The sequence below is a fragment of the Alloalcanivorax marinus genome (genome assembly GCF_016785095.1).
Lineage (GTDB): Bacteria > Pseudomonadota > Gammaproteobacteria > Pseudomonadales > Alcanivoracaceae > Alloalcanivorax > Alloalcanivorax marinus_A.
The window spans coordinates 1-55,290 of sequence record NZ_JAEKJB010000002.1; the positions used below are offsets into that span (position 1 = coordinate 1).

General features: G+C 66.0%; 55 protein-coding genes and 4 tRNA genes (1 of these 59 only partly in view). 42 read left to right on the forward strand and 17 right to left on the reverse strand.

Translation table 11 applies throughout. From position 1 onward, the window contains the following. Window positions 1-202: 202 nt before the first annotated feature. Window positions 203-1,414, reverse strand: a complete 1,212-nt coding sequence (fabB, locus tag JF515_RS01830; protein WP_203100426.1) for a beta-ketoacyl-ACP synthase I — start codon at window positions 1,412-1,414, stop codon at window positions 203-205. A 47-nt stretch (window positions 1,415-1,461) separates the two neighbouring features. Next, window positions 1,462-2,007, reverse strand: a complete 546-nt coding sequence (gene fabA / locus JF515_RS01835) for a 3-hydroxyacyl-[acyl-carrier-protein] dehydratase FabA (RefSeq protein WP_203100428.1) — start codon at window positions 2,005-2,007, stop codon at window positions 1,462-1,464. Window positions 2,008-2,295: 288 nt separating this feature from the next. Between fabA and JF515_RS01840 the strand changes: the two genes are divergently transcribed. From JF515_RS01840 to JF515_RS01900, 13 genes are all read left to right on the forward strand, one after another. After that, complete coding sequence (locus JF515_RS01840) at window positions 2,296-4,257, forward strand: heme lyase CcmF/NrfE family subunit (RefSeq protein WP_203100430.1); 1,962 nt, start codon at window positions 2,296-2,298, stop codon at window positions 4,255-4,257. Beyond that, complete coding sequence (locus JF515_RS01845; RefSeq protein WP_203100431.1) at window positions 4,250-4,801, forward strand: DsbE family thiol:disulfide interchange protein; 552 nt, start codon at window positions 4,250-4,252, stop codon at window positions 4,799-4,801. The genes JF515_RS01840 and JF515_RS01845 overlap by 8 nt, the downstream gene beginning before the upstream one ends. Next, window positions 4,801-5,211 carry a cytochrome c-type biogenesis protein gene (locus JF515_RS01850; protein WP_203100433.1) on the forward strand — a complete coding sequence of 137 codons (411 nt, stop codon included), beginning with the start codon at window positions 4,801-4,803 and terminating at the stop codon, window positions 5,209-5,211. The genes JF515_RS01845 and JF515_RS01850 overlap by 1 nt, the downstream gene beginning before the upstream one ends. After that, complete coding sequence (locus JF515_RS01855) at window positions 5,208-6,233, forward strand: tetratricopeptide repeat protein (RefSeq protein ID WP_238400796.1); 1,026 nt, start codon at window positions 5,208-5,210, stop codon at window positions 6,231-6,233. Before JF515_RS01850 ends, JF515_RS01855 begins: the two co-directional genes overlap by 4 nt. Before the next feature lie 120 nt (window positions 6,234-6,353). After that, complete coding sequence (adk, locus tag JF515_RS01860) at window positions 6,354-7,010, forward strand: adenylate kinase (RefSeq protein WP_203100435.1); 657 nt, start codon at window positions 6,354-6,356, stop codon at window positions 7,008-7,010. A gap of 179 nt (window positions 7,011-7,189) precedes the next feature. Further along, window positions 7,190-8,155, forward strand: a complete 966-nt coding sequence (hemH, locus tag JF515_RS01865) for a ferrochelatase (protein WP_203100437.1) — start codon at window positions 7,190-7,192, stop codon at window positions 8,153-8,155. Window positions 8,156-8,352: 197 nt separating this feature from the next. After that, the gene (locus JF515_RS01870; protein WP_203100439.1) at window positions 8,353-9,186 is read left to right on the forward strand and encodes a hypothetical protein; all 834 of its coding nucleotides are present in this window, start codon (window positions 8,353-8,355) and stop codon (window positions 9,184-9,186) included. A gap of 146 nt (window positions 9,187-9,332) precedes the next feature. Then, on the forward strand, window positions 9,333-9,566 hold the full coding sequence (locus JF515_RS01875) for a bacterioferritin-associated ferredoxin (RefSeq protein WP_203100441.1): 234 nt from the start codon (window positions 9,333-9,335) through the stop codon (window positions 9,564-9,566). Between the two features lie 232 nt (window positions 9,567-9,798). Continuing rightward, window positions 9,799-10,278 (forward strand): bacterioferritin, encoded by a 480-nt coding sequence (bfr, locus tag JF515_RS01880; RefSeq protein ID WP_194296652.1) that lies wholly within the window; start codon window positions 9,799-9,801, stop codon window positions 10,276-10,278. Between the two features lie 106 nt (window positions 10,279-10,384). Continuing rightward, window positions 10,385-10,461: transfer RNA gene (locus JF515_RS01885), tRNA-Arg, on the forward strand. 503 nt (window positions 10,462-10,964) lie between these two features. After that, window positions 10,965-11,966, forward strand: coding sequence for a DUF5924 family protein (locus JF515_RS01890; protein WP_203100443.1), 1,002 nt, complete (start codon window positions 10,965-10,967; stop codon window positions 11,964-11,966). A gap of 76 nt (window positions 11,967-12,042) precedes the next feature. Beyond that, the gene (locus tag JF515_RS01895) at window positions 12,043-12,918 is read left to right on the forward strand and encodes a cytochrome c oxidase assembly protein (protein WP_203100445.1); all 876 of its coding nucleotides are present in this window, start codon (window positions 12,043-12,045) and stop codon (window positions 12,916-12,918) included. Window position 12,919: 1 nt separating this feature from the next. Beyond that, complete coding sequence (locus tag JF515_RS01900) at window positions 12,920-13,513, forward strand: SCO family protein (protein WP_203100447.1); 594 nt, start codon at window positions 12,920-12,922, stop codon at window positions 13,511-13,513. Window positions 13,514-13,696: 183 nt separating this feature from the next. Here JF515_RS01900 and metE read toward each other — a convergent pair whose 3' ends face one another. Continuing rightward, window positions 13,697-15,985, reverse strand: a complete 2,289-nt coding sequence (gene metE, locus JF515_RS01905; RefSeq protein WP_203100449.1) for a 5-methyltetrahydropteroyltriglutamate--homocysteine S-methyltransferase — start codon at window positions 15,983-15,985, stop codon at window positions 13,697-13,699. A gap of 92 nt (window positions 15,986-16,077) precedes the next feature. Between metE and JF515_RS01910 the strand changes: the two genes are divergently transcribed. After that, entirely contained in the window at window positions 16,078-16,995 is a 918-nt protein-coding gene (locus JF515_RS01910; RefSeq protein ID WP_203100451.1) for a LysR family transcriptional regulator, read from the forward strand. 9 nt (window positions 16,996-17,004) lie between these two features. On the opposite strand, the gene JF515_RS01915 is transcribed toward JF515_RS01910, so the two are convergent. From JF515_RS01915 to JF515_RS01925, 3 genes are read right to left on the reverse strand one after another with little or no spacing between them, the layout of a single operon-like run. Next, window positions 17,005-17,181 carry a hypothetical protein gene (locus JF515_RS01915; protein WP_203100453.1) on the reverse strand — a complete coding sequence of 59 codons (177 nt, stop codon included), beginning with the start codon at window positions 17,179-17,181 and terminating at the stop codon, window positions 17,005-17,007. Further along, entirely contained in the window at window positions 17,168-17,632 is a 465-nt protein-coding gene (locus JF515_RS01920) for a CYTH domain-containing protein (protein WP_203100455.1), read from the reverse strand. Before JF515_RS01920 ends, JF515_RS01915 begins: the two co-directional genes overlap by 14 nt. A 19-nt stretch (window positions 17,633-17,651) precedes the next feature. Next, the gene (locus JF515_RS01925; protein ID WP_203100457.1) at window positions 17,652-18,227 is read right to left on the reverse strand and encodes a lipocalin family protein; all 576 of its coding nucleotides are present in this window, start codon (window positions 18,225-18,227) and stop codon (window positions 17,652-17,654) included. 213 nt (window positions 18,228-18,440) lie between these two features. Between JF515_RS01925 and ccmA the strand changes: the two genes are divergently transcribed. From ccmA to JF515_RS01965, 8 genes are all read left to right on the forward strand, one after another. Beyond that, window positions 18,441-18,995 carry a cytochrome c biogenesis heme-transporting ATPase CcmA gene (ccmA, locus tag JF515_RS01930; protein WP_238400797.1) on the forward strand — a complete coding sequence of 185 codons (555 nt, stop codon included), beginning with the start codon at window positions 18,441-18,443 and terminating at the stop codon, window positions 18,993-18,995. Next, the gene (gene ccmB / locus JF515_RS01935; protein ID WP_203100459.1) at window positions 18,992-19,663 is read left to right on the forward strand and encodes a heme exporter protein CcmB; all 672 of its coding nucleotides are present in this window, start codon (window positions 18,992-18,994) and stop codon (window positions 19,661-19,663) included. The genes ccmA and ccmB overlap by 4 nt, the downstream gene beginning before the upstream one ends. 102 nt (window positions 19,664-19,765) lie before the next feature. Next, complete coding sequence (gene ccmC / locus JF515_RS01940; RefSeq protein WP_203100468.1) at window positions 19,766-20,533, forward strand: heme ABC transporter permease CcmC; 768 nt, start codon at window positions 19,766-19,768, stop codon at window positions 20,531-20,533. A gap of 2 nt (window positions 20,534-20,535) precedes the next feature. Next, complete coding sequence (gene ccmD / locus JF515_RS01945; RefSeq protein WP_203100470.1) at window positions 20,536-20,751, forward strand: heme exporter protein CcmD; 216 nt, start codon at window positions 20,536-20,538, stop codon at window positions 20,749-20,751. Further along, entirely contained in the window at window positions 20,735-21,232 is a 498-nt protein-coding gene (gene ccmE, locus JF515_RS01950) for a cytochrome c maturation protein CcmE (protein ID WP_203100472.1), read from the forward strand. The genes ccmD and ccmE overlap by 17 nt, the downstream gene beginning before the upstream one ends. Before the next feature lie 100 nt (window positions 21,233-21,332). After that, a complete protein-coding gene (locus tag JF515_RS01955) occupies window positions 21,333-22,838 on the forward strand; it encodes a RimK family protein (RefSeq protein WP_203100474.1) in 1,506 nt (501 codons plus the stop codon). 23 nt (window positions 22,839-22,861) lie between these two features. After that, a complete protein-coding gene (locus JF515_RS01960) occupies window positions 22,862-24,088 on the forward strand; it encodes a DUF2157 domain-containing protein (RefSeq protein WP_203100476.1) in 1,227 nt (408 codons plus the stop codon). Then, window positions 24,085-24,609 carry a GDYXXLXY domain-containing protein gene (locus JF515_RS01965; protein ID WP_203100478.1) on the forward strand — a complete coding sequence of 175 codons (525 nt, stop codon included), beginning with the start codon at window positions 24,085-24,087 and terminating at the stop codon, window positions 24,607-24,609. The genes JF515_RS01960 and JF515_RS01965 overlap by 4 nt, the downstream gene beginning before the upstream one ends. Window positions 24,610-24,628: 19 nt before the next feature. On the opposite strand, the gene JF515_RS01970 is transcribed toward JF515_RS01965, so the two are convergent. Further along, window positions 24,629-25,282 carry a glutathione S-transferase family protein gene (locus tag JF515_RS01970; protein ID WP_203100480.1) on the reverse strand — a complete coding sequence of 218 codons (654 nt, stop codon included), beginning with the start codon at window positions 25,280-25,282 and terminating at the stop codon, window positions 24,629-24,631. 213 nt (window positions 25,283-25,495) lie between these two features. Between JF515_RS01970 and JF515_RS01975 the strand changes: the two genes are divergently transcribed. Both JF515_RS01975 and JF515_RS01980 read left to right on the forward strand, forming a co-directional pair. Beyond that, a tRNA-Glu gene (locus JF515_RS01975) sits at window positions 25,496-25,571 on the forward strand. Between the two features lie 23 nt (window positions 25,572-25,594). Continuing rightward, window positions 25,595-25,670 (forward strand) — tRNA-Gly (locus JF515_RS01980). Between the two features lie 159 nt (window positions 25,671-25,829). Here the strand turns inward: JF515_RS01980 and JF515_RS01985 are convergent. Then, window positions 25,830-26,144 carry a hypothetical protein gene (locus JF515_RS01985; protein ID WP_203100482.1) on the reverse strand — a complete coding sequence of 105 codons (315 nt, stop codon included), beginning with the start codon at window positions 26,142-26,144 and terminating at the stop codon, window positions 25,830-25,832. Between JF515_RS01985 and JF515_RS01990 the strand changes: the two genes are divergently transcribed. The 7 genes from JF515_RS01990 to JF515_RS02020 all read left to right on the forward strand — a co-directional run bounded on the left by JF515_RS01990 (window position 26,122) and on the right by JF515_RS02020 (window position 34,565). Further along, window positions 26,122-26,643, forward strand: coding sequence for a TRAP transporter small permease subunit (locus JF515_RS01990; RefSeq protein ID WP_203100484.1), 522 nt, complete (start codon window positions 26,122-26,124; stop codon window positions 26,641-26,643). The two genes, JF515_RS01985 and JF515_RS01990, sit on opposite strands and share 23 nt — an antisense overlap. Beyond that, complete coding sequence (locus JF515_RS01995) at window positions 26,636-28,009, forward strand: TRAP transporter large permease subunit (RefSeq protein WP_203100485.1); 1,374 nt, start codon at window positions 26,636-26,638, stop codon at window positions 28,007-28,009. The genes JF515_RS01990 and JF515_RS01995 overlap by 8 nt, the downstream gene beginning before the upstream one ends. Before the next feature lie 82 nt (window positions 28,010-28,091). Then, window positions 28,092-29,174 carry a TRAP transporter substrate-binding protein gene (locus tag JF515_RS02000; RefSeq protein ID WP_203100487.1) on the forward strand — a complete coding sequence of 361 codons (1,083 nt, stop codon included), beginning with the start codon at window positions 28,092-28,094 and terminating at the stop codon, window positions 29,172-29,174. 80 nt (window positions 29,175-29,254) lie between these two features. After that, window positions 29,255-31,603, forward strand: a complete 2,349-nt coding sequence (locus tag JF515_RS02005) for a xanthine dehydrogenase family protein molybdopterin-binding subunit (protein ID WP_203100489.1) — start codon at window positions 29,255-29,257, stop codon at window positions 31,601-31,603. After that, window positions 31,600-32,430, forward strand: a complete 831-nt coding sequence (locus JF515_RS02010; protein ID WP_203100491.1) for an FAD binding domain-containing protein — start codon at window positions 31,600-31,602, stop codon at window positions 32,428-32,430. Before JF515_RS02005 ends, JF515_RS02010 begins: the two co-directional genes overlap by 4 nt. Further along, complete coding sequence (locus tag JF515_RS02015) at window positions 32,427-33,593, forward strand: xanthine dehydrogenase family Fe-S subunit (protein ID WP_203100493.1); 1,167 nt, start codon at window positions 32,427-32,429, stop codon at window positions 33,591-33,593. The genes JF515_RS02010 and JF515_RS02015 overlap by 4 nt, the downstream gene beginning before the upstream one ends. Next, window positions 33,594-34,565 carry an XdhC family protein gene (locus JF515_RS02020; protein ID WP_203100495.1) on the forward strand — a complete coding sequence of 324 codons (972 nt, stop codon included), beginning with the start codon at window positions 33,594-33,596 and terminating at the stop codon, window positions 34,563-34,565. It abuts the gene before it with no gap. Window positions 34,566-34,626: 61 nt separating this feature from the next. Here the strand turns inward: JF515_RS02020 and JF515_RS02025 are convergent, their stop codons facing one another. Together JF515_RS02025 and rnk are read right to left on the reverse strand one after the other, a co-directional pair. Then, entirely contained in the window at window positions 34,627-37,470 is a 2,844-nt protein-coding gene (locus JF515_RS02025; protein WP_203100504.1) for an autotransporter outer membrane beta-barrel domain-containing protein, read from the reverse strand. A gap of 77 nt (window positions 37,471-37,547) precedes the next feature. Continuing rightward, on the reverse strand, window positions 37,548-37,928 hold the full coding sequence (rnk, locus tag JF515_RS02030; protein ID WP_203100506.1) for a nucleoside diphosphate kinase regulator: 381 nt from the start codon (window positions 37,926-37,928) through the stop codon (window positions 37,548-37,550). Between the two features lie 291 nt (window positions 37,929-38,219). Between rnk and JF515_RS02035 the strand changes: the two genes are divergently transcribed. The 5 genes from JF515_RS02035 to JF515_RS02055 all read left to right on the forward strand — a co-directional run bounded on the left by JF515_RS02035 (window position 38,220) and on the right by JF515_RS02055 (window position 42,021). Continuing rightward, on the forward strand, window positions 38,220-38,894 hold the full coding sequence (locus tag JF515_RS02035; protein ID WP_203100508.1) for a histidine phosphatase family protein: 675 nt from the start codon (window positions 38,220-38,222) through the stop codon (window positions 38,892-38,894). A gap of 74 nt (window positions 38,895-38,968) precedes the next feature. Further along, window positions 38,969-39,919 (forward strand): ABC transporter ATP-binding protein, encoded by a 951-nt coding sequence (locus JF515_RS02040; RefSeq protein ID WP_203100510.1) that lies wholly within the window; start codon window positions 38,969-38,971, stop codon window positions 39,917-39,919. After that, complete coding sequence (locus tag JF515_RS02045) at window positions 39,916-40,689, forward strand: ABC transporter permease (RefSeq protein ID WP_203100512.1); 774 nt, start codon at window positions 39,916-39,918, stop codon at window positions 40,687-40,689. The genes JF515_RS02040 and JF515_RS02045 overlap by 4 nt, the downstream gene beginning before the upstream one ends. Before the next feature lie 34 nt (window positions 40,690-40,723). Further along, window positions 40,724-41,548 (forward strand): NADPH-dependent 7-cyano-7-deazaguanine reductase QueF, encoded by an 825-nt coding sequence (gene queF / locus JF515_RS02050; protein WP_203100514.1) that lies wholly within the window; start codon window positions 40,724-40,726, stop codon window positions 41,546-41,548. A 23-nt stretch (window positions 41,549-41,571) separates the two neighbouring features. Continuing rightward, entirely contained in the window at window positions 41,572-42,021 is a 450-nt protein-coding gene (locus tag JF515_RS02055; RefSeq protein ID WP_203100516.1) for a DUF4870 domain-containing protein, read from the forward strand. An 80-nt stretch (window positions 42,022-42,101) separates the two neighbouring features. Here the strand turns inward: JF515_RS02055 and JF515_RS02060 are convergent, their stop codons facing one another. Together JF515_RS02060 and JF515_RS02065 are read right to left on the reverse strand one after the other, a co-directional pair. Then, on the reverse strand, window positions 42,102-43,580 hold the full coding sequence (locus JF515_RS02060; RefSeq protein WP_203100518.1) for an AbgT family transporter: 1,479 nt from the start codon (window positions 43,578-43,580) through the stop codon (window positions 42,102-42,104). 54 nt (window positions 43,581-43,634) lie between these two features. Beyond that, window positions 43,635-45,173: an adenylate/guanylate cyclase domain-containing protein gene (locus tag JF515_RS02065; RefSeq protein WP_203100520.1), complete on the reverse strand. Its 1,539-nt coding sequence runs from the start codon at window positions 45,171-45,173 to the stop codon at window positions 43,635-43,637. 150 nt (window positions 45,174-45,323) lie between these two features. Here JF515_RS02065 and JF515_RS02070 point away from each other — a divergent pair, with 150 nt between their 5' ends. From JF515_RS02070 to JF515_RS02080, 3 genes are all read left to right on the forward strand, one after another. Next, a complete protein-coding gene (locus JF515_RS02070; protein ID WP_203100522.1) occupies window positions 45,324-45,887 on the forward strand; it encodes a nitroreductase family protein in 564 nt (187 codons plus the stop codon). Continuing rightward, on the forward strand, window positions 45,880-46,350 hold the full coding sequence (locus JF515_RS02075; RefSeq protein ID WP_203100524.1) for a YiiD C-terminal domain-containing protein: 471 nt from the start codon (window positions 45,880-45,882) through the stop codon (window positions 46,348-46,350). Before JF515_RS02070 ends, JF515_RS02075 begins: the two co-directional genes overlap by 8 nt. Before the next feature lie 283 nt (window positions 46,351-46,633). Next, window positions 46,634-46,721 (forward strand) — tRNA-Ser (locus JF515_RS02080). Between the two features lie 230 nt (window positions 46,722-46,951). On the opposite strand, the gene JF515_RS02085 is transcribed toward JF515_RS02080, so the two are convergent. The 5 genes from JF515_RS02085 to JF515_RS02105 all read right to left on the reverse strand — a co-directional run bounded on the left by JF515_RS02085 (window position 46,952) and on the right by JF515_RS02105 (window position 51,667). Beyond that, entirely contained in the window at window positions 46,952-47,302 is a 351-nt protein-coding gene (locus tag JF515_RS02085) for a helix-turn-helix domain-containing protein (RefSeq protein ID WP_203100531.1), read from the reverse strand. Then, a complete protein-coding gene (locus JF515_RS02090; protein ID WP_203100533.1) occupies window positions 47,280-47,546 on the reverse strand; it encodes a type II toxin-antitoxin system RelE family toxin in 267 nt (88 codons plus the stop codon). The genes JF515_RS02085 and JF515_RS02090 overlap by 23 nt, the downstream gene beginning before the upstream one ends. Window positions 47,547-47,694: 148 nt before the next feature. Continuing rightward, window positions 47,695-50,088: a TonB-dependent receptor domain-containing protein gene (locus tag JF515_RS02095; RefSeq protein ID WP_238400798.1), complete on the reverse strand. Its 2,394-nt coding sequence runs from the start codon at window positions 50,086-50,088 to the stop codon at window positions 47,695-47,697. Window positions 50,089-50,184: 96 nt separating this feature from the next. Then, the gene (locus JF515_RS02100) at window positions 50,185-51,108 is read right to left on the reverse strand and encodes a FecR family protein (protein ID WP_203100534.1); all 924 of its coding nucleotides are present in this window, start codon (window positions 51,106-51,108) and stop codon (window positions 50,185-50,187) included. Between the two features lie 52 nt (window positions 51,109-51,160). Then, entirely contained in the window at window positions 51,161-51,667 is a 507-nt protein-coding gene (locus tag JF515_RS02105) for an RNA polymerase sigma factor (RefSeq protein ID WP_203100536.1), read from the reverse strand. 286 nt (window positions 51,668-51,953) lie between these two features. On the opposite strand from JF515_RS02105, the gene JF515_RS02110 reads away from it, so the two are divergent. From JF515_RS02110 to JF515_RS02120, 3 genes are all read left to right on the forward strand, one after another. After that, window positions 51,954-52,448: a Csu type fimbrial protein gene (locus JF515_RS02110; protein WP_203100539.1), complete on the forward strand. Its 495-nt coding sequence runs from the start codon at window positions 51,954-51,956 to the stop codon at window positions 52,446-52,448. A gap of 113 nt (window positions 52,449-52,561) precedes the next feature. Then, window positions 52,562-53,194: a fimbrial biogenesis chaperone gene (locus JF515_RS02115; RefSeq protein ID WP_203100541.1), complete on the forward strand. Its 633-nt coding sequence runs from the start codon at window positions 52,562-52,564 to the stop codon at window positions 53,192-53,194. 39 nt (window positions 53,195-53,233) lie between these two features. Next, a protein-coding gene (locus tag JF515_RS02120) for a fimbria/pilus outer membrane usher protein (protein WP_203100543.1) crosses the window boundary here: on the forward strand, window positions 53,234-55,290 show its 5' portion. 469 nt of this gene lie beyond the right edge of the window; 2,057 of the gene's 2,526 nt are visible here — the first part of the coding sequence; the start codon lies at window positions 53,234-53,236; its stop codon lies off the right edge, out of view.

A 55,290-nucleotide genomic window follows, 5' to 3' on the forward strand; every position in this document is an offset into this window, starting at 1 on the left:
AACAGCCCGGTGGTCCGATCTACGGCACAGGTTCAAGGACCTCAGGAGCGACTCGGGTTGCCACCGGGCTGACAGGGGATGGTAGCTAATCATCTCCCTGCGGAGAGACACAAGGAGCGGCTTCAGCCGCGATCAACCAACCACCCGCCCACAAAAAAGCCCGCCATTGGCGGGCTTTTTTGTGTTCGAGGCGATGCTCGGATCATTCCCAGCGTTTCAGCGCCAGGGAGGCGTTGGTGCCGCCGAAGCCGAAGCTGTTGCTGAGCACCAGCTCGGGTCGCGTTTCCACGGTTTCACGCAGAATCGGCAGGCCCTCGGCCAGCTCGTCCAGCTCGGTGATGTTGGCGGAAGCGGCCTGGAAGCCGTCGCGCATCATCAGCAGGCAGTAGATCGCTTCCTGAACGCCGGCGGCGCCCAGGCTGTGGCCGGTGAGGCTCTTGGTGGAGCTGATCGCGGGCACCTGGTCGCCAAACACCTCGCGGATCGCCTTCAACTCGGCCACGTCACCCACCGGAGTGCTGGTGCCGTGGGCGTTGATGTAATCCACCGTGCCGTCCACGTTGGCCAGCGCCTGGCGCATGCAGCGTGCCGCGCCCTCGCCGTTGGGGGCCACCATGTCGTGGCCGTCGCTGGTGGCGCCATAGCCCACCACCTCGGCGAGAATGCGCGCGCCGCGGGCCTTGGCGTGCTCCAGTTCCTCGACCACCACCATGCCGCCGCCGCCGGCGATGACGAAGCCGTCGCGGCTGGCGTCATAGGCCCGGGAGGCGGTTTCCGGAGTGTCGTTGTATTTGGTGGAGAGGGCGCCCATGCCGTCGAACAGGCAGCTCAGGGTCCAGTGTTCCTCCTCGCCGCCGCCGGCGAAGATCATATCCTGCTTGCCAAGCTGGATCTGCTCCACGGCGTTGCCGATGCAGTGGGCGCTGGTGGCGCAGGCACTGGCGATGGAGTAGTTCACGCCCTTGATCTTGAACGGCGTGGCCAGGCAGGCGGACACCGTGCTCGCCATCACCCGGGGCACCATGTACGGGCCCACGCGCTTGACGCCGCGCTCGCGGGCGATGTCGGCGGCGGCCACCTGGTTTTCCGAGGAATGGCCGCCGGACCCGGCGATCAGGCCGGTGCGCTCATTGCTGATCTCGTCGGCCTCCAGGCCGGCGTCGGCGATCGCATTCTGCATCGCCACGTAGGCGAAAGCGGCCGCGTCGCCCATGAAGCGGCGTGGCTTGCGGTCAATGTGTTCATCCAGGTCGATTTCAGGCGTCCCCGCCACCTGGCTGCGCATGCCTATTTCCTTATAGGCTTCCTTGAAGCGGATGCCGGAGCGGCTCTCTCGCAGGGCCCGGGATACGGTATCGGCATCGTTGCCCAGGCAGGAAACGATGCCCATGCCGGTAATCACAACGCGTCGCATACTAGTGCTCCATCAAGATAACAGGGTCGTCTTCAACGCGGCCGCGCTCAAAAACCTTCCGTCGAAGTGAACAGGCCCACCCGCAGGTCGTCGGCCTGATAAATGTCATTGCCGTCCACGGATACGGTGGCGTCGGCGATGCCCATGGTGAGCTTGCGGGCGATCACTCTTTTGATATTGATCCGGTAGGTGAGTTTCTTGGCGGTGGGCAGCACCTGGCCGGAAAACTTCACCTGACCCACGCCCAGGGCGCGGCCGCGACCGGGGTTGCCGAGCCAGCCCAGGTGGAAGCCCAGCAGCTGCCAGGTGGCGTCCAGGCCCAGGCAGCCCGGCATCACCGGATCGCTCTCGAAGTGGCATTGGAAGAACCAAAGGTCCGGATGGATGTCCAATTCCGCCACGATTTCACCCTTGCCGTAGCTGCCACCAGTCTCGGCGATGTGGACGATGCGGTCCATCATCAGCATATTGGGCAGCGGCAGGCGCGCGTTGCCGGGGCCGAACAGCTCCCCATGGGCGCAGGCGAGCAGGTCCTCGCGTGAGTAGGATGATTGTCTGTCGACGTTGCCGTCGTTGGGATTGCTAGGATTCAAACCTTTGACTCCACGTAAATCGGGTCGGCAGCGGGCGGCCCCCGGCGGGACCGACGCGAACCGGGTTAACAGTATAGGGTTGCCGGATGACTCTTAGTTTACACCGTGTCGACCTTTCACGAATTTGACATGGTAGCAGAGCGCTTTCACCAGGGACGAACGGTAAGCGTCTCAAAATATGTCCACGGTCAAGGCATGCCGGGATCGGGCGTGGGGGCGTGAAGGCGGGCTTGCAAAGCGGCGGTGCTCCGTCGATGATGCGCGCGCGCATACCAGCCGGAGGTACAAGTGGCGGCGGAAATCGGACATCTTTCCCTGTGGGTGGCCATGGCGACGGCCCTGGTCCTGGCGATCTTTCCCCTGATCGGCGTCCATCGCCGTGTGGTGGCCTGGCAGCAGTACGCGCGGCCCCTGGCCTGGCTGCAGTGGCTGGCCCTGACGGTGGCCATCGTGGCGCTGGGCTACGGCTTCTACATCAACGACTTCTCGATCACCTACGTGGCCAACCACAGCAACTCCGAGCTGCCGCTGGGCTACCGCCTGTCGGCGATCTGGGGCGGCCATGAGGGCTCGTTGCTGCTGTGGGCCTGGATGCTGGGCGGCTGGACCGCGCTGGTCGGTCTGTTCAGCCGCAAGGTGCCTCTGGACATGGTGGTCCGGGTGCTGGCGGTCATGGGCATGATCGCGGTGGGCTTCCTGGCCTTCATGCTGCTCACCTCCAACCCCTTTGACCGCTCCCTGCCGTGGTTCCCCATCGACGGCGCCGACCTTAACCCGCTGCTCCAGGACCCGGGCCTGATCGTCCATCCGCCCATGCTGTACATGGGCTACGTGGGGTTCTCGGTGGCTTTCGCGTTCGCCGTCGCCGGGCTGATGGCCGGCAACCTGGACCCGGCCTGGGCGCGCTGGGCGCGGCCCTGGACCACCGTGGCCTGGTGCTTTCTCACCGTCGGCATCGCCCTGGGCTCCTGGTGGGCCTACTACGAGCTGGGCTGGGGCGGCTGGTGGTTCTGGGACCCGGTGGAAAACGCCTCGCTGATGCCCTGGCTGGCCGGCACCGCCCTGATTCATTCCCTGGCGGTGAGCGAGAAGCGCAACCTGTTCCGTGCCTGGACCGTGCTGCTGGCCATCGTGGCGTTCTCGCTGAGCCTGCTGGGCACCTTCCTGGTCCGTTCCGGGGTGCTGACCTCGGTGCACGCCTTCGCCAACGACCCCAGCCGGGGCGCCTTCATCCTGGCGTTCCTGGCGGTAGTGGCCGGCGGCGCGCTGACCCTGTTCGCGCTGCGCGCCGGGCAGTTGGAAGGCAAGGGCGGCTTTAAGCTGATGTCCCGGGAGACCTTCCTGCTGGGCAATAACCTGATGCTGCTGGTGGCCGCCTCGGCGGTACTGCTGGGCACGCTTTACCCGCTGCTCGGCGAGGCGCTGGACATCAAGGTCTCGATCCGCAGCCCTTATTTCAACGGCTTCTTCGTGCCCCTGGCGTTGCTGCTCATGGTGTTGCTGGTGCCCGGCGTGATGAGCAACTGGAAGCGCCAGGACGGCGGCGCCGTGGCGCGCCGCCTGCTGTGGTTGGTGCCGGCGGCCCTGGTGGCCGGTTTCCTGGCCTCACGGCTGCCCGGCGACACCCCCTGGGTGGGCACACTGGCGATCATGCTGGCGCTGTTCGTGGTGCTCGCCCATCTGGACGACCTGGTGCGCCGGGCGCTGGCCTATGGTCAGGGGCTGGCGGTTGGCCTGGGCAAGCTTGGGCGCGGCTACTATGGCATGGTGCTGGCCCATTGTGGTCTGGCGGTGCTGGTGGCCGGCATCACCGTGGTCAGCTACCACGAGGTGGAGCGCGACGTGCGCATGGCCCCCGGCGACGTGGCCGAGGTGGGTGGCTACCGCTTCGAATTCGACCAGTTGAGCGCCTATCGGGGCCCAAATTTCGATTCCCGCAAGGGCCACTTCGTGGTCAGCCGCGATGGTGAAGTGGTCACCGAGATGAACCCGGAGAAACGCACCTACCGGGCCAGCGGCCAGGTAATGACCGAGGCGGCCATCGACGGTCGGCTGATGCGTGATCTGTACGTGGCCCTGGGCGAACCGCTGGAGGGCGACGCCTGGGCCGTGCGCATCTACTACAAGCCCATGGTGCGGTGGATCTGGCTGGGCGCGCTGATCATGGCTCTGGGGGGCGGTCTGGCGCTCACCGACGCGCGCTATCGCAAGAAGATCGGTCGCCGCGAGGAGGAACCGGCCTATGAGTAAGAAGACCACCAGCCTGTGGGTGTTCGTGCCGCTGGTCGGCTTTGTCGCCCTGGCGATCCTGCTTGCCAGCGGCCTGGGCCGCAATCCGGAGGAGCTGCCGTCGGCGCTGGCCGGCAAGCCGGTGCCGGAGTTCTCCAAACCGTCGCTGCTGTCCGGCGACACTCTCAGCGAGGAGCGGCTGCACGGCCAGTGGCAACTGCTCAATGTGTGGGGCACCTGGTGCCCTACCTGCTATGTGGAGCACCCCTATCTGCTGGAACTGGCGGAACGCGGCGTGCCCATTGTCGGCATGGACTACAAGGACGAGGACGACAAGGCCCGCGACTACCTGGCCCGCTACGGCAACCCCTTCACCGAGGTGATCGTCGATGCCGATGGCCAGCTGGGGCTGGACCTGGGCGTTTACGGCGCTCCGGAAACCTTCCTGATCAATCCGCGCGGGGAGATCGTGCTGCGCCACGTGGGCGAGATGAACCAGCGCGCCTGGGACGAAAAGTTCGCGCCGGTACTGCGCCAGGCGGGCAATCCGCTGGGAGGCCCGTGATGATCCGCGCGCTGGTTCTGCTGACCCTGCTGCTGACGGCGCCGCTGCGGGCCGCCATTGATATCTACCAGTTCGACGACACCGCCCAGCAGGACCGTTTCCACCGGCTCACCGAGGAACTGCGCTGCCCCAAGTGCCAGAACCAGAGCATCGCCGACTCCGACGCGGAGATCGCCCGGGATATGCGCGAGCGGGTGGCGCGCATGATTCGCGATGGCCGTAGCAACGAGGAGATCGTTGAGTTCTTCGTCGCCCGTTACGGCGATTTCGTCAGTTACCGCCCGCCGGTCAACGAACGCACCGCCATTCTCTGGGTGGGCCCGGTGTCGCTGCTGATCCTGGGTGGCCTGGGCATTCTGTTGCTGGCCCGCCGCGCCAGCCGTCGCGTGGAGGAGGACGACCCCGAATGACTTTGTTCGTGATTCTGCCGCTGGTGCTGCTGCTGGCGGTTCTGGTGTGTTTCGGATTGTGGCGGCGCGAGCGGCTGCGCGCCGGCGAGCCGGTGTCCTGGCGGGGCCTGGCGCTGCCGCTGCTGGTGGTGGTGCTGGCCGGGCTGGGCTATCTGACCCTGGGGCTGCACCCGGAAACCGCCGGCTGGCTCGCCGAGCAGAACCGCTACGATGACGTTGCCCGGCGCGTGATTCGCGGCGAGGGCCCGAGCGAGAACGACCACGACATCTCCGCCCAGGCGCTCACCCGGGTGCTGCAATCGCGGCTGGCCCGGGACCCGAGCCAGCCGGGCTGGTACACCCTCGGCCTGCTCTACGATCAGCTTGGCGCGCCGGCCCAGGCCCAGGAAGCGGCCCGTCGCGCCCTGGCGCTGGACCCGGACGACGACGGCGCCCGCCTGTTGTTGGCGCGCGGCATGATTGCCCAGAACCAGGGCCGGCTCAGCGACGAAGCCGATGCCCAGATCCAGCGCGTGCTGGATGACCAGCCCCAGCATGACGGCGCCTTGATGCTGCGCGCCATGGCCGCCACCGAAGCGCGCCGTTTCGACCTGGCGGCGCAATCCTGGCGCGCGCTGCTGGCGCGCCACGGCGAGGGCGAAGCCGGCCGCTTGATTCGCCAGGGGCTGGCCCGCGCCGAGGAGCAAAAGGAGCGCGGTGACAAGCTGGCCAATCTGAGCGTTACCGTGGACGCCCCGGATCTGCCCGATGGCGGCACCCTGTTCGTGTTCCTGCGCCGTCAGGGCGAGGGCGGCCAGCCGTTGGCGGCGCGCCGCGTGCTGGTGGAATCGTTTCCCGTTACCGTGACCCTGACGCCGTCGGACTGGCTGCAGGGTTACCCGGAAAACCTGGAGGTCCTGCGGGTGGCGGCACGCTATACGCCGGCGCCGGGCTCCAATGTGGAACAGGCGCGGCTGGGCACCGAACCGGTGCCGCTGGCGCTTGGGGAGAGCCCGGCGGCGCGGCTGACACTGGCGCCCTGAGCGGCCCCGCGGGCGGCGATGGTACCAAGGTCGCCCTTGTGCCAGCCCGACCCGCACGGTAAAGTCGTCCCCCTTCGGGAGAGGGGGAACCTTCCCATTCGCGGCAATTCGGAGAAGTCTATGCGTGTCATCCTGCTTGGCGCGCCCGGTGCGGGTAAGGGCACTCAGGCGCAGTTCATCAAGGACGAATTTTCCATTCCCCAGATTTCCACCGGCGACATGCTCCGTGCCGCGGTGAAGGCAGGCACGCCCCTGGGACTGGAAGCGAAAAAGGTCATGGACGCCGGTGGCCTGGTTTCCGACGACATCATTCTCGGCCTGGTCAAGGAACGCATCGCCCAGGACGATTGCAAGAACGGTTTCCTGTTCGACGGTTTCCCGCGCACCATTCCCCAGGCCCAGGCGCTGGTGGATGGGGGTATCAATATTGATTTCGTGGTCGAAATCGACGTCGACGACGAAGAGATCATCGAGCGGCTCAGCGGTCGCCGCGTGCACCCGGCTTCCGGTCGCGTGTACCACGTCAAGCACAATCCGCCCAAGGAAGAGGGCAAGGACGACCAGACCGGCGAGGAGCTGGTGCAGCGTGACGACGACAAGGAAGCCACGGTTCGCAAGCGCCTGGAGGTGTATCAGGAGCAGACCCGCCCGTTGGTGGATTTCTACCAGAAGATCGCGGACAGCGGCGAGCCCAACGCGCCCACCTATGTGCGCGTGGCCGGTGTCGGCGGCGTCGAGGACATCCGTCAGCGGATCATGGCCAAGCTCAAGGGCTGAGGCCGCGGTCATCGCGACGAGATAAAAGGGGAAGCTTCGGCTTCCCTTTTTTTCGGTCTCGTTATCGTGATTAAAGCCGTCCCGTTCGCCGCCACCCGCTGACCGCGCCGCGTCGCTCACCTATCATTGATCCTGGATCGGTTTGGATGCCGTGGTCGCACACTAGGAGGCTTGCCTGTATGACATCTAAAAAAACCGCCGTGGTGCTGGTTAACCTTGGCACCCCCGACGCCCCCACGTCGGGCGCGGTGCGCCGCTATCTCAAACAGTTCTTGTCCGATCCGCGCGTGGTGGAAGCGCCGCGCTTCGTCTGGTTCTGGGTGCTGCGCCTGTTTATTCTGCCTTTCCGGCCGCGACGCGTGGCCGGCCTCTATGCCTCGATCTGGGGTGACGACTCACCGATCCGCGAAGTCTCCGAGCAACAGGCCCAAGCCCTGGACCAACGCCTCGACGTTACCGTCCGCCACGCCATGACCTACGGCTATCCGGCCATGCCCGCGGTGCTCGACGAGCTCGCCGACGCCGGCCACGATCATCTTTTGATTCTGCCTCTCTATCCACAGTATTCCGGCTCGACCACCGGAGCGGTGGCCGATGTGCTCGCCGACTGGGCACGGGGCCGTCGTGAAGTGCCGGGCTTCACGCTGATCAAGGATTATTGGCAACATCCGGCCTGGCTTGATGCCATGGTCGATAGCATCCGCGATTTCCGTGAGCAGCACGGCGAGGCCGAGAAGCTGTTGTTCTCCTTTCATGGTATCCCCAAGCGTTACCAGGAACTGGGTGATCGCTACGGCGAGCGGTGTCTGCAATCGGCGGCGCGTATCGCCGAGCGACTGTCCCTGAGCAACGATGCCTGGGCGGTGACCTTTCAATCGCGGTTCGGACCGCAGGAATGGTTGAATCCCTACACCGATAAAACCCTGGAAGAGTGGGGCGCCGCCGGCGTGCGCTCGGTGCAGGTCGTGTGCCCGGGTTTCGCCGCCGACTGTTTGGAAACTCTGGAGGAGATCGATTCGGAAAATCGCGAGATCTTTCTGCACGCGGGGGGGGAATCGTTTGCCTATATTCCCGCCTTGAACGCGCGCCCCACGCACATCGATGCATTGGAACGAATCATAGCGGGGGCCTTACCGCGAAACTGAAAAACGTATGTCGATGGATTGGAAGGGGGCGACTCATGGAGCGCCCCTTTTTTGTTTTTCGCCGACAAAAAAGTGGTTCTTTTTTATTTTTTACTTATTCGTGCCGGCTGCTGGTCAAATAATGTACCAACGTAATTTTTTTTGTGCTACTTTCCGACTGTCGCAGAAAAACGACGTCATAGATTAGGAGATCGATCATGGCCCGAGCAGCAAAGAAAGCAGCCACTAAGCGAGCGACGCGTAAGAAGACGACCGCTCGCAAGACCACCGCCGCCAAGACCACGGCGCGCAAACAAACCGCCAGCAAGGCACCGGCGGTTCCGAAATCAGTAAGCAACGCCGAAGCCAAGTTCAAGCTTCAGGAAAAGGCGGTTACCCAGGCGGAGAAAAAAGTCGACCAGGCGGAAGCCCGACTCGATCGCCACAAGAAGAAGGTCGATACCGAAAACGGCAAGCTCGGTAAATTGCGTACCGACCTCGCCGCCAAGCGCGACAAGGTAAAGGGCAAGGCCACCGCCGCCGCCAAGCGTGCCGTGGATACCGCTCGCGGTCGCATGAATACCCAGCGGCTCAAACTTCAGGACCTGCGAGGTGAAAGCAAACTGATTCGCGCCGAGATTCAGGCGGCGAAGAAAGTGGTTACCCGCGAGAAGAAAAAGCTGCGTACCGCTCAGCGCAATCTGTCCGCCAAGATGCGTGAGTACGAGCGCAAGCTGGCCAAGAAAGCCAAGGCCGCTCAGAAGAAGGCGGAACAGAAAGCCAAGACCGCCGCGCGCAAGGCCGCCGCCAAGTCGAAGAGCAGCGCCAAGAAGAGCACGGCGAAGAAAGCCACCGCCAGGAAAGCCACCGCCAAGAAGAGCGCCGCGAAGAAATCCACCGCAGGCAAGAGCGCGGCCAGGAAGACTTCCACGCGCAAGAGCCCGGCCCGCAAAACCGCCGCCAAGAAGACCACGGCGCGCAAGAGCACCGCTGGCAAGAAGAGCGCGGCTCGTAAGTCCACGGCCCGTACCAGCCCGGCCAAGCAGAGCTGACCGGATACCGGAACCAGCCCCGCCGCCGCCCCCGATCCCGGGGGCGGCGGCGTTTTTGACCCCCGCCACGGATCGCGCCGAAAGGTGTTGATAATAATTCGCATTAGGGTTAACCTGCTTTTCGAGATTGAGGAGTAGGCGTAGCTATGTACGTATGTCTCTGCAACGGCATCACTGACAGCCAAATACGGGAAGCAGCCGAAAGCGGTTGCGACAGCCTGCGTGATCTTCGTCGGGAACTTGGGGTTGGCAGTCAGTGTGCCAAATGTGCACGGCACGCCCGCCAGGTATTGCGTGATACCCGTAGCGCCATGCCAGCGACCTCTTCTCTCTCCCCCGGCCGGGGTGAAGTCGTGCAGTTCTGGCCACGGACCGCCTGAACCGCGCCGGCTTCGGAACCACCCGGGCCACGGCGACCGCCCAGCCAGGCACGATACCGTAAACGGTAGCGAGCCAAGCCAGGGACGGGCCCGCCGGATGTCAGTAAAGACTGATTCTCATTTATATAACTAGTTGTATTTACTGGTTTTTTTTGTCGCGAGCCCTTGTCGGGGCCGGCCTGTTGCACAACAATGGGCGCGTTCCCCAATTCCCCGGCAATGGAGAGGCACCATGAAAGGCGACAAGAAGGTCCTGGAGCACCTCAACCGGGCGTTGAGCAACGAGCTCATCGCCATCAATCAGTATTTCCTGCACGCCAAGATGTACAAGGACTGGGGCCTGCACGCCTTGTACGAGAAGGAATACCACGAATCCATCGACGAGATGAAACACGCCGACTGGCTGTGTGAACGTATTCTGTTCCTGGAAGGCGTCCCCAACCTGCAGGACCTGGGCAAGCTGATGATCGGCGAAAATACCCGGGAAATGCTCGAATGCGACCTCAAGCTCGAGCAAATGGCCGTGCCCGATCTGCGTGATGGCATCGAGTACTGCGAATCCGTGCGCGACTACATCTCCCGCGACCTGCTGCGCCGCATCCTGGACTCCGAGGAAGAGCACATCGACTGGCTGGAAACCCAGCTGGAGCTCATGGACAAGGTCGGCCAGGAAAATTATCTGCAAAAACAAATGGAAACCGACGACGACTGAATGCGGTTTTCCGTTTCGTTTGCGCAAGAATTCACCGCCCGTGGCTTGACTGGACCCGGGGTATTGGGAATAATGCGCGCCTCTTGACGGCAACGCCGCCAAGCCCGCACCGGTAGCTCAGTTGGATAGAGCATCTGGCTACGAACCAGGAGGTCGGGGGTTCGAATCCTCCCCGGTGCGCCATCTCAAACGAAAAGGCCCCGCTCCCAAAAGGAGCGGGGCCTTTTCGTTTGAGATGGCATACCGAGGAAGTATTTAGAGAACCCCCCGGGTTCGACAAGCCGGCCCAAAGGGCCGGCGCAGGGCGTCGCCGCAAAGCGGCGACGGGGCGAGGCCCCGAGCGGCGTAGCCGCGAGCCAATCCTCCCCGGTACCCCTCCGAATAGCACCACGCCAAACCCCCAAGCCCGGCAAGCGAAGCAAAGCCGGGCTCCCCCTGAAACCCACCTCCCCACGCAGCCCCCACCAACGCCAAACCCCAAGCCCGGCGAGCGAAGCAAAGCCAGGCGCCCCTCTGAAACCCTCCACCCCCAACGACAAACCAGACCACCCACCCCACCCACCCCCATCGCGGCGGAAGCCCCCCTACAACAGCCCCACCCCATTTTTTACAAGCCACCCACGAAACCATCCGGTAGCCTGAGCCCTCGAACACGCACCACCCACGACCCAGGACCCTTAACAACCATGCAAGCCCGATGGCTGGAACGCTTCAACACGCTTCTCTACCGCCTTCGCCACCTCTGGGCGGTGGGCAGCTTCTCCCTGGGCCTGGCCAGTTACTTCCTGGTGGAACGCAAGCCCTGGCTGGCGGCGGTGCTCACCGCCATTCTGGTCGGCACCTGGCTGGTTCTGCTCACCGAGAACTTCTGGTTGCGCCGTTTCCGGGGCGGGGCCATGGAGCCGCTGGCCCAGGGCGCGCTCAAGCTGATGCTGCAGGGCGTGCACCAGGAGGCCTTTTTCTTCAGCCTGCCGTTCGTGATTCTGCAGTGGTCCGGGGGCGCGGAGTACTTCCTGTTCACCGGCCTGGTGATCACCGCCGCCCTGGTCAGCATCGTCGACCCGCTGTATTTCCGGCTCGCCGGCCATCGCGCTCTGTACTTCGGCTTCCATGCTTGGGCGTTGTTCGTGGCGTTGCTGGTGTTGTTGCCGCTGATCTTTAAATGGCCCACCAACTACGCGCTGGACGGCGCCGCGCTGCTCACCGCTCTGTTCGCGCTGCCCAGCTTCTGGCGGGTGGGCGGGCCCCGGCCGGCCTACCGCTGGGTGCTGCTGGTGGTGTTTTCCGGCGCCATCGCCACGGTGCCGTTCTGGGGGGCGCCCCTGGTGCCGCCGCTGACCCTGTCCCTGGAGCAGCGGGCCATGGCGGCGAGTATCAACCGGGCCAGTCGGGAGCCATTGGTTACCGGCCAGCGGTTTTCGGCGGCGGAGCTGGATGACGGGCTCTATGCCTATACCGCGATCCGCGCGCCCCTGGGGCTGGGCCAGCCGGTGAGCCACTACTGGTATCACGACGGTGAGCGGGTGGATCGTATCGGCCTGCATCTCACCGGCGGCCGCCGGGAGGGCTATCGAACCTGGTCGCACAAGGCCCATTTGCCGGCACCGGCGGTGGGGGACTGGCGGGTGGAGGTGCGCACCGACAAGAACCAGATCATCGGTGTGTTGCGTTTCACCATTACGCCCTAAGGGCCCGAGGTCGAGGCCTGGGCGTGGCGAAATGCCGCGTTGGCCGCCTTGACGCCGGCCCGGCGGCGGCGCACCCTTGGCGCCGCGATCCGGGCCGGTGGCGCCGGCCCTTCACGGTGAAGGCCCGTTCCTGTTCATGTTGCAAACCCTGTCGGGCGCCTTGACGCCCTATATCCTGTCTCCGGTCACCGTGCTGCTGTTTCTGGTGGCGGTGGTGACTTACCTGGTGGGCTGGCGTCGTCTGGTGGCGGTGGGCGAGCGGCCTTCCGCGTGGCGGGCGTTGTCGTTCTTTCTGGGGGTGCTGCTGTGTTACGGGGTGATGCACACCCAGTTCGATTACTATTCGCGCTACATGTTTTTCGTGCACCGGGGCCAGCATCTGGTGCTGCATCACCTGGGGGCGTTTCTGATCGCCCTGGCCAACCCGTTGCCGGTATTCGCCGCCAGCGCCGGCGACCGGCGCTTTCCCCGGCTGGCGGCGGCGTTCCGGCCGGTGCGCCGGGTGCTGTTCGATCCGGTGGTGGCCACGGTGTTGTTCGTCGGCCTGATCTTCTTCTGGCTGACGCCGTCGATTCATTTCGATGCCATGCTCAGCCTGCGGCTTTACGAACTGATGAACTGGTCCATGCTGGTGGATGGCGTGATCTTCTGGTTGGTGATCCTGGACCCCCGCGACCCGGACCGGGCCGGTACGTCCCGGTTCGGAGTGCGTTTTCTGATGCTGGTGGCGGCGCTGTTTCCGCAGATTCTGCTGGGCGCCTACATTACCTTCGCCGAACCGGGGCTCTATGACGTTTACGCGGTGTGTGGTCGCGCGTTCGCCATGGACCCGGCCACGGACCAGGTGCTCGGTGGCATTCTGACCTGGATTCCCGCCGCCATGATGACGATTCTCGGCGCCCTGGTGGTGTTGCGTTTATACCTGCGTTACGACAGTGAAAAAGGAGGCTGACATGGTCCGTTCCATTCTTGCCGCGTTGCTCGCCCTGGCGATGCTGGTCAGCGCGGGGTGTGATTCCTCGGGCGTGGAGTTCAATGGCAAGGACATCAGTGGCCTGATGCCGGAGCTGGAATTCTCGCTGACCGGCGAGAACGGTGAAACGGTGACCGAGGCCCGTTATCGGGGCGAGGCGGTGGTGTTGTTCTTCGGTTATACCCATTGTCCGGATTATTGCCCGACCACGCTGACCGCTCTGGCCCAGGCCCTTAAGCAGTTGTCGCCGGAGCAGCGCGAGCAGGTTCGGGTGCTGTTCGTGAGTGTGGACCCGCGCCGTGACAGTCCGGAGTTGCTGGCTAAATACACCGGATATTTCAGCCCGAGGATCGATGGCCTGACCGGTGACAAGAAGACCCTGGATGCGCTTACCAAGCGTTATCGTACCGCCTACAGTTACGGCGAGCCGGACGATAACGGTAACTATCTGGTCAACCACGGCACGGCCATGTACGGCTTTGATCGTCAGGGCAGGATACGGGTGTTCATGCGTGATGATCAGCCGGTGGACCAGATCGCCGAGGATCTGCGGGCGTTGATCAGCATTCAGTAGGTGGCTCGCCGGCTTTTGTTGCTATCTCCAGCCGCGACGAGACGCTACGTGGTGGCCTCCTGCTGTAGGAGCGGCTTCAGCCGCGATGTACCTGGCACGGCCCCGTAATCACCACCTCATCGTAACGCGCGCTTACCCGCGCCCACGGCGATGGTCGCCGGGAGCGCGGATAGGCCGGCTCGCTTAGCCGGCACGCAGTTGCTTGGCGGCCTGGACCATGTTGGCGAGGGCGCCTTCGGTTTCCTCCCATTTGCGGGTTTTCAGGCCGCAGTCCGGGTTCACCCAGAGCCGTTCCTTGGGCAGCCGGTCGGCGGCCTTGTGCATCAGATCCACCATCCAGTCCACCGCCGGTTCGTTGGGGGAGTGGATATCATAGACCCCGGGGCCGATATCGTTGGGGTACTCGAAGTTCTGGAACGCTTCCAGCAGCTCCATGTTGGAGCGGGACGTTTCGATGGTGATCACGTCCGCGTCCAAGGCGGCGATGGCCTCGATGATGTCGTTGAACTCCGAGTAGCACATATGGGTGTGGATCTGGGTTTCATCCGCCACGCCCACGGTGGCCAGGCGGAAGCAGTCCACCGCCCAGTCCAGATAGGCGCGCCAGTCTTCCCGGCGCAGCGGCAGCCCTTCGCGGAACGCGGGTTCGTCGATCTGGATCACGCCGATACCGGCTTTTTCCAGGTCCTGGACTTCGTCGCGCAGGGCCAGGGCGATTTGCCGGCAGGTGGCCTGGCGCGGCTGGTCGTCACGCACGAACGACCATTGGAGGATGGTTACCGGCCCGGTGAGCATGCCTTTTACGGGCTTGTCGGTCAGTGACTGGGCGAAACGCAGCCATTCCACGGTCATCGGTCGCGGGCGGCTGACGTCGCCGAAGATCACCGGCGGCTTCACGCAGCGCGAGCCGTAGCTCTGCACCCAGCCGAAGCGGGTGAAGGCGAAGCCTTCCAGCAGTTCACCGAAGTATTCCACCATGTCGTTGCGCTCCGGCTCGCCGTGCACCAGCACGTCCAGGTCCACCTGTTCCTGGTAGCGGATCACCCGGCGGATTTCCTGCTCCATGCGCTGATGGTAGTCGGCGTCGCCGAGCTTGCCGGCCTTCCAGTCCCGGCGCGCGGCGCGGATCTCCGGGGTTTGCGGGAAGGAGCCGATGGTGGTGGTGGGGTAGGCGGGCAGGTTCAGCGCCGCTTGCTGCTTGCCGATGCGTTGCGCGAACGGGCTCAGCCGATCCCGCGACAGGCGGTCGGCGCCGGCCAGGCGTTCGGCCACCGCCGGGTTGTGAATGCGCGGCGAGGTGGCGCGGGCTGCCACGGCGGCCCGTTGTGCTTCCAGGGCCGGGCGCACGCTGTCGTCACCGTCCAGGGCACCGCGCAGTACCGCCAGTTCCTGCAGCTTCTGCTTGGCGAAGCTGAGCCAGCTCTTCAGCTCGTCGTCGAGTTTGTCTTCCTGGTCCAGGTCCACGGGCACATGGAGCAGCGAGCAGGAGGGTGCCAGCCACAGCCGGTCGCCCAGTTGATCACGCAGCGGCGCCAGGGTTTCCAGCAGGGCGTCGAGATCGGCGCGCCAGATGTTGCGACCGTTGATCACGCCCAGGGACAGCACTTTGTCGCCCAGCCGTGGCAGCACCTGTTGCAGGTCGTCGTCACCACGCACCCGATCCAGGTGCAGGCCGGCCACCGGCAGTTGCAGGGCGGTGAACAGGTTGTCGCGCAGCCCTTCGAAGTAGGTGGCCACCAGCAGTTTCAGGTCACTGGCGCCGGCCAGGCTGTCGTAGACGCGCAGGTAGGCGCGCTGCCAGTCGTCGGGCAGGTCCAGGGCGAGGATCGGCTCGTCGATCTGTACCCAGGCGACGCCCTGGTCGGCGAAGCGCCGCAGGATGTCCCGGTACACCGGCACCAGCCGTTCCAGCAGGGCCAGCTTGGCGCTGTCGGCGGCGCCGTTGAACGCCTCGCCCTTGGCCAGGTAGAGGTAGGTGAGCGGGCCGGGGATCACCGGCTTGGCGTCGTGACCCAGGGCCCGGGCTTCCTGCACCTGCTCGAACAGGCTGCCCCGGGCGATGCGGAAGTTCTGGTCCGCCGCCAGTTCCGGCACGATGTAGTGGTAGTTGGTGTCGAACCACTTGGTCATCTCGCAGGCCGCCGCTGGCGTGCCGCTGGGGGCACGGCCCCGGGCCATGCGGAACAGGGTGTCCAGATCCACGGGCTGGTCGGCGCCGTGATTGAAGCGCGCCGGGACCACGCCCAGCAGGCAGGAGAATTCCAGAATCTGGTCATACCAGGCGAAATCGCCCACCGGCACCGGTGAGACACCGGCCTCGGCCTGCAGCGCCCAGTGGCGTTCGCGCAGGCTGCGGCCCACGTGTTCCAGTTCGCTCTGCTGCAGGGTGCCGGCCCAGTAGGCCTCCAGCGCCTGTTTGAGTTCCCGGCGCGCACCGATGCGCGGAAAGCCGAGGTTGTGTAAACGGGTCATGATGGCGTCCTTTCGATTTGAATGGCGCTATTGTGGTGGCGGTGCTACATGAGACAAAATCAAATTCCTAATTTTTAATATGAGGATTTCTCATGTTGGAGCTGCGCCATCTGAACACCCTGCTGGCGATTCAGGAGGCCGGCAGCCTGGTGGACGCCGCCGAGCGGCTGCATGTGACCCAGTCCGCCCTGTCCCATCAGCTCAAGGATCTTGAGCACCGGCTTGGCGTGTCGCTGATCGTGCGCCGTACCCGGCCGATCCGCTTCACGCCGGCGGGGCAGCGGGTTCTGGAGCTGGCTACCCAGGTGTTGCCGCTGGTACGCCGCACCGAGACCGAGTTGCGGCGGCTGGCCGCCGGTCGCAGCGGGCGCCTGCATATCGCCATCGAATGCCACTCCTGTTTCCAGTGGCTAATGCCGGCGCTGGACCGGTTCCGGGAAGGCTGGCCGGAGGTGGAGCTGGATCTGTCCGCCGCCTTCAGCTTCACGCCGCAGAGCGCCCTGGTGCGCGGCGATCTGGACATGGTGATCACTTCCGATCCGGTCGGTGACGAGGCGGTGCGCTATCTGCCGTTGTTCCGCTATGAGCTGGTGCTGGCGGTGGCGCGCGGGTCGGCATTGTCGCAGCGGCGTTTCGTCAGCGCGGAGGAACTGGCCGACCAGGTGCTGATTGCCTACCCGGTGGAGCATGAACGGCTGGATGTGTTCACCGCCTTCCTGGACCCGGCCGGGGTGGCGCCGGCGTCGGTGCGCACCGCCGAGCTGACGCCGATGATGGTGCAGTTGGTGGCCGCCGGGCGGGGCGTGGCGGCGCTGCCCAACTGGGCGCTCACCGAGTACCTGGATCTCAAGCTGGTGGAGGCGGCGCGGCTTGGCGAAGCGGGGGTTTGGCGCACTCTATACGCGGCGGTGCGCGATGGTGATGAGTCGGTGCCGTTCATTCAGGAGTTCATGGAGACCGCGCGCACCTTGTGCTTTCAGAACCTGTCGGGCATCAAGCGGGCCGATTGAGGGCCGCCCTCAGGAGGGCCCCTGGGGCGCCAGGGGTTTGACCCAGTAAAGTTGCTTGTGGCCACGTTTGCGGTAGCGTTCGCAGACCCGCTCGGCCTGGTCGCGGGAGTGGAAGCGCTGCATCACGAACAGATTGCCGTTGTCGTCCTGACGCCACAGGATGTACTGCACGTTACCAGCGGCCATAGGGGCTGCGGCTCAGGGCGCTGTTGTAGTAGCGCGGGTCCTCGGTGACCTCCTCGCCCAGCCAGCCAGGGTGGCTGAAGGCTTCGTCCTCGTGCCGCAGTTCGATTTCCGCCACCACCAGGCCTTCGTTGTCGCCATGGAACACGTCCACCTCCCAGACGTGGCCGTCCAGGGGCAGGCGGTAGCGGGTTTTGTCGATTACCCCTTCCGGGCACATTTCCTCGAGCATGGCGCGGGCATCGTCCGCCGGAATCGGGTATTCGAATTCACTGCGCCGCGCGCCGTGGGTCTCGCCCTTGATGGTGAGCCACGCTTGGTCATCGCGCACCCGTACCCGCACGGTGGCCTGGCGGGCATGGCTCAGGTAACCCTGCACCAGGCGTTCGCCGTCCAGGCCGTCGAGAAAGTCGGTGCGCGTGACGCGGAATTTACGTTCGATCTCCACCGCCATGGGAATCTCCGGGTCCGTTTCAGCCTTCCGCCGGGGCCGGGGAGGTCGGCACCAGGTCGCGGTTGCGCTCGAGTTCGTCCACCGGGAAGCCCTTTTCCCGGGCGCTGGACACCAGGGCCTGATATTGATCCTCGGGCAGGCGCGGTTGCCGGGCCAGAATCCACAGGTATTCTCGGCCCGGCTCGCCGATCACCACGGTCCGGTAATCCTTGTCGAGAGCGATGATCCAGTAGTTGCCCTCGGCGATCCGGGGCAGCAGCCGGGAAAACCAGTTGTCGAAGCGCACCTTGAGTTTGGCGTTGCCGGAATCCGGCACCACCCGGGCTTCGCCCTCGGCGACGCTGGGGCCGTCCTTGCGCTGACAACGGTTGATCACGCGCAGGCCGCCGTCGTCCATGGGTTCGTAGGTGGCCGTGGAGTTGTAGCAGCCGCGTTGGAACCATTGCGGCAAACGGGCGATTTCATGCCAGGTGCCGGCGTAGCGTTGCAGGTCCACCTGGTCGACGGTGGCCAGGGGGCGGTCGTCGCCGCCGCAGGCGGTGAGCAGCAGGGCGAACAGGGCACCGGCGGCGCCACGGAGAGTCGGGAAACGCATGGTCGGAATCCTTTCGGCGCGGAACAGGGCGCCCTAGTCTAGCCTAAATCGGGCGCCCTCGTCCGGGGCGCCCCGAATCCGATCTGGGTCAAGGCCACGGGGCATCCGGGGCGCTATCGCCATGCTATACTGCCGCGCCGATTCAGGGAGGTTCTGACTATCACTGCGCCACGCCTCACAGTGCGCCGTTTAAGCTGCGAGCGGGATGACCGGATGCTGTTCCGGGACCTGGATTTTTCCGCCCACGACGGCCAGATCTGGCAAATCACCGGCGCCAATGGCGCCGGCAAGACCACCCTTTTGCGAATCCTCGTGGGCTTGCATGGTTTCTACGAAGGCGAGGTGCGCTGGGACGGGCCGCTGGCGCCATCGCTGCTTTATCTGGGCCATCAGCCCGGCGTGCGTGAGGAACTCACCGCCCGGGAAAACCTCCGATACAGTCAGGCCCTGGCGGGCCAGAGCGGCGACGTGGACGCGGCCCTGGACGCGCTCGGCCTGTACGGCTTCGAGGACGTGCCCGCCGGGCGGTTGTCCGCCGGCCAGAAGCGGCGCATCGCCCTGGCCCGGTTGTGGCTGGGCGACAAGCGCGTCTGGGTGCTGGACGAGCCCTTCACCGCCATCGACCAGGACGGTGTGGCGCGGCTGGATGCGCGCCTGCGCGAGGCCGCCGCCGCCGGCACTCTGGTGCTGTACACCTCCCACCACCGGGTGGGCGAGGACGTGCACCGCCTGCACTTGAGTGGCGCCGGCGCCGAGGTGCTGGCATGAGCGCCATCTGGTGGGCGTCGTTGCGCCGTGAGCTGACCTTGATCTGGCGGGCGCCCGCGGACATGGTGCAGCCGCTGTTCTTCTTCGTGGTGGTGGTGAGCCTGTTCCCGCTGGGGCTGTCGCCGAAGCCGGAGCTGCTGGCCCTGGTGGCGCCCGGGGCGGTCTGGGTGGCGGCCCTGCTGGCGGTGATGCTGTCCCTGGATGGCCTGTTCCGCCGTGACCAGGAAAGCGGTGCCCTGGACCAGATGCTCACGGCCCCCGTGGTAACGGTGGTGCCGGTGAGCGCCAAGCTGCTGGCGCACTGGCTGCTCACCGGCCTGCCGCTGGCGCTGATCGCGCCGCTGCTGGGCTACATGATGCAACTGCCGGTGGCGGTGCTGGACACGCTGATGGTGAGCGTGCTGCTGGGCACGCCGACCCTGACCGTGGTGGGCGCCATCGGCGCCGCGCTCACGGTGGGGCTCAACCGTGGCGGTATTCTGCTGGCGGTGCTGGTGCTGCCGCTGTACATCCCGGTGCTGGTGTTCGGCGCCGGCGTGGTGCGCACCGCCCAGGACGGGTTGCCCACCGACGGGCTGTTGGCGGTGCTGGGCGCGATTCTGGCGCTGGCGCTGAGCCTGGGGCCGGTGGCCGTGGCGCTGGGCCTGCGCATCAGCGCCGGAGATTAACGCCCTGCGGGCGCGATACAGGATGCAGGTTACAGGATGAAAGAACTCGCGCCCCTGTATCCTGCATCCTGAATCCTGTATCGAACGAAGTGATGATCGTTTATGTGGAAAACAATTAAACGCTGGTACCACCAGCTTGGTTCACCGCGCTACTTTTACGGCTTCTGCAACGCCGTGCTGCCCTGGCTGGTGCCCATCGCTCTGGTGGTGCTGGTGGTGGGGCTGGCCTGGGGCCTGGCCTGGGCGCCGGTGGAGCGCTACCAGGGCGACAGTTACCGTATCATCTACATTCACGTGCCCGCCTCCAGCGGCGCTTTGATGGGCTATATCGCCATGGGCGTGGCCGGCCTGGTGGCGCTGGTCTGGCGCATGAAAATGGCGGAGGTGATGCTCAAGGCCCTGGCGCCGTTCGGCGCCGTGCTGGCGGCGGTGTCCTTGATCACCGGCGCGCTTTGGGGCAAGCCCACCTGGGGCACCTACTGGCAGTGGGACGCGCGCATGACCTCGATGCTGATCCTGCTGTTCCTGTACCTGGGCATCATCGCTCTGCAGAGCGCCATCCGTGACCCGCGCCAGGCGGCCAGGGCCGCTTCGCTGCTGGCGGTGGTGGGGGTGATCAACGTGGTGATCGTCAAGTATTCCGTGGAGTGGCTGCAGACCCTGCATCAGGGCGCCACCCTGAAGATGGTGGGCGAATCGTCCATCAACGATGCCATGAAATACCCGCTGCTGATCAGCATGCTGGGCCTGTGGCTGCTGTACGCCGCCAACGTGCTGATCCGCGCCCGCGCCGAGGTGCTCAGCCGCGAGCGGCGCAGCGGCTGGGTGCGCAAGCTGGTGGCGCCGGGCGACGGCAAGGGCGGGAGATAGCCATGTATTTCGACAGCTTCGCCGACTTCCTGGCCATGGGCCGGCACGGCTTCTATGTCTGGACCGCCTACGGATTGAGCGCACTCCTGATCACCGCCAACATGCTGCTCGCGCTGCGCCAGCAGGGACGGGTGCGCGCCGAGTTGGCGCGCCGCGCGCGCCGCGATGCCCGCGACAACGCAACCTCTTCGGAGCACCTTGATGAATCCGGTTCGTAAGCAACGTCTGATGGTGGTGCTGGCCATTCTGGTCGGCCTGGCCATCGCCGTGGGGCTGGCGGTCTACGCCCTGCGCCAGAACATCAATCTGTTCTATACCCCGCAACAGGTGGTCAGCGGCGAGGCGCCGGTGGGCACCAAGATGCGGGTCGGCGGGCTGGTGGAGGAAGGCTCGGTACGCCGTGATCCCCAGACCCTGGACGTGACCTTCGCGGTCACCGATGGCAAGGGCACCTTCGATATTCACTACCAGGGCATCCTGCCGGACCTGTTCCGCGAAGGGCAGGGGGTGGTCGCCAATGGCACCCTGGTGAGCCGCGACCGGTTCGAGGCCGACGAGGTGCTCGCCAAGCACGACGAGACCTATATGCCGCCGGAAGTACAGGACGCGCTGGAGAAAGCCGGCCACCCCGGCAACGCCGGAAAAACCGGCCAAAACGGCGAAGCCGGAAGCTACGGCGGCCAGTACGGCGACCCCTGAGTCGCGGGCCCGGCCGGGCCGGCGCGAAAGTGATTGTCGGCCCGCCGGGCCTGGCATACAGTGCGCCGGACCACCCCTTACGCGAGGCCATCCGGGCACCATGAGTCAGGTCATCATCCTGGTCGACGATCCGGCCGACTGGGCCGCCTATTACCCCACCCGCCATCTGCTCGCCGCCCGCGATTATCTGCAGGCGGCGACGCCGGTGTGCACCGACAAGAAAGTGCAGGTGATCAACCTGTGTCGGGGCTACAAGTACCTGTCGCCGGGCTACTACTGCTCGCTGCTGGCGGAGGCCCGTGGCCAGCGGGTGATGCCCTCGGTGCGCACCGTCAACGACCTCAGCCGCAAGGCCCTCTACGGCTTGCACTTCGGCCACTTCGAGAATGCCCTGGACCGGGTGATCAGGAAGCGTGCCCCGGGCAAGCAGGGCGAGGACGCCACCCGGCTCACCCTGACTCTGTATTTCGGCCACACTGAACAGGAAGGCCTGGCGGAGCTGGGCCGGCAGATTTTCGATCAGTTGCCGTGCCCGATCCTGCGCGTGGCGTTCCGGCGCCGCGACGACCAGTGGATTCTGGAATCGATTCGCACGGTCAGTCTCAAGCAGCTCAAGGGCGATGAGGAAGACGCCTTTGCCCGTGCCCTGGAGCGCTTCGACGCACGCGTCTGGCGCAACCCGCGCCGCCGTCGTGGCGACCGCTATGAGCTGGCCATGCTGGTGGACAAACGGGAAGTCCTGCCGCCCAGCAACAAGACCGCCCTGAAGCGTTTCATCAAGGCTGGCCGCGAACTGGGCATCAAGGTGGAGCCGATCGACCGCGACGATTACGCGCGGCTGGGCGAATACGATGGCCTGTTCATCCGCGAAACCACCGGCCTGGACCACCACACCTACCAGTTCGCCCGCAAGGCGGAGCAGGAAGGCATGGTGGTGATCGACGACCCCGGCTCGATCCTGCGCTGCACCAATAAGATTTACCTGGCGGAACTGATGCAGGCCAACAAAGTGCCGGTGCCGCCCACCGCCTTCGTGTTCGACGATTCCGATGCCCAGGTGGAACGTCTCATCGACGAACTGGGGCTGCCCATGGTGCTCAAGATTCCGGACGGCAGTTTTTCCCGGGGCATCAGCAAGGTGGTCGATCGCGACGCCCTGCGTGACGCCCTGCGCCAGTACCTCAAGCAGTCCGCGGTGGTGCTGGCCCAGGCCTTCATGTACACCGATTACGATTGGCGCATCGGCGTGCTCAACAACCGGCCGCTGTTCGCCTGCCAGTATTTCATGAGCAAGGGCCACTGGCAGATCTACCACCACAAGGACGGTGGCAAGACCAGCTCCGGCGGCTTTCGCAGCCTGGCGGTGCGCGACGTGCCGCCCAAGGTGCTGCGCACCGCCCTCAAGGCGGCGCGGATGATGGGTAACGGCCTGTATGGCGTGGACCTGAAACAGTCCGGCGACGAGGTGGTGGTGATCGAGGTGAACGACAACCCCAACGTGGACGCTGGCGTCGAGGACCTGTGGCTGGGCGAGGATCTGTACCGCCAGATCATGCTGGAGTTCCTGCGCCGGCTGGAGGCCAAGCGGCTCGGCCTGCCCCTGTAGGAAGCGGGAGTGAGAGAGCGAGGATGCGACGATATCTGATCCGCCGGGCGATTCGAAACTGGTACGCCGACGGCGACATCGACGAAGCCACCGCCCGGCGTCTGCTGGCCCGGTACGGCTCCGCTCTGGACGAGCGGCCGCCATCCGCCGCCGGGCCGGTGCTGGCGGTGGCCGGGCTGTTCCTGGGGCTGGCCTTGCTGCTGGTGGTGTCCGCCAACTGGGAACAGCTGCCGCGGGGCTTGCGGCTGGCCGGTCTGATGTCGCTCACGGCGCTGCTCAACGGCGTCGGCGTGGCGCGCTATCTGCGCCATAGCGCCGGGGCCTTCTGGCTGTTGCTGGGCGGCTTCGCCTACGGCGCCTCGGTGATGCTGATCGGCCAGATGTACCACCTCGGCGAGCATTTCCCCAACGGTCTGTTGCTGTGGGCGTTGGGGGGGCTGCCCCTGGCGTTGCTTACCCGGAGCCGCCTGCTGGCGCTGCAGACCCTGGCGGTGGCGGTGGCCTGGATGGTGATGGAGAACCGCTATGGCATGCCCTGGGCCATGCCGCTGTTTCTGGTCGCGGCCGCCGGGGTGGCGCGCTATCGGAACAGCGCCGTGCTCACCCTGGCCACCCTGGCGGCCGCCGCTGGTTGGGGCAACCTGATGCTTACCTGGGCCTACGCCACCGACTTCGGCCCGGACACCGCCGAGGGCATGATCAGTTTCAACCTTGCCTTGCTGGTGCTGGCGGTGGCGCTGTCCCGGCGCCCGCGCTGGTTCGGCGCCGCCGGCCCGTTGCTGGCCGTGGGCGTGCCGCGCCTGGTGCTGTTGGCGTTGCTGCCGTTCACCTTCGTGGACATCTGGCGCGACTATCTGGCACTGGCCTGGACCTGGCTGGACCCGGGGCTGTGGGCCGGTCTGGCGGTGCTGGTGCTGGCCGCGCTCGCCGGTCAGCCGTTACTGGCCGCGGTCAGTGCCGGCCTGCTGGCATTGGTGCACACCGGCGGCCTGCCACACCAGGCCCTGGCATGGGCGGTGGCGGTGAATCTGCTGGTTCTGGCCCTGGCCCTGGGCTGGCTGCACCGGGGGCTGGTGGAAGGGCAGGCGGGTCTGTTCTTCACCGGTCTGGTGGCGATGCTGCTGCTGGCGGCGCTGCGTTACCTGGATCTGATCGGCGGCTACCTGGGCGCCGCCGGCTTGTTCATCGCCATGGCCACGCTGCTGTTGTTGGTGGCGTTCTACTGGCGCCGTCGGGAGGCACGGTCATGAATCGCCTGTTGAACCGTTCCCTGCTGAAGGTGGCGCTGATCACGGCGGTGGTGGCGCAATTGCTGGTGCTTGGCGGCCTGGCCGGCTACAGCCAGTATCCGTTGTGGGTGGGCAGGGAGGTGAAGGTGGCGACGCTGCCGGTGGACCCCCGGGACTGGTTCCGGGGCCAGTATGTGCGGCTGGACTATCCGTTCAGCCGCCTGCCGATTCCCGATATGGAACTGCCTCGCGGTGGCGATTCGGTATTCGTGCCGTTGCACCGGGAAAAAGGGCTGTGGCGGCCAGGCCGCGCCCGCCTTCGTGAACCGGATAACGGCCCCTACCTGCGCGGTCGCATCACCTCGGTCAGCGGCGGACGCATGCACGTACGTTATGGCATCGAGGCCTGGTTCGCATCGCCGGAGGAGGCCCGCCGGCTGGAAGCGGATCTGCGCGACGGTGGCGTTGCCCGGCTGCGGGTGGCCCCGGGCGGGCGCGCCGCGCTGGTGGCGGTGGAGCGGGGCGCCGGGCCGGCGCCCTGAACTCAGCCGGGTCTCTTCTTCAGCCGAGCACTTTTTTCAGGAAGCCGCTTTCCTTGGCGATGGTGTCGGCGAACGGTGCCAGGTCATGAAGGCGCCGGGTGTGGGCGGCCAGGTTGGGGTGGCGACCGTCGTCGGGGCGCTCGCCGCCGTGGGCGAAGTTGACCATCTGGCTGGCCACGGCGATGTCGGCCACGGTGGGCTGGTCCCCGACCAGATAATCCTTGCCTTCCAATTCCCGCTCCAGGTAGTCGAGCAGCGGAGGAATGCGGTGAGCGAGGGCGTCGCGGGCCTGCTCCTCGTCGCATTGCTGGCCAATCAGCGGCTTTACCACCCGGTTGCGGAATACCATGAAGGTGCACTGCGGCGCGAGCTCGTAGTCGGCGTATTTCTCGAACCACAGGGTGCGTGCGTACTCGTAGGGGTCGGTGGGGTAGAGCGCCGGCTCCGGCTGGATGCGCTCCAGATAGGCGCAGATCACCGCCGAATCCGCCAGGTAGCGGCCATCCACTTCCAGGGCGGGAATGCGGCCCAGCGGGCTGATCGCTTCATAACCTTCGGGTTTGTTGTTCGGGTCCACCATCACCGATTCGTACTCCAGGCCCTTGAGGGCCAGCACCACGCGGGTCTTGCGGACGAAAGGCGACAGAATGGCGCCGTAGAGTTTCATGGGCATGCGTCTCTCCCGGTCGGGGCCCCCAACGGCGGGGCCGATTTCGAAGCCTCAGGGATATAGCAGCGGGCCGGGGTGGTCAATGGCCCATCGTGCTCGCGGCGGGGTGGTGGATGAGCGAATTGGCGAAAGATTCGGCAGACGCGCGCCGCCGGTGAATTTCTCCTTGACGATGGGGGCGCCGATTTCTATTCTACGCGCCGCTTGAGAGCACGGGTCCCCTTCGTCTAGTGGCCCAGGACACCGCCCTTTCACGGCGGTAACAGGGGTTCGACTCCCCTAGGGGACGCCACTCAATCTGTTCACAAGCGCCAAGCGGGAATAGCTCAGTTGGTAGAGCACAACCTTGCCAAGGTTGGGGTCGCGAGTTCGAATCTCGTTTCCCGCTCCATTTTCTCCCCCTGGAACCACCCCGGTTCCACCTCGACGTGCTTCTTTTCCTGCCCGGACCTTGCCCGGATTCGTTCGCCCCTGAAGCGGTCTGGCCGGTGATGGTCCGCCTGCTGAAACGCTCTTCCCGAAACACTGTTGCAAAGGCCTCTTGATTCGTTTAGCGTTGATTATAGTCAGTGTACTGATAAATAAATCGTGATACGCGATTCAGAAAGAATAAAAAAACAACAGCAATAACAAAGGGTTGAGAAAAATGACCGAGGAGCCAACGCACCACCTGTACATAAAAATAGGTGCTACCCATCCTAATTTGGCGTTCCAGCGCGCCGCTTTCCCCGCCGCCCATGGCCGCGGAAAACCCAGGGACATCGACATGATCGTGGAGCCATTTAGCGGTGCCCGCTGAACGGGCACGGCGTTGTAACGGCGATGGGCAGGAGAAAAGCGGTATGGAGAGGTTGGCGGGTCTCATTGATGGTCTCAATGATGGCATCGGTGAAATCCTTAAATGGGGCATGCCGGTCATCGCGGTGATCTGCGCGGTGGTGGCGGTGCTCCGCTACGGTTTCGAACTCGGGTTTCCCTGGCTGTCGGAAATCTATATCTGGCTCAATGGCGCCCTGTTCACCCTGGGCTCCGCCTATGTGCTGCGCCACGAAGGTCATGTGCGCGTGGATCTGTTCTACAACCTGCTCTCCGTGCGTGGCAGGGCCTGGATCAATCTGCTCGGCACCCTGGTGCTGCTCTATCCGATGCTCTACTTCATCGCCGTCAAGGCGTGGCCGGGCATCCAGCGTTCCTGGGCGCGTCTGGAAACGTCACCGACCATCGGCGGGCTGCCGTTCATGTACCTGCTGAAGAGTTGCCTGTTGGGGTTCTGCCTGCTGCTGGCCTTGCAGGGGCTGAGCCTGGTGCTCCGTTCCATTCTCGTGATTCGCGACCCGTCCGCTGGAGAGAAAGGCCGTGGCTGAGCTGTTCCTGCTGATTCTGCTCGTTGTTCTGATTGTTGCTCTGCTAAGCGGTTTTCCGGTGGCGTTCGCCATTGGCGGGGCCTCCATTCTGGTGGCGGCGCTGGCGTCGTGCTTCGGCGCTTTCGACATGCTCATGCTTGGCGCGTTGCCAGGGCGCATTTTCTCCATCATGACCAACGAAACCCTGCTGGCGGTGCCGTTGTTCGTGTTCATGGGGGCGATTCTGGAGCGCTCGCGCATCGCCGAGAATCTGCTTACCACCATGGGCCAGTTGTTCGGGCGGGTACCGGGCGGTCTGGGGGTGGCGGTGATCATCGTTGGCGCGCTGCTGGCCGCGTCCACCGGCGTGGTGGGCGCCACCGTGGTGGCGATGGGGCTGATCAGCCTGCCCGCCATGCGCCGCGCTGGCTATGACGAGCCCCTGGCCAGTGGCCTGATCTGCGCCGCCGGTTCCACCGCCCAGATCATTCCGCCCTCCACGGTGCTGATTCTGCTCGGCATCATGCTCCAGGACGCCAATACCCAGGCGATGCTCAGCCAGGGCGGCTTCAACGGTACCCAGATTGGCGTTACCGATCTGTTCACCGCCGCGCTGGTACCCGGTTTGCTGCTGGTGTTTTTCTACCTGCTGGTGATGGGCGTCCGTGCCGTGTTCAACAGTGAATCCTGCCCGCCGCTGACCATGAACGACGAGGAGCGCCGCACCCTGCCCAAGCGGGTGCTGTTCACCATGCTGCCGCCGCTGGCGCTGATCGTGCTGGTACTGGGCTCGATTCTGTCCGGCATCGCCACCGCCACCGAATCCGCCGCCCTGGGCGGCGTGGGTGCCTGCGTTCTGGCGATCCTGGGCCGGCAGTTTTCGTTCAAGGTGCTCAAGGAAGCCAGCCGTTCCTCGCTGTCCATGAGCCTGATGATCTACGCCATCCTGATCGGCGCCACCATTCTGTCGCTGGTGTTTCGCGCCCTGGGCGGGGAGGACGTGATCGCCGAGCTGCTGGGCGCGGTGCCTGGCGGTGTCACCGGTGCCATTCTGTTCGTGCTGCTGGTGATGTTCGTGCTTGGCTTCATCCTCGACACCTTCGAGATCATCTTCATCGTCGTACCGATCTTCGCGCCACCGCTGATCATGATGGGCGCCGACCCGCTGTGGCTGGGCGTGGCATCCGCCATCGTCCTGCAGACCAGCTATCTGACCCCACCGTTTGGCTACGCCATCTTTTTCCTGAAGGGGGCGGTTACCGACCTCAAGCTGACCACCGTGTATCGAGGCGTGATCCCATTCGTGATCCTGCAATTACTGGGCGTGGTGGCGATCTGGATCTGGCCGGATCTGGTGTTGTGGCTGCCGGGATTGCTGGCCGACTGATTACCGTCACTCCGCCGGCGGTGACCGCGTCGTCGGTGGAGGTTTTTGCGCATTTCACCGCGGAGATTGAGGAGCTACACCCATGAAGAGACGTGATTTTCTGTTCAAGGCCGGTGTCGCCGGCACCGTCGGCGCCGCCGCCGCCACCGTCAGTTTTCCCGCCATCGCCAAGGGCGCCATTGAATGGCGCATGCAAAGCACCTGGCGGCGCAACTCGCCGTTGCTGTCCACCGGCCCTGACCTGGTGGCGGACTACGTCAACAAGGCTTCCGGTGGTCGTATGAAACTCAAGGTGTACACCGCCGGCGAAGTGGTGGGGCCGCTGGAAGTGTTCGACGCGGTCGCCGATGGCACGCTGCACATGGGGCACGGCTATCCGGCGTTCTGGTCCGGCAAGCACCCCGGTTTCCAGTTCCTGGCGCCGTTGCCCTTTGGCATGACCTCCCAGGAACAGAACGCCTGGTTCGCCTACGGTGGCGGGCAGCAGCTCATCGATGAGTTGTACGGCGAGTTCGGGCTCAAGTTCTTCCCCAGTGGTAACACCTCGGTGCAGGGCATCTGGCTGAACAAGGACATCAACGCCGCCGCTGACTTCAAGGGCATGAAGATTCGTACCGGCGCCCTGGCCGGCAGCGTGCTGCAGGAGTTCGGCGCGGTGCCGGTGCAACTGCCCCTGGGCGAGGTCACCCAGGCGCTGCAGAACGGGACCATCGACGGCGCCGACTATGTGGGCCCGTTCAACGACATGGCGTTCGGCCTGCCGCAGGTAGCGCGCAACTATTACTGGCCCGGCTGGATGGAGCCCAACGGCGTGCTCGACTGCTTCGTTAATCAATCCGCCTGGGACAAGCTCGACAGCGACCTCAAGGAAGTGCTGGTCGGTGCCAACGCCTACGCCAACCAGATGGTGCTCAGCGAATTCGTGGCCAAGAACGCCCAGGCGCTGCAGCAAATCAAGAAGGACTATCCGAAGGTCAATGTCACCACCTTCAACGCCGACACCCTCAAGGAGCTTAAGAAGGTGTCCGGGGACGTGGTCGCCGGGGTGGCGAAGAAGGACGCTCTGGCCAGCAAGATCCACCAGTCAATGTCTGATTTCATGGCGGTGGTACGGCCTTATTCGGAAATCACCGAAATGGAATACATGACCGCGCGGGCGAACTGATCCGACGCGATGCGACGCGCGGGCGGGTGCCTTCGGGCGCCCGCCCGCGCCGTTGGTTTTTGAAGGATGCGAGGTAGAGGATGAATAAGACCGGTATTGGTGCCCGTGTACGTCGGTTGGAAGACGACCGTCTTGTTCATGGCAGAAGCCGTTATGTGGGCGATATAAAAATGCCGGGCATGTGTGACGTGGCGTTTTTGCGCAGCCCGCTGGCCCATGCCCGGATCAAGGCGGTGAACAAACCGGAGGGGAAGGAAAGCCGCGTTCTGTGCGCCGCTGATCTGGACGGCGTGCGACCGATCGTCGCCGAATCCACCTTGCCTAGTTACCGGGTTTCCGAGCACTGGCCGCTGGCGCGGGACAAGGTCCGTTTCGTGGGCGAGCCGGTGGCCATGGCGATCGGCCGCAACCGCGCCGAGGCCGAGGACCTGCTGGAGGAAATCGATCTGCGGCTGGAGGCGTTGCCGCCGGTGATCTCGCCGACCGTGTCGATGGCCGATGACGCCGCGCTCGTGCACGAGCAATGGGACGACAACATGTTCCTGAAGCTGTCGGTGGGTCAGGACCCGGCGAATGCCCGCGACAACGCCGACGTGGTCATCAAGCGCGAATACCGCACCGCGCGCCAGGTCATGAACCCGATGGAAGGCAAGGGCGTGGTGGCCTGGTGGGATTACCGCGACGGCCAGCTGGTGGTGACCTCATCCACTCAGGTGCCGCATATCATCCGCAACGGTCTGTCCCGTTGCCTGGGCATCGACGAATCGCTGATCCGCGTGATCGCCCCGGAAGTGGGCGGCGGCTTCGGCTACAAGTGCATTCTGCAGCCCGAGGAAATCGCCGTGGCCTGGCTGGCCTGGACCCGGCGTAAACCGTTCCGCTGGCTGGAGGATCGCCGCGAACACCTGACCGCGGGCGCCAACACCCGCGAACACTATTATTCCATCACCGCCTACGCGGACAAGCGCGGGCGGGTGCTGGGCATGGACGCGGAAGTCACCGTGGACGTGGGCGCCTATTCGGTGTGGCCGTTCACCGCCGGCCTGGAAGCGGCCCAGGCCGGCGGCAATCTGCCCGGCCCCTATGATTTTCGCGAGTACCGCTGCCAGGTTAACGCGCCGGCCACCAACAAGCCGCCGTTCACGCCCTATCGCGGGGTGGCGCGCCCCGGTGTGTGCTTCGCCATGGAACTGACCATTGACGCCATTGCCCGGGAAGTGGGCCGTGAACCCTGGGAGGTGCGCGCCGAGAACCTGGTGCCGGCGGACGCCATGCCCTATGTGAACGTCACCAACAAACACTACGACACCGGCGACTATCCCGGTTCGTTGATGCGCGCCAAGGAAGCGATCCGTTTTGATGAGGTGCGCGAGCGACAGAAAACCCCGGAGCCGGATGGCCGTTTGATCGGCATCGGCTTCGCTACCTACACCGAACAATCCGCTCACGGCAGCAAGGTATTCGCGCAATGGGGGCTGGCGTTGATTCCCGGCTACGACGAGGCGCGCATGAAGCTGACGCCGGACGGCGGTGTCGAGGTTCGCGTCGGCATTCAGAGCATTGGTCAGGGGCTGCAGACCACGCTCGCCCAGGTGGCCTCGGAGATTCTTTCCATCCCGGTGGATCGCATCCGCGTGTTGATGGGGGACACCGGCACCACGCCGTATTCCTACGGGGCGTTCGCGTCGCGGGGCATCGTGATGGCCGGCGGCGCGGTGTCGCGGGCCGCCGAAGCGCTCGCCGAACGCATCCGTGTCATGGCCGCCCGGCCGTTGCGGTGCGCTCCGGAGGAGGTCCGGTTGGAGGGCAATCGAGTGCACGGCCCCAACGGCAGCCTGAGTTTCGCCGAGGTGGGCCGGATCTGGTATCTGCGCCCGGACGAACTGCCGGAAGGTGACCGTCACGGTGGCCTGGAAGTCACCGAGGCCTACCGGCCGAAAACCGACAACGGGGTGTTTTCCTATGCCTCCCACGCGGTGGTGGTGGCGGTGGACCCGCAGACCGGCAAGGTCGAGTTGCTCGACTATGTGATCGTCGAGGACGCCGGCCGGGTGGTGAACCCGATGATCGTGGAAGGCCAGACCATCGGTGGCACGGTGCAGGGCATCGGCACCGCCCTGTTCGAGGAGGTGCTTTACGACGATCAGGGCCAGCCGCTCACTTCCACCCTGGCCGACTATCACCTGCCGGGCGCGGCGGAAGCGCCGCACATCCGCATTCAGCACACCGAGAGCCCGTCGCCGCATACCGCCCACGGTATCAAGGGCGTGGGCGAGGGCGGCGCGATCGCCCCGGGCGGCGCCATCGTTAATGCCATCAACGATGCGCTGGCCGGTCTCGGCGTGGAACTCAACCGCATTCCCGCCACCCCGGAGCGTGTTCTGACGGCGATTCTCGGCGCCCGCTCCGGCAAGGAGAACGCATCATGAAACCCGTGAAGTTTGATTACCTGCCGGCCCGGGACGGCGCCGAGGCGGTGCGGCTGCTCACCGAACATGGCGACGAGGCCAAGTGCATCGCCGGCGGCCAGTCCCTGGGGCCGATGCTCAACCTGCGCCTGGCGCGACCGGCGGTGCTGGTGGATCTGCACCGCGCCGAGGACCTGACCGGCGTGGAGGAAAGCCGCGACGCCATCGTCTATGGCGGCGCCGTGCGTCACGCCGACTTCGAGGACCGGAGGGTGGCCGACGCCGCCCGTGGCATGTTGCCGTTCGTGGCCTCGCGCATCGCCTACCGGGCGGTGCGCAACCGCGGCACCCTGGGCGGCAGCCTGTCCCACGCCGATCCCGCCGCGGACTGGGTGTGCGTGATGACCGGCCTGGGCGCCACCTATTTGTTGCGCGGCAAGAAAGGCGTGCGTGAGGTGCCGGCGGAAAAATTCATCCACGCCGCCTTCATGACCGAGCTGGCGCCCAACGAAATTCTGGCCGGCGTGCGGGTGCCCCGGCTTAGCGAAAGCGCGCGCTGGGGCTACTACAAGTTCTGCAAGAAAGTGGGCGAATTTTCCCAGGCCACCGGAGTGGTGGTGGTGGACCCGGAACGGGGTTACTGCCGGGTGCTGGTGGGCGCCCTGGACAGCCCGCCGGTGCCCCTGGAGCCGGTGGCGGAAGCGCTTGCCGCCGAGGGGCCGACGGCGGCCCTGGCGGTACTGGACGCGGCGGTGGACACGGCCCTGGGTGATTATCCCGAGGTTAACCGCCAGCTTTACAAGGTCGCGGTGCGGCGCGCCCTGGCACGGATTGGAGCTACTCGATGAGCACGAAACCGTCTCTCTCTGAACTGACCCTGGACGTCAATGGCGAGGCCGTCAGCGGCCAGGTGGAAGGGCGCACCAGCCTGGCGGATTTTCTGCGCGACGATCTGGACCTGACCGGCACCCATCTGGGTTGCGAGCACGGTGTGTGCGGCGCCTGCACGGTGGAAATGGACGGCCAGCCGGTGCGGGCCTGCATTACCCTGGCGCGGGCCTGCGAAGGGCGCAGCGTGCGCACCATCGAGGGTGGCGACGACGATCCGGTGATGGCGGCGCTGCAGGAGGCGTTCATGCAGTTTCATGGCCTGCAGTGCGGCTTTTGCACGCCGGGCATGCTGGTGGCCTGCCGCGACATTATCCTGCGCCACCGGACGCTGAGCGATGAGCGGATCCGCATTGCCCTGGGCGGCAACATCTGCCGTTGTACCGGCTACGTGGGCATCGTCAACGCGGTGCGCTCGGTGTTCGAGCGCCGCGATCAGTTGCTGGCCGACGCCACAGAACCAACGGCGCCGCCGGAGGAGCCGGCCTGGGAGGGTACTCCATTCAGGCCGTTCAAGCGTCGCGCCGGGCAGATGACGGCGGTTACCGCCCCGCCGTCGGACGGCGACGACGATGACCAGACTCTGCGTGAATCGATCACCGTGCGAAAACCGGCGGACGAGGTCTGGGCCTTTCTCAGTGATGTGGAACGGGTGGTGCCCTGCGTGCCGGGGGCGCGTTTGCTGTCGGTCAATGGCAATGAACTGGAAGTGGAGATGGAAGTGTCCCTGGGTGCGATCCGCGCCCGTTTCCGGGGCAACGGCCGTTTCCACTTCGACGACCAGACCCGCAAGGGGCGCATGGAAGGCGAAGGGCGGGACGCCCGCAGCGGCTCCAGTGCCAGCGGCGCCATGGATTTCGCCGTGATCGCCGACGACGGCGACCAGCGCTGCCGCATTGAGTTCGTCGCTTCCTACAGCGTCACCGGGCCGTTGTCCCAGTTCAGCCGTGGTGGTCTGGTGAAGAGCTTCGTCGGCGCCATGGCGCGGATGTTCGCCGACAATGTGCAGACGGTGCTGTCCGGAGGGCAGGTGTCCGAGGGCGGAGGCGCGGGCCTGAGTGTGGTACGGCTGACGCTGAATGTGATCAAATCCTGGTTCCAATCCCTGTTCCGGCGAGAATGAATGCAACACCTTGATCTTCAGGTCGTCTCCCAGGCCCGGGCCTGGTTGAGTGAAGGCGAGGCGCTGTGGTTTTGCACGGTCCTTTCCACTTTCGGTTCTTCCCCCCGGGAGCCCGGCTCCCTGTTCGTGGCGCGCGCCAACGGCGCCCATGCCGGCTCCCTGTCCGGCGGCTGCGTGGAGGAGGATTTCCTGGCGCGGATCGCCGCCGGGGAATTCCAGGCGCCGGCCATGGTGGTGCGCTACGGCGGCGACAGCGTGGACGCACCGGGGGTGACGCTGCCCTGCGGCGGCTCCCTGGACGTGTTGGTGGAGCACTGGCTTCCCGACGCGGCGCGACGCGAGCATCTGGCCGCGCTGCATGAGGTGATGGCCGGGCGCACCCCCCGGCGGCGGCGGGTGTCGTTGCGCGACGGCGCCGCGTCGCTGGAAGAGGCGCCGCCCCAGGGCGCGGCGGTGGAACGTCACGGCGACCAGGCGCTGATCCGGGTGGGGCCCACGCGGCGTTTGATCATCGCCGGCATTTCGCCGGTGTCCCGTTTCTGCGCGGAGTTCGCCACCGCCATGGGGTTCGAGGTGATCGTGTGTGATCCGGACCCGGAGGCCTGCGCGGACTTCGCGGTGGCCGGGGTGACGGTGCGCGAGGTGTTGCCGTCGCTGTTCATCGAGGCGGAGGGCTGCCACGCGGCCACCGCGGTGGTGGCCTTGACCCATGATCCGCGCATCGACGATCTGGCGATGATGGAGGCGGTGCGCACGCCGGCCTTCTACATCGGCGTGATGGGGTCCCGGGCCACGTCCGCCAAGCGGGCGGAGCGGTTGCGCCGTTCCGGCCATTTGAGCGAGTCGGAGATCGAGCGGTTGCACATGCCGATCGGGTTGGCGCTGGGCAGCAAGACGCCGGCGGAGATCGCCTTGGCGGTGATGGCGGATATTCTGCGCGTCTACCGGGGTAAGGGGCGTTCTTTGCTCTAGGGTGGTTGGGGCCCCGGAAGGGGCCCACGCCCGGACGCTTCGCGGTAGCGTCCCCGGCGTATCAGAACGCAAGGTTCAGGGTGAGGTTGGCGCCTTGTTGTCGGGTGTCGCTGGCGAAGCGGCCCTGGTAGGCGAGGCCGAGGCGGGTGCGCGGCGTGGGCGCCAGGCTCAGGCCGGCTTCCAGCAGGGCCACCTCGTCGGCCACCGGCAGGCCGGTGACGGTGAAGCGTTGCCCGCCGGCGAAGCCGTGCTCGGTGCGCGGGTTCACGTCGCCGGTGGTGCGTTGCCAGCCCAGGGTGCCGTGGGCGCGGGCGTCCAGGCCGGCGAGGCCGAGGCCGGTGCCCAGGCGCAGGCCCAGGGTGGCGACGTTGAGGTCGGCGTCCTCGCCGCCGCCGCTGAGGGCGGCCGGGTCGCCGGTTTCCCGGTGGCGGTCTTCCTGGTAGCGCACCCGGGCCAGGCCGGCGAAGGGTTCCAGGGCCACCGGGCCGGCGTCGAAGCGGTAACCGGCTTCGGTGAACAGCTGGGTGGTGGTCGCGTCGTAGCGGTCGCCGGCGCGGCCCTGGTAGCCGTCGAAGGCGATCCCGCGTTCGGTGTCCACTTGGTGGCGGCTGTGGCCCAGGCCCAGGCTGAGCCGCAGGCGGTCCAGGCGGGTGCCGGCGAACAGGCCCAGGTGGTAGTCGTCGCTTTCCGCCCGGTTGTCGCCGCCGTCCACGTCCAGCCGGGTCTGGCCGTAGCCGGCCAGCGCGCCCAGGCGCCAGCCCGGCGCCGGGCGGGCGTCGGCGCCCAGGAACAGGCCGCCGGCGCGGTGTTCGGTGCCGGCCACGCCGCCGCCCGCGTCGCGGTCCGCCCAGGCGCCGTAGGCGCGGGTCCAGACGGTGGCGCCGCTGTCCGCGTCGCGGGCCAGCAGGGTGGCGCCCGGGGCGCCGGGGCCCTGGGTGGCGCGCAGGCGGTCGCCGGCGGCCTGGCGCAGGAAGCGGCTGTCCTCGATCAGCGCCGCCCGGGTGGAGGCGTACACCGCCCCGGCCAGTTGGTCGAAGGCGTCGCGCACGGCGGCGCCGTCGGCGGCCTGCAGCAGCAGGGCGTCGTGCACCGGGTCGCCGATGCCGCGTTGCTCGGCGGCGTTGGCGGCGGCGCTCTGGTTGGCGGTGCGCGCCATGCCGGCGAAGGTGGCGTCGTTGCGCACCAGGCGCAGGCTCACGGTGTTGCTGTCGTAGTCCAGCAGCGGCTGCAGGAACGCCAGGTTGGTGCTGACCTGGTCGAAGCGGCCGGTGACGCCCTGGTCGGCGTCGATCAGGGTGTAGCGGGTGAACGGCTGGTAGTCGCCGCCGGCGTCGATGTGCGCCACGCTGCCGCCGTTCAGGGTGGCGCCGCCGGTGACCCGCACCCGGTCCGCCGAGCCGTCCCCGGCGCCTTCCACCTGGAACACCGAGCCGGACTCGAACACCAGATCGCCGTCCACGGTGAGGGTGCCGATGGAATTGCCCGGCGCCAGGGTGGCGCCGTCGGTGAGGCGGGCGCCGCCCAGGGTGCCGGTGCCGCCTAGCAGGGCGCCGTCGGCCACGGTCACCGTGGAGCCGGCCACGGCGCCGTTGACGATCAGCGCGCCGCCGTCCACCCGGGAGGCGCCTCGGAACAGGTTGTTCCCGTTCAGCACCAGGGTGCCGGTGCCGGCCTTGGTGAGGCCGCCGTCGCCGTCCAGGGCGGTGTTGATGATCAGGTCGTGGCCGTTGCTGTCGATGATCGCGCCGCCGGCCCGGATCACCACGTCGCCGTCATTGAAGTTGAGGAAAAGGCGGTCCTGGTCGCTGCTGGCGAGGAAGCGGCCACCGTCGAAATAAAAGGTGCCGGCGCCCGCGTCCCGATCCACCCAGGGGGTTTCCAGGGTGCCGCCTTGGCCCAGCGTCAGCGAGCCGGTGCCCGAAGCGTTCACCCCGACCACCACGCCGTTTGCGCGTACCGTGCCGCCATCGGCGATAGTGAGTTCGCCGTTGCCGTTGTTGCCCAAAAGAATGGCGCCCCGGTTGTTCCACAGCGCGCCGTTACCGAGCACCGTCACGCTCCCCGACGAGCCCGCCTCGCTGCCCACGAAGGCTACCCCGTTGGACAGGGTGGCGCCGGCGTTGACGGTGATCTCGCCGCCGCCCTGGCTGCCCACCACCAGGTTCGAGGCCATTTCCCAGCCGGCGTCCGCGCCGCCCAGGCTGACCCGGCCCTGGCCGCCGGCGCCGCTGCCAACGAAGCCGTTGTCGCTGATCACGGTGCCGCCGGCGCCGACGCTTACCTGGCCGTCGCCGGCGCCGCCGACCACCAGATCACCGCGGTTCTCCCAGCGGCCGCCTTGTACCTGGACCAAGCCTTCTCCGTCCTCGAAGGAGCCCACGTAGCCGATGTCATTGGTGACCGTGGTGCCGGCGCCCAGGGTCAGGGTGCCCGGGCCGATCTCGCCCACCGACAGGGTGTTGCCCGCGTCCAGGCGGCTGCCGTCGCCGCTGAGCACCACCTGGCCGTCGCCCAGGTCGCTGCCGATGTAGGTTTGCAGGGCGGTGACCCGGCCGCCGTCCTCGATGTCGAGGTCGCCGTCGCTGAGGTCGCCAACGTAGAGAACGCCGCTGTTGGCCCAGAGCGCGTTGGTGCCGGTGACGGTGGCGGAGCCGGTGGCGCCGTTGGTGAAGTCGCTGCCGATGTAACCCTGGCCGTTCTCCACGGTGCCACCGGCGCCGACGATCAGCTCGCCGCCGATCTGCAAAAAGGAACCGGCCTGCCAGGGGCTGGGGCGGGTGCCGCCGGCGGCGGCCACGGTTTCCCGGTCCCCCACATCGATGCTTTCAGCGCCCACCGGCGTGGTGATCGGCGCCAGCAGCCCGATTCCCACCAGCAGCCGTGACGCCAGGGAAGTTGTTGTCATGTCGTTCGCTCCTGTTCAAGGAACGAATCGCACCACAGAGAGCGCCGGCGCAGCAGTCCCCTAAACAGGGGAGGGCGTCAGGCCGGGGTCACCGCGATCAGGGTCAGGTGCAGGGTCTTGCCCTTGCTGGGCCACTCGATGGTGTCGCCCACGCCCAGGCCGAGCAGGGCGGCGCCCACCGGGCTGAGAATCGACAGACGGTCCTCGCCGGCGCCCACCTCGGTGGGCAGGCACAGCACCAGTTCGTGGGTCTTGCCGCTGTCCTCGTGGAGGAAGCGGGCGCGGCTGTTGAGTTGTACCACGGTGTCGGGCATGGCGTCCGGGGCCAGGTAGTGGGCCCGGTCCAGTTCATCGTAGAGGTGGTCCACCACCTCCTCGTCGCCGCGGTGTTTTTCCAGCAGGGCGTACAGGCGATCCCGGTCCAGGGTGGAAACGGTAATCGGGGGCAGGGCGGTCATGGCGCGCTCCGTTCAGTGTTCGCTTGGAATGAGAGTTGTATCGGGGCCCCGGAGCGCCGGACCCCCGGGGCGATACTGAACCGGGTCCGGCGTTAGGGGAGGAAGACGCGCAGGCGCGCGCCGGCGCGGGACGCGCGGGCGGAAACAATGGGAGCGGGGCGGGCGCCGGGTCGGCGTTGCGTGAAAATCATGACGCCCACCATAGCAGGGCGGCGCGGTTTTGCCAGCGCCGCGTGCGCGGTTGGCATTGCCGTCGCGCGTCCGTAAGATGAGTGGGCGCAGAGAGAAGACATGGCCCGATTACATCCCCGCCTCCACGATGCCTTGCAAATGCTGCCGGAAGACCGGCCAGCCCACCTGTTGACCCGCCACTCGGTTCGCGAACTGGCCAAGAACGGGTTCGCCGATTACCGTCTGCCGCTGACACCGGAAGGCGTGGCCATGGCTCGGCAGTGGGGCGCGCGTCTGGAGCGGCCGGTGGCCGGCTTCTATTCCAGCCCGGTGGGTCGCTGCGTGGATACCGCCACGGCCATGGCCGAGGGGGCTCGCGAAGCCGGCCTGATTGATCACCTGCCCGAGGTGATCACCGACGCCACCCTGGTGGAGCCGGGCTGTTACGTGGAAGACCTGAACCGGGTAGGGCCCACCTTCCTGAAGATGGGCGCGCTGCGGTTTCTCAACGCCCATCTGCGCCGCCCGTTCGACGGCATGCTGACGCCGGCGGCGGGTCGCGCCAAGCTGGCCGCCTACCTGCGGGAACGGGAGCCGGCACCGGGTGCCCTGGCGGTGCACGTGACCCACGACACCATCCTCGCGGTGCTGGTGGCGGAGCTGGAAGGCCGCGACGCCATTGATGAAAGGCACTGGCCGTGGATGATGGAAGGGCTCTGGTTGTGGTTCGAGGAGCACCATCTTCACTGGGTATGGCGTGGCGAGCACGGCCACCGCCCGCTGGACGAGGCTTGAAAGCCGGCATCGCGGTCCCCACATAGGGCTTTTCCCTGACCTTTTTATCCGACTATCCGACGGCGAGGTGATTCTTGTCCGCCCTGACCATTCGCAATCTCAGAAAAACCTACGCCAATGGCGTGGAAGCCCTCAAGGGCATCGATCTTACGGTGGAGAAAGGCGACTTCTTCGCGCTGCTGGGGCCCAACGGCGCCGGTAAGTCCACCACCATCGGCATCGTCAGTTCCCTGGTCAACAAGACCAGTGGCGAGGTGAGCATTCTCGGTTACGACCTGGACCGCCAGCGCGCCCTGGCCAAGCAGAAAATCGGCGTGGTGCCGCAGGAGTTCAACTTCGGCCAGTTCGAGAAGGTGTTCGACATCGTCGTCACTCAGGCCGGCTTCTACGGCATTCCGGCACGCATCGCCCGGGAGCGTGCGGAAAAGTATCTGCGCCAGCTCGGCCTGTGGGACAAGCGCAAGAATCAGGCGCGCACTCTCTCCGGTGGCATGAAGCGCCGGCTGATGATCGCCCGTGCCCTGGTGCACGAACCGGACCTGCTGATCCTCGATGAGCCCACCGCCGGCGTCGACATCGAACTGCGCCGTTCCATGTGGGATTTCCTGATCGGCCTGAACAACGAGGGCCGCACCATCATCCTCACCACCCATTATCTGGAGGAGGCGGAGTCCCTGTGCCGGCATATCGCGATCATCGACCATGGCCAGATCGTCGAGAACACCGACATGAAGTCCCTGCTCGAGAAACTCCAGGTGGAAACCTTCATTCTCGACCTGGCCAGGCCGGTCACCGAGGCACCGCGCCTGCCCGGCTTCCAGGTGCGCCTGCGTGACGCCGCCACCCTGGAGGTGGAGGTGCCGAAGACCGAAAACCTCAACCGCCTGTTCGTGGAGCTGGCGGAGCTGGATCTGCGCGTGATGAGCATGCGCAACAAGGCCAACCGGTTGGAGGAGTTGTTCGTGCGGCTGGTGGAGCAGAATCTGCCCGGCCAGGCGGCGCCCGCCGAGGAGGTGGCCTCATGAGTGCCTATCAGCAATGGGTCGCCTTCTGCACCATCGTGGTCAAGGAAATCCGTCGTTTCACCCGCATCTGGCCGCAGACCCTGCTGCCGCCGGCGATCACCATGAGCCTTTATTTCGTGATCTTCGGCAACCTGGTGGGCCGGCGCATCGGTGACATGGGCGGCTTCGACTACATGCAGTACATCGTGCCGGGTCTGATCATGATGAGCGTGATCCAGAACAGCTACGGCAACGTGGTTAGCTCGTTCTTCTCCACCAAGTTCCAGCATTCCATCGAGGAGATGCTGGTGTCGCCGATGCCCAACTACGTGATTCTCACCGGTTTCGTGGTCGGCGGCATGGCACGCGGCATGGCGGTGGGGCTGATCGTCAGCGTGCTCAGCCTGTTCTTCACCGACCTCACCATGCAGCACGCCTGGATCACCGTGTCGGTGGTGGTGATGACCTCGGCGTTGTTCTCCCTGGGTGGTTTTCTCAACGCCACCTTCGCGCGTAATTTCGACGACATCAGCATCATCCCGAATTTCGTGCTGACGCCGCTGACCTACCTGGGCGGGGTGTTCTATTCTCTGGATCTGCTGCCGGACTTCTGGCGCGCGGTGACCCTGATCAACCCCATCGTTTACATGGTCAACGCCTTCCGTTACGGCGTGCTGGGTGTGAGCGACGTCAACGTCTACGCGTCACTGGGCGCTATCCTGGTGTTCGTGCTGGTGTTTTACTCGCTGGCGTTGTGGTTGCTGAACCGCGGCACCGGCATCCGGGGATGAACAGGGAAAAGAACAAGGACAAGGAGAGCAGGCCATGAGCTATCTCAAGGACACGCCGCTGGGGCGCAACAGTGATTTCATCGATGAGTACACGCCGTCGCTGCTGTGCCCGGTACCGCGCTGGGACGCCCGCGAGTCGCTGGAGCTGGAGGATACCACGCTGCCGTTCCACGGCATGGACATCTGGAACGCCTATGAATTGTCCTGGCTCAACGAGAAGGGCAAGCCCCTGGTGGCCCTGGCGGAGCTGATCGTGCCCTGCACCTCGCCCAACATCATCGAGTCAAAGTCGCTGAAACTGTACCTCAACAGCTTCGCCAACAGCCGCTTCGACAGCCGCGACCGGGTGGTGGCGACGATCGCCAAGGATCTGGCCGAGGTGGCCGGCGCGCCGGTGGACGTGCGCGTGCTGACCCTGCGCGAAGCGGAACGGGAACCGGCCTGGGAAGAGCACGGCCAGTTGGTGGATACCCTGGACGTGGCCTTTGACCACTTTGAGTACCGCCCGGAGCTGCTGCTCACCGACCAGGGCCCGGAGCAGACCGGCGTGCTGGTCTCGCACCTGCTGCGCAGCCACTGCCCGGTGACCAACCAGCCCGACTGGGGCACCGTGCAGGTGCGCTACACCGGACGCCCGATCAGCCCGGCCAGCTTCCTGCGCTACGTGGTGTCGCTGCGCAACCATCAGGGCTTTCATGAGCAGATCGTGGAGCAGGTGTTCGTGGATTTGTCCCGCCACTGCGCGCCGCGCCAGTTGTCCGTATATGGACGTTTCACCCGCCGTGGCGGGCTGGACATCAATCCGTTCCGGTCCAATTATGAAGACACCCCGGCCAACCGACGTACCATCCGCCAATAAACCCACTGCATAGGATCTTTTTCATGAGCGACAACGAAACGCCGGACAATACGCCGAAACCCGACAACGTGACGCCGCCGCAAACCGCGCCCGGGCCCGCGTCCGGCGCGGACAACGCGAGCGCGGATGGCGCGCCGCCCAAGGAGGAGCGTAACCTGGGCATGGCGTGCCACCTGCTGGCGCTGGCCGGGCTGGTGCTGCCGCTGGGCAACATCATCGGGCCGCTGATCATGTGGCTGGTGAAGCGCGAGGAGAGCGCCTTCGTCGACGAGCAGGGCAAGGAGGCGCTGAACTTCAATATCACCATCGCCATCGCCGGCTTTGTATCGTTCCTGCTCACCTTCGTGGTGATCGGCGCTCTGTTGCTGCCCGCCGTGTTCATCTTCTGGATCGTGATGACCATCATCGCCGCGGTGAAAGCCAGCGGCGGCGAGCACTACCGCTACCCCCTCACCCTGCGCCTGATCAACTAGCACCGCCGTCGCGCGGGATGCCGTATAACCCCCGGCGCCCGCGCGATAACGCCGCCCGCCGCTCCTGCGGCAGGGTTTCCCTACGCCCCCAGGGGCCAGCCGAAGCCGATCCACACCGCCAGCAGAATCGACCAGCCCAGCAGCAACGCCAGGCTGTAGGGCAACATCAGCGCGATCAGAGTGCCGATGCCGGTGTCCGCCCGGTAACGCCGGGCGAAACCCAGCACCAGGGCGAAATATGGCATCAGTGGCGTGATGATGTTGGTGCTGGAATCGCCCACCCGATAGGCGGCCTGGGTGGCCTCCGGATCAATGCCGAGCAGCATCAGCATGGGCACGAACACCGGTGCCAGGATCGACCACTTCGCCGAGGCGCTGCCGATCATCAGATTAATCAGCGCCGCCAGGCCGACGAACAGCAACAGCAGCAGCACCGTGGGCAGCTCCAGCCCGCCCAGCCAGGCCGCGCCCTTCACCGCCAGAACCAGCCCCAGCTGACTGTAGCCGAACCAGGCCACGAACTGGGCGGCGAAGAACATCAGCACCAGATAGCCGGACATCGACGCCATGGTGGTTTCCATCGCCTGAATGATGCCGGCGGCGGAGCGAAAGGTGCCGCTGACGCGGCCGTACACGGCGCCGCAGGCCGCCGCCAGCAGAGCGATCAGTACCACCAGCGAAGACATGAACGGTGACTGCAGAATGGCGCCGTCCTCACCGCGCAGTGGCGCGCCGGCGGGTACCACCAGCGCGGCGATGCCGGCCAGGCCGAGGGCCAGGGTGACCAGGGTCCAGCGGGCCGCGCGCCGGTCCACCCGGGGCGCCAGGTCCTCGCTCTCGGCGCCCGCGTCGGTGCTCGCCACCCGCTTCTCGGTGACGCGCAGGGTGATCAGCGACACAAGGGCGGTGACCAGCACCGTGGACACCATGATGAACCAGTAGTTGCCCGCCGCCGACACCTCGCGCCGGCCATCCACCAGATGGGCGGCTTCCGTGGACAGGCCGGCCAGCACCGCGTCCACCGGCCCGAGCAGCAGATTGGCGCTGTAGCCCCCGGACACCGCCGCGAACGCCGTGGCGATACCGGCCAGTGGCGAACGGCCGGCGAGCTGGAACAGGAAGCCGGCGAGCGGAATCAGCACCACATAGCCGGCGTCGAAGGCGATGCTCGACATTACTCCGGCGAAGGCCACGGTCACCACCAGGGTACGGTGGGAGGCGCGCCGCACCAGCGCCGCCAGGCCGGCGCCGAGCAGGCCGGAATGCTCGGCGATGCCGAGCCCGAGCATGGCCACCAGCACCACGCCCAGGGGCGCGAAGCCGGTGAAGTTGCCGACCAGATGGGTAAGCACGTACCGCAGCCCCTCGCCATCCAGCAGCGAGCGCACCACGATGCTCCGTTCCTCCAGAGGGTGCTCGGCGGTGACGCCGAGCAGCGCCAGCAGCGCGCTCAACGGCAGCATCAACAGACACAGCCAGACGAACAACAGGGTGGGGTGGGGCAGGCGATTGCCCGCGCGTTCTAGCCAGCCCAGCCAGCCTGAAGACGGTGAGTGCATGATGGTCCCGGTGGTGTTGAGTTCAGGGGTATAACTTGCAACGCCTTTCTTGTATCACATCCGCACCCGGTCCTGAATACGCTGGGCCGCCTGGCCGAGCATCTCCACCACCTTCTCCTGGTCGCGCTCGCGCAGTCGCTTGGCGTCCACGTACAGGGCGAAGCCCTCGGTCTCATAGCGCAGGGTCACCGGCTGGCCTTTCTTCAGTTCGGCGGCGCAGCCCGCCAGGGTCTTGAGAATGGTCTTCTTGTCGAAGTTGTGGATGCGCTCCAGATCCACATGCAGCCCCAGCCCGGCGCTGTCCACGGTGACGAAGCGCCGCTTGCTGCCGGCATGGCGTTTGAGTTCGTGGGCTTCGTACACGGTCACCGGGCGGTTGAACCCCTTCACCTGGATCTCGCCCACGCTACGGCAACGCACCCGGTCCTTCACCAGCCGGTGGGTGCCCTCGGAAATCAACACCTGGCCAGGCCGGCAGGCGGATTCCAGGCGGCTGGCCAGGTTCACGTCGGTGCCGAGGATGGTGTAGTCCATGCGGCTGTCGGTGCCGAAGTTGCCCACGGTGACGAAGCCGGTATTGATGCCGATGCGGATCTCCAGCTTCTGATCAATGCCCTCGTGACGCCATTTCATGCGCAGGAAGCGCATGTATTCCTGCATTTCCACCGCCATGGCCACGCAGCGGAAAGCGTCTTCCTGGGCGCCGGCGCTTTTCGGGTCGCCGAAGAACACCATCACCGCGTCGCCGATGAACTTGTCGATGGTGCCGCCATAGTGCAGGGCAATGCGCGTCATTTCGCTCAGGTAGGTGTTGAGCATGCGCGTGAGGGTATCCAGCGGCAACTCCTCGGAGATGGTGCTGAAGCCACGGATGTCGGAGAAGAAAATGGTCAATCGTTTGCGGCGCGTTTCCAGCTTGGCGTCGCGCTTGCCGGAAAACAGCGAGCCCCACACCTGGGGCGGCAGATACTTGGCCAGCTTGCGGGACAGCTCCACCGCCTGTTGTTGCTGCTCGCTCACCCGTTCCTGGGCCTCGCGCAGAATGCGCGTCTGGTGGTTGGCGTAGAAGGAACTGGCGCCCACATGCAGGGCCAGGCCCACCAGCGACAGCACCGACAGACTCTGCGGCACGGGCGTGGGCTGCCACGGCACGTTCAGTGCCAGCGCTCCCGCGACGGCACCGGCGGCGGTCATCAGCAGGTTGAGCAGCCAGGCCTTGAGGCCGCCGCTGCTCGCCGAATTGGCGTGCACGATGATCAGCAACACCAGGCAGGGCACCACCGAGAAGTGCAGCAGAGCACAGGCCACGCCGACAACGGCGGCGTCGAGCTGCATCAGCACCCGGGACACTCGCTCGGCCCGCACGTCCCGGCGCTGGGCCATGAACACCGCGGTCTGGGCCAGTAATGGCCAGGCCAGCAGTGCCGCCACGCCGAGCAGGAACGCGGAGGGGTACAGCCCCAGGCTGATGCCCGCGAACAGCAGGGTGGCCGCTACCACGAAGGCCAGCAGGCGAATGTAGTTGCTTAGCCGCTGCGCGCGCTGCTTGGGGTCCAAGTACGGGCGCCGGGGGCGATGCTTGGGTGTGCTCATGAAGCGCAATCTGGACGCAATGTTCGAAGGAGCTTACCCAGTTGTGCGTTCAGAAAAAAGACTGATCGAAATTTGCACGCGGGCCGCCGCCGGGGTTCGTCGCTTCCATGGGAAGCGGTTACACTACGGCGTTCTCAAGCAGGAGCCACCATGGACACCCTTACCGCTCTGACGCAACGCGTTTCCGTGCCCCGTCTCACCGAGCCCGGCCCCGACGACGATCAGTTGCGCCGGCTGCTGGAGGCGGCCATCCGCGCCCCCGATCACGGCATGCTGCGTCCCTGGCGGTTCATCGTGCTGCGCGGCGAGCAGCGCCAGCGCCTCGCCGACATCATGGAGTGGCGGCTGCTCAAGCGTCAGCCGGACGCCGACCAGGCCGCCCGCGACAATATTCGTGGCAAGGCCCTGCGCGCGCCGGTGATCATCGTTGCCGTGGCCGAGGTCACCGAAGATCACAAGGTGCCGGTCTGGGAGCAGGTGGTGGCGGTGGGTGCCGCCGTACAGAACATCATGGTGGCCGCCCATGCCATGGATTTCGGCGCCATGTGGCGTACCGGGGATCTGGCCAACGACGAAAGCGTCAAGGAGAAGCTGGGCTTCGCCGACAAGGACCAGGTGGTGGGCTTCATTTACCTGGGCACGCCGGCGGTACCGGCCAAGCGGCTGCCCGACGAAAGCCCGGACGACTTTCTGCGCGAGCTGCCCCGTGGCTGACCTGGAGGCTTTGGCCGGGCGGGTGCGCGCCGCCATCCCGCTGACCCGGCATCTGGTATTCCGTTATACCGGCTTCGACGGTGATGCCCTGACGCTGGCCGCGCCCCTGGCCCCCAACCACAACGATAAGGGCACCTTCTTCGCCGGCAGCCAGGTGGCCCTGCTGACTCTGGCGGGCTGGTCCTGCACCACCCTGATCGCCGAGGCGGTGATCGCTGGCACGGACGATCCAGGCCGCGCCGTGGATGTGGTGGCGGTGGAGGGCAGCCAGCAGTATCGGCTGCCCCTGAAGGACGATCTCACCGTCACCGCCTGTCCGGCGCCGGGCCAGCGTGAACGTTTTAACGAACGACTGATCCGGCGTGGTAAGGCCACCCTGACGGTCCAGGCCCGCGCCACCAATCCAGCCGGCGACACCGTGTGTGAATTCCAGGGCCTCTACCTGGCCCGGCTGGTGGACTGAGCGCTGTACAAACCCTCGCCAAACGAACCGCGCCGGCCTTGCCAGCATCGCGCCCCTCGGGTACCCTACGCGCCCTCTGCACTGGTCGCAGCCGACCGTTCAGCTGTGTGGAGCACAATCAGTTTTGGTGAGGTGTCCGAGTGGCTGACGCCTTGCCGAAGGCAAGCGAACGTCGCTGCTAGGCAGCGACGGCCCCGAAGGGGTGAGGGCAGAATGCCCGAATAGCGAGCACGCTTGCGTGCGACTGCCAGAGCAGGCGCAACCGGTAGTGACAATCAGTTTTGGTGAGGTGTCCGAGTGGCTGAAGGAGCACGCCTGGAAAGTGTGTATACGGCAACGTATCGAGGGTTCGAATCCCTCCCTCACCGCCAAATAAAGAACCCCGCGCAAGCGGGGTTTTTTATTTGGCGGTCAGGGCGGCTCTGGTAAGAACCCTCCGGTTCGACAAGCCGGCCAAAGGCCGGCGCACCTTCCCTCACGACCTATGATGCTGTAGGAGCGGCTTTAGCCGCGATCCGGCGTTGGGTGTCGCCCAATCGCGGCTGAAACGGAAACGCCGCCCGGCCGCTCCTACTGCGATAGATAGTCCCACAGCCAGCCATCACCCGGTCAGCTGCGCCACCTCGCACTCCAACGCCCGCGCCCAGGCGCGCAGGGTTTCCACATGGGGCCTGTTGCCCGCTTTCTCGGCCTGGGCCACGGCGCCCTGGGTGACGCCCAGCTTCTCGGCCAGGCGCGCCTGGGACAGGCCCCGGTGCTTGCGCCAGGCGGCCATGGGGCTGAGATCCTTGGCGACCATCAGCGTCACCACCTCGTGGGGCAGGGTGACGCGATTGTCGGCGTCCAGCAGCTTCTGGTATTCATCGAACGGCACCACGGCGTACAGTGGGTTGCCGCTGTCATCCCGAATGATCTGCGCGTTACCGTTGTCAGCCTTGGTAGGTTCGCTCATCTCGCTTTTTCACCTCTTGTACCGTAATGATCCGTACTCCGTCGTTCAGATCGAACAACACCCGGTAACGGCCAACGCGAAGCCGGTAGCCGGCCTGGCGCCCCTTCAGGGCCTTAACGTTGGCGGCGTTGGTCGGGCAATCCGCGAGGCGCGCCACCGCGCCGAGAATCGCCATCCGCTGTTTGTGCGGTTGAATCCCGCGTAACTGCTTCACCGCCGTTTTCGTCCATTCGATACCGTACATTCGTCATCCATGACCTGATTTCTTATTTTTTAATTGAATTATTAGTATTTGGTCATTTTATCTAATTAAAGTCAAGGGGCCGCCGTCCCCGGGGTGGGGACGGCGGTGGTGGGGCCGGAGGAGGATGGGAGATTGGAGGGGGCCGGGCTCAGAAGTCGACGCTGTAGCCCAGGCTGTAGACCCGGCCACGGCCGGTGAAGTAGAAGTCCGGGCTGACCCGGCCGGCCTGGGAGTAGTAGGTCACGTAGTCCTTGTCGAACAGATTCTCCACGCCCAGTTTGACGCGGCCCACCGGCAGGGTGCGCACCAGGGAGGCGTCCACCAGGGTGTAGCCGTCGAAGTCCAGGCCGTCCTGGTCGAAGCTGCGGTCGCGATAGTGGTTGACCTGCACCAGCGAGCGCAGGGTGTCGTTCCAGCTTGCGTTCCAGGTGGCGCCGATGCGGTCGGGGGCCACGCTCAGGCCGTTCAGGGTGGTGTCCACGTCGCCGTCGCCGTCGGTGTCGGATTCCCCTTCCTGGTGGGTGTAGGTGAGGCCCAGCTCATGGGCGTCGGTGACGCGCCAGTCCAGGGTCGCTTCCACGCCCTTGATTTCCACTTTTTCCCGGTTGACCACGAACACGCCGTTCTCCTCGGTGAGACGCTCGCCGTAGTCGGAATCCGATTCAAAGTAGCTCACCTCGAAGCGGGTGCGCTCTCCGTTGAATCGCAGGCCCACCTCCCGGTTGTCGGTGACGATGGGTTTCAGGGCCAGCAGGTTGTCCACGTCCTGGCCGGTTTCGTCGATGCCGCGCAGCACCCGGCCCACGTCGGGCATGCCGAAGCCTTCGGAATAGTTGGCGAACAGCTGCACCTGGTCGGTGAGCTGGTAGGTGGCGCCGATGTTGTAGAGCATCTCGTCGAAGTCCGGATCGCCGCCGCGCACCAGTACGCCGTTGTTGGCTTCCACGGTGCGGTAGTCGTCCACTTTCAGCTTGGCGTACTCATAGCGGGCGCCGCCGGAGAAGGCGAGCCGGTCCAGGGGGCGCAGGTCCAGTTGCACGAAGCCGGCGTAGTTGCGGTATTCGGTTTCCGGCACGTAGACCCGGTCGGTGAGCACCAGGCTCTGGCGGGTTTCGTCGCTGAGCACGTCGAAGCCGGTGGCCAGGTCCAGATGGTCGCGGAGCAGCCCTTGGCGCTTGAGGGTGAACTGGCTGCCCATCTTCTCGGATTCGTTGCGGGTCTGGTCGAGCAGCGTGCCCACCGGGGCCAGGGCCGGGTCCTGGAAGGAGCCGGAGCGCAGCGCGCCAAACTGGCCTTCGAAATCCTGGTAGTAAACCTGGGCGTCCAGTTCATTGCCCAGCCAGTTGCCATGGCTGTAGCTGAGTCGGGTGGTGGTGACCTTGTTGAACATGGGCTCGCCTTCGGCACCGCCTTTCTCGGCGCTGGTGGGAATGCCGTTGGCCAGGTCGCCGGGCACCGCCCGGTAGTCGTGGTCGCCTTCCAGTTCGAAGCGATTGGCGCTGAACGTGATGTTCTGGTTGTCGTCCAGCCAATAGCCCGCCTTCAGAAACAGATCGTGGCTGGTGGAGTCCTGGATCTCGCCGGGGTAGGCGAAGCCGATGGCGCGGTCGCGGCCATCATAGAACAGCCCGCGCTCCTGGCGGCTGGCGGCGGCGACGATGTCCCAGCGTTCGGTCTGCCCGGTGAAGCGGTAATCCAGCTTGTGCCCCAGGCCATCACTCTGGAAGTCGTCGTCGCTGGTCAGGCTGACGCCCACGTGCTGCTGGAAGCCGGGCTTCTCCGGGCGGCGGGTGACGAAGTTGATGATGCCGCCGGTGGCGCCCAGGCCGTATTCGGCGCTGGCGCCGTGGATCACCTCGATGCGTTCCACCATGCTCAGGTCGATGGTGTAGCTGGCGCGCCCGCCGTTGCGCAGCGGGTTCGATTGGGGCACGCCGTCGATCAGAAACTGGGGGGTGCGGCCACGGAAGGTCTCGCCGGTATTGGACAATTTCTGACGGCTCGGCGAGTAGGACGGAATCAGGTTGGCCAGCACCGCGCCGGGATCATCACTGATCGCCATCTGCTCCTCGATCTGCTGGCGGGAGATCATGGTGATCTTGCGCGGAGATTTGCCGGCCACGGTGTGGCTGCGGGCGGCGGAGACCACCACGTCTTCCAGTTGATGGGCGCTGCTCCGGGCCGGCGGCGCCGGGATCAGGTGCACGGTGAGCCGGCCACTGTCCGGGGTCTGGTTGGTGCGGTAGCCCACGCCGGTGCCGGCCAACAGGACGTCGAGCGCGCCGTTGACACTGTACTGGCCGCGCAGCGGGGCGCTTTGTCGGCCTTCCAGGTCCGCGCCGCCAACGATCAGGTCCACGCCGGCCTGTTCGGCGAAGCTCAGCAGGGCGGAGCGCAGCGGTTGGGCGGGCAGGTCATAGGTGCGCTCCGCCGGCGCGGTGAGTGTGCTCTCGGGTGTTTCGGCCTGGGCCTGGAGCGCGGGGGACAGCAGCATCAGGGCAAGCCCGGCGCCGCCCAGGCGGCGAGAAAACGTCAAAGCCATAACCGGTCGATCCTTACATCAATGGAAATGAGAAGCGTTGTTGTTGAGGGCTATGACGTTTGAGTGCGCGGATGCAGTAAATTTTTTCGTGATCGTTCAATAGAGCAGGGTCAGGCCGGGCAGGTTCTGGCTCTTCAGGCCCAGGCTGGTGGCCAGGGCGGGCACGCCGCTGTCCAGGTTGTCCAGGTGCAGCACCGCTTCCACCGGAGTGCCACCGCGGGCGCGGTCGAGCAGTACCACCGGGCGCGACCGGAAATCGTTGATGCGCGCCAGCGCGGCACTTAGAGGGGTTTGCTCGAACACCAGCACGCCTTGAGCCCAGCCCGCTTCGCGGGGCGGGTCCAGCGGCAGCGGGCGGATGCCGTCCTGGTCCGTGAGGCGGGCGGCATCGCCGGCCTCCAGCAGGCGCTCCCGGCCACCGGGCAGGCGCGCGCGTACCCGGTGCTCGGTGACGCCCACCTGTTCGGCGCCGTCACGATGACGCACCCAGAAAGCGGTGCCCCGGGCGGTGAAGTCCGCGTCGCCGCTGTGCACCGTGAACGGGCGCGGTTCATCGGCGTTGATCGGCGCTGGCCGGAACAGGGCCTCGCCGCGCAGCAGTTCCAGGTTCCGGGCACGGTCGTTGTAGGCCACCCGCACGGCGGCGCCCGGGGCCAGGTCCAGACGGCTGCCGTCGGCCAGGGTCAGGGTGAGCGGCGTGGCACCGGCCAGGTAGTCCGCCCTTGCCCGCAGCCACCAGTCCGGCGCCTGCCAGGCGATTACCAGTAGCGCCGCCGCCGCCACCGCGAGCCAGGCGGTGGCCCGGCGTGGCTTGGTGGTGGCGCCGACCGTGGCCGGTGGTACCTCTCCGGCCAGTTCCCAGTGCATCTCCAGCTCCGCCAGGGCTTCGCCGTGGGCCGGGTCGGCGGCCAGCCAGGCCTCCAGGCGGTGCTGCTCCCCGGTGTCCAGAGGGCCGGCCTGGCAGCGCAGCCACCAGTCACGGGCGGTGCGTTCCACGGTGTTGGAGAAAGGCTGGGGCATGGCGTGCGGTCCGTGCGGGAGCTTCCCAGGAGTGGGTTGAGGGGCGCTATTGTCAGTCATCGGCACGGGTCTGGTCGAGGATGTAACGCATGGCCAGCGCCAGGTGCTTCTGAATCGAACTGGTGGACAGGCGCAGGGCCCGTGCCGCCTCGCCGTGGGTGTGACCCTCGATACGGCACAGCTCGAACACCCGCCGGGAACGCTGCGGCAGCCGCTCCAGGGCCGCCGCCACCGCGTCCACCCGGCGCTGGCTTTCGTAAAGGATATCGGGACGCTCGCTGTCGTCGAGCAGGTCGTCCCACTGCTCCGGGGTCAGGGTGTTGGTGCGCCAGGTCTCATGACGGCGACGGTGATCGGTGAGCAGGCGGCCGGCCAGGGTGTACAGGTAGGGCAGGGGACGTTCGATGGTTTGCCGCCGGCTGTGCGCCAGCAGGCGGGCGAAACACTCCTGGGTAAGATCCTCCGCCAACTCCGGGTCGCCGGTACGCAGCCACAGATAACGATGGATCTTGTGGCGGCACCGCGCATACAGATGCGGCATCGGAGGCTGGGAGGTCATGGCTGCCCGTGCGGGAAATCAAACCGTAATTGTTATTGATTCTTATTCCTTTGTCCAGGCACCTCATTATTGGTGAGCTTGGGGTGAGAGAGAGAGAGGCAGTAATAAATAACTAGTGAATGTCAAGATATAGGCTATTGGTATTAATTATTTCTTCTTATTCGTGTGAACTGTATCACGAATAAATAGTGAACTCTGTATTTAGAATCCGCCCGGTGGAGGACGAATCGTTTTGTTCTTCACCCCTCAAAACCGAGTCCCAAAGGACCAATCAGGAGTGACTCCGATGAAACAACTTCAGCTTGCCATACTGTCCACCCCCCTGCTGCTGGTCGGCGCGTCGGCGCTGGCCGCCACCACCACCGACACCTTCCAGGTCTCGGCCACGGTGCTGGACGCCTGTTCAGTGACCGCCGGTGATCTGGCCTTCGGTAACGTGGACATGCTTAGCGGTACCGACGTGGACGCCACGTCCAGCATCGAGGTGACCTGTTCCACGGGTACCGCCTACGATGTGGGCATCGGCCCCGGCACCGCCGACGGCGCCACCACCAGCAGCCGCCAGATGGGCGACGGTGGCACCGGCGCGCTTGATTACGCTCTGTACAGCGACGGCACCCGGGACACCAACTGGGGCGACGTGGTGGATACCGACACCGTGGCCGGCACCGGCGACGGCGGCGTCCAGACCCTGACCGTTTTCGGCCGTGTTCCCAGCGGGCAAACCGGCGTCGCCGCTGGCGCTTACACGGACACCGTCACCGTGACCGTGACCTATTGATGCGGTCGTTTCTCCTCGTGGTAAAGCGGGCGGGAGCGCGAAGCGCGCTCTCGTTCGCCGTTTTGCTGGTTTTGTCGTTTTGGCTGGCGCCGATGGTGGCGTGGGCCGGCGGCATGCGAGTGACGCCGATCCTGCAGGCGCTGCCCCACGATCGCGCGATGGCGGTCTATCGGATTCATAACCTGCGCGACGCGCCGCTCACCGTGCAGATTCGAGCCTGGCGCTGGCAACGGGAGGCCGGTGGTCGCCAGCTTGAGGACGCCCCGGACCTGCTGGTGGTACCGCCGCTGGTGACCCTGGCGCCGGGCCAGCAGCAGTTGGTACGCATCGCCCGGCGCGGCGCGGACCGGGACCGGGAGTTAGCCTATCGGGTCCGTTTTCAGGAAATCGCCGAACGTTCGGCGGATGCCGGCCTGGCGGTGGGCACCACCGTGACCATGGACGTGCCATTGTTCTTGCTGGCGCCCGCCCCCCGGAAGCAGTCGGAATGGCGTGTGATCCGCGACGGCGGCGAGCCGCGCCTGCGGATCACCAATACCGGCAACCGGTATCTGCGGCTGCCTTCGCTGACGGTGTCCGCCGGCGACGGTCCGGCGCGGTCGCTGGGCGCCGGCGCTCAATACGTCTTGATCGGCGAGACCCGGGAATGGGTGCTGCCGCTGGAGCCCTCGGACCTGGGGGAGGGGCTCACGGTCCATTATCAGGAGAAGGGACGCATGGTTTCCCGGCGCTTGGCCAGCCCCTGACCGATGGGCGATGGCCGGCTCCCGATCTGGCTCGTCGTAGTGGCGTTGCTGTGGTCCACGCACGTGGCGGCGCAACCCGGGGAGCACTGGTACCGCAGCAGCGTGGATCATTACCTGACCCGCTACCACGCCCTGGTGCTCGATGGTGACCGAGGGCTGGCGGTGCGACGCCTGGATCTGATCGAGCTTGGTTTGCCCGTGCCGCCGAAGGGGACCGAGGTATTCCACTACCAGGGCGAGGTGTTCTATCCGCTGTCGTCGTTGCCGGATCTGCGCCTGTTGATCGATCACGACGCCGAGCAAGCGCATTTTCAGCGCCGTGGCTTGTCGGCCCTGCCGACGCCGCCCAATCCGGAACTGCTGCTGACCGTGGCCCTCAACGGCCAGCCCCCGGGTGATCCGGTGCTGGTGCGGTTTCGCGCCGGGCATTTCCATCTCGACGACGACGGCGTGCGCGCCCTGGGGCTGGACCCGGCGCGCCTGCCGGTGCCGGGCCCGGAGGGGTATACCCTGAGCGGGCTGGCCGGGGCTCGGTTCACCGTGGATGTGCTCGCGCAAAGCCTGATCATGACGGTACCGCCGGGCTATTTCGTCACCCACCACCTGAATGCCGGGCACACCCGCCCGGCACCGCTGTCGGCGCCGGTTGAGCCATCGGTCATGCTCGACTATTCGATTACCGAGGGAGGCGACGGCGAACGCCGCTGGCGCAGCGGCACGGTGGACGCGGCGCTGGGCTGGGGCGATGCGTTCTGCGAAAGCCGCCACGCGTACCAATCCTGGGCCGACACCACGTTGCGCCTGGGCAGTCGCTGTGTCTGGAATCAGCCGGATCGGCTGCTGTCGGTGTCCCTGGGCGATGCGGTATCCGACCCGGCGGTGCTTGGCCAGCCGGTGCGCTATGGCGGCGTGCGCATCGGCACCGATTATGGTCTGGCGCCGTCGTTCGCCACCCAGCCCTACCTGTCCCTGGAGGGCAGCGCGCGGGTACCCTCGGTGCTGGAAATCTGGACCGACCAGATGCTCAACGAGCGCCGCGAGATTCCACCGGGTCCGTTCCGCATCGACGATTTGCCCGCCTACACCGGCGCCGGCAACCTGCGCGCGGTGGTGCGCGACGGCAGCGGCCAGCCACTGACCATCGTGCAGCCGTTCTACTCCGACCCGGCATTGTTGGCCCGGGGATTATCGGACTGGTCCCTGGAGTACGGTTACCAGCGGCGCGATCCGTTATCGGCCGACGCCGCCTACGACCGCGACCCCTTCGCCGCGGTCACCGCCCGCCACGGCGTGCGTGACTGGCTGACCCTGGGGGTACGCGGTGAACATTTCGATACCCTCGACCTGGGCGCCGCCGAGGCGCGGCTGCGGCTCGGGCGGCTGGGGGTGCTGGAACTGGGCGGCGCCGCCAGCGACGGCCCGGAGGGTGGCGGCGAAGCCTCGGTGATCGGCTTCTCCCGGCGCGGTCGCTGGCTGTCGCTGGGCTGGCGGCAATGGCGTGCCGGGCAACAATTCGTATCGCTGGGCTACCCACTGCCCGGTGAGGCTCCGGCGCTGCAGCGCCAGTCGAATCTGGGGTTGGTGTTGGGGCGCGGCGTATCGCTGTCGCTGGGACGCGTCGAGCGCCGTTACCACGACGACCGCGACGACCAGGTCTTCGACAGCGCCGGGCTGACACTGTCGCTGGCGGGGGCCGGCCAGTTGTTGATGTCGGTGTTCCAGCCCCGCTCTCCGTCCGGGGACCGCCTTTATACCCTGGCTTTTACCCTGCCGCTGGGCTGGCGCGGCCACGCCACCGCCGCTGCCGGTGGCGCGAATCTGGAGGATCGCACACTGTCCTGGCAGCGCAACCCGCCCGCCGGCCCGGGCACCGGCTACCGGGCCCGGGTGGGCACGGTGCGCGAGCAAACCCTGCGCGAGGGTGACGTGACCGCCCAGAACCGCTATGCGCGGCTACGGCTGTATGGCCGCCGGCTGGGCGAGCAAAGCAGCGGCTACGGGGAACTGAGCGGCGCCCTGATCGCCAACCGGGCCGGCCTGTTCGCCAGCCGTTCGCGGCCCGGTGGCGTGGCGGTGGTGGACGCCGGCGCCTCCGA

Coding starts and splice junctions, on each gene's coding strand:
- fabB (WP_203100426.1), bottom strand. CDS start 1,414: ATGCGACGCGTTGTGATTACCGGCATGGGCATCGTTTCCTGCCTGGGC.
- JF515_RS01845 (WP_203100431.1), top strand. CDS start 4,250: ATGAGTAAGAAGACCACCAGCCTGTGGGTGTTCGTGCCGCTGGTCGGC.
- JF515_RS01850 (WP_203100433.1), top strand. CDS start 4,801: ATGATCCGCGCGCTGGTTCTGCTGACCCTGCTGCTGACGGCGCCGCTG.
- JF515_RS01855 (WP_238400796.1), top strand. CDS start 5,208: ATGACTTTGTTCGTGATTCTGCCGCTGGTGCTGCTGCTGGCGGTTCTG.
- adk (WP_203100435.1), top strand. CDS start 6,354: ATGCGTGTCATCCTGCTTGGCGCGCCCGGTGCGGGTAAGGGCACTCAG.
- hemH (WP_203100437.1), top strand. CDS start 7,190: ATGACATCTAAAAAAACCGCCGTGGTGCTGGTTAACCTTGGCACCCCC.
- JF515_RS01870 (WP_203100439.1), top strand. CDS start 8,353: ATGGCCCGAGCAGCAAAGAAAGCAGCCACTAAGCGAGCGACGCGTAAG.
- JF515_RS01875 (WP_203100441.1), top strand. CDS start 9,333: ATGTACGTATGTCTCTGCAACGGCATCACTGACAGCCAAATACGGGAA.
- bfr (WP_194296652.1), top strand. CDS start 9,799: ATGAAAGGCGACAAGAAGGTCCTGGAGCACCTCAACCGGGCGTTGAGC.
- JF515_RS01890 (WP_203100443.1), top strand. CDS start 10,965: ATGCAAGCCCGATGGCTGGAACGCTTCAACACGCTTCTCTACCGCCTT.
- JF515_RS01900 (WP_203100447.1), top strand. CDS start 12,920: ATGGTCCGTTCCATTCTTGCCGCGTTGCTCGCCCTGGCGATGCTGGTC.
- metE (WP_203100449.1), bottom strand. CDS start 15,985: ATGACCCGTTTACACAACCTCGGCTTTCCGCGCATCGGTGCGCGCCGG.
- JF515_RS01910 (WP_203100451.1), top strand. CDS start 16,078: ATGTTGGAGCTGCGCCATCTGAACACCCTGCTGGCGATTCAGGAGGCC.
- JF515_RS01915 (WP_203100453.1), bottom strand. CDS start 17,181: ATGGCCGCTGGTAACGTGCAGTACATCCTGTGGCGTCAGGACGACAAC.
- JF515_RS01920 (WP_203100455.1), bottom strand. CDS start 17,632: ATGGCGGTGGAGATCGAACGTAAATTCCGCGTCACGCGCACCGACTTT.
- JF515_RS01925 (WP_203100457.1), bottom strand. CDS start 18,227: ATGCGTTTCCCGACTCTCCGTGGCGCCGCCGGTGCCCTGTTCGCCCTG.
- ccmA (WP_238400797.1), top strand. CDS start 18,441: ATGCTGTTCCGGGACCTGGATTTTTCCGCCCACGACGGCCAGATCTGG.
- ccmB (WP_203100459.1), top strand. CDS start 18,992: ATGAGCGCCATCTGGTGGGCGTCGTTGCGCCGTGAGCTGACCTTGATC.
- ccmC (WP_203100468.1), top strand. CDS start 19,766: ATGTGGAAAACAATTAAACGCTGGTACCACCAGCTTGGTTCACCGCGC.
- ccmD (WP_203100470.1), top strand. CDS start 20,536: ATGTATTTCGACAGCTTCGCCGACTTCCTGGCCATGGGCCGGCACGGC.
- ccmE (WP_203100472.1), top strand. CDS start 20,735: ATGAATCCGGTTCGTAAGCAACGTCTGATGGTGGTGCTGGCCATTCTG.
- JF515_RS01955 (WP_203100474.1), top strand. CDS start 21,333: ATGAGTCAGGTCATCATCCTGGTCGACGATCCGGCCGACTGGGCCGCC.
- JF515_RS01960 (WP_203100476.1), top strand. CDS start 22,862: ATGCGACGATATCTGATCCGCCGGGCGATTCGAAACTGGTACGCCGAC.
- JF515_RS01965 (WP_203100478.1), top strand. CDS start 24,085: ATGAATCGCCTGTTGAACCGTTCCCTGCTGAAGGTGGCGCTGATCACG.
- JF515_RS01970 (WP_203100480.1), bottom strand. CDS start 25,282: ATGCCCATGAAACTCTACGGCGCCATTCTGTCGCCTTTCGTCCGCAAG.
- JF515_RS01990 (WP_203100484.1), top strand. CDS start 26,122: ATGGAGAGGTTGGCGGGTCTCATTGATGGTCTCAATGATGGCATCGGT.
- JF515_RS01985 (WP_203100482.1), bottom strand. CDS start 26,144: ATGAGACCCGCCAACCTCTCCATACCGCTTTTCTCCTGCCCATCGCCG.
- JF515_RS02000 (WP_203100487.1), top strand. CDS start 28,092: ATGAAGAGACGTGATTTTCTGTTCAAGGCCGGTGTCGCCGGCACCGTC.
- JF515_RS02005 (WP_203100489.1), top strand. CDS start 29,255: ATGAATAAGACCGGTATTGGTGCCCGTGTACGTCGGTTGGAAGACGAC.
- JF515_RS02010 (WP_203100491.1), top strand. CDS start 31,600: ATGAAACCCGTGAAGTTTGATTACCTGCCGGCCCGGGACGGCGCCGAG.
- JF515_RS02015 (WP_203100493.1), top strand. CDS start 32,427: ATGAGCACGAAACCGTCTCTCTCTGAACTGACCCTGGACGTCAATGGC.
- JF515_RS02020 (WP_203100495.1), top strand. CDS start 33,594: ATGCAACACCTTGATCTTCAGGTCGTCTCCCAGGCCCGGGCCTGGTTG.
- JF515_RS02025 (WP_203100504.1), bottom strand. CDS start 37,470: ATGACAACAACTTCCCTGGCGTCACGGCTGCTGGTGGGAATCGGGCTG.
- rnk (WP_203100506.1), bottom strand. CDS start 37,928: ATGACCGCCCTGCCCCCGATTACCGTTTCCACCCTGGACCGGGATCGC.
- JF515_RS02035 (WP_203100508.1), top strand. CDS start 38,220: ATGGCCCGATTACATCCCCGCCTCCACGATGCCTTGCAAATGCTGCCG.
- JF515_RS02045 (WP_203100512.1), top strand. CDS start 39,916: ATGAGTGCCTATCAGCAATGGGTCGCCTTCTGCACCATCGTGGTCAAG.
- queF (WP_203100514.1), top strand. CDS start 40,724: ATGAGCTATCTCAAGGACACGCCGCTGGGGCGCAACAGTGATTTCATC.
- JF515_RS02055 (WP_203100516.1), top strand. CDS start 41,572: ATGAGCGACAACGAAACGCCGGACAATACGCCGAAACCCGACAACGTG.
- JF515_RS02060 (WP_203100518.1), bottom strand. CDS start 43,580: ATGCACTCACCGTCTTCAGGCTGGCTGGGCTGGCTAGAACGCGCGGGC.
- JF515_RS02065 (WP_203100520.1), bottom strand. CDS start 45,173: ATGAGCACACCCAAGCATCGCCCCCGGCGCCCGTACTTGGACCCCAAG.
- JF515_RS02070 (WP_203100522.1), top strand. CDS start 45,324: ATGGACACCCTTACCGCTCTGACGCAACGCGTTTCCGTGCCCCGTCTC.
- JF515_RS02085 (WP_203100531.1), bottom strand. CDS start 47,302: ATGAGCGAACCTACCAAGGCTGACAACGGTAACGCGCAGATCATTCGG.
- JF515_RS02090 (WP_203100533.1), bottom strand. CDS start 47,546: ATGTACGGTATCGAATGGACGAAAACGGCGGTGAAGCAGTTACGCGGG.
- JF515_RS02095 (WP_238400798.1), bottom strand. CDS start 50,088: ATGGCTTTGACGTTTTCTCGCCGCCTGGGCGGCGCCGGGCTTGCCCTG.
- JF515_RS02100 (WP_203100534.1), bottom strand. CDS start 51,108: ATGCCCCAGCCTTTCTCCAACACCGTGGAACGCACCGCCCGTGACTGG.
- JF515_RS02105 (WP_203100536.1), bottom strand. CDS start 51,667: ATGACCTCCCAGCCTCCGATGCCGCATCTGTATGCGCGGTGCCGCCAC.
- JF515_RS02110 (WP_203100539.1), top strand. CDS start 51,954: ATGAAACAACTTCAGCTTGCCATACTGTCCACCCCCCTGCTGCTGGTC.
- JF515_RS02115 (WP_203100541.1), top strand. CDS start 52,562: ATGCGAGTGACGCCGATCCTGCAGGCGCTGCCCCACGATCGCGCGATG.